This window comes from Tenacibaculum ovolyticum DSM 18103 (genome assembly GCF_000430545.1).
Lineage (GTDB): Bacteria > Bacteroidota > Bacteroidia > Flavobacteriales > Flavobacteriaceae > Polaribacter > Polaribacter ovolyticus.
In genome coordinates, this window is the sequence record NZ_KE387164.1 from 321,163 (window position 1) to 366,768 (window position 45,606).

Sequence of the window (45,606 nt, forward strand, 5' to 3'; positions counted from 1 at the left end):
CACCTATTTTATTAACTGCTGGTACTGTTGTAATTGGTGCTTTTGTAATATTATTTGACCCGATTTTTCAAGGTTTAGCAATTTCGTTAATGGGCGGAACTATTGTGTCAACGGTATTAACATTATTGGTTGTACCATTGGTGTATTATATGATTGAAAAGAAAAATTATAAATAGTATTGATTATAAATTAAAAACTAAATAAGATGTTAAATAAATATTTTAGAATTATCGTTGGTTCTTTTGTTTTAATAAGTGTAATATTAACGGTTTATGTAAATCCTAATTGGATGTGGTTTACTGTGTTTATTGGCTTGAATTTAATTCAGTCAGCATTTACAAAATGGTGTTTGTTAGAAACCATTTTGATGAAAGTGCTTAAGATTCAGAAATAGATTCCCTTTGAAAAATCAAGTTGTTTTTAAAACAACTTGATTTTTCCTTTATTATCTACTATCTTTCACTTAGCTATAAGTAATACTATTTACTGTCGTTTACTATATGAGTAAAGAAATACCTCACTTACTATTTGAATCTAAATCTTCTGAAATAAAAGGAATAGAAATAATTACTTTAGAGAATTTAGAAAGTAAAAAAGATATTTTTGATCATTTACCAGAAAGAGCGCATCAATTAGAATTTTACCAACTAGCTTTTTATACAAATGGAAAAACTGAACATTTAGTCGATTTTGTATGGCATACAGTAGAAAGTAATGCTATTATCTATGTCTCAAAAGGACAAGTGAATGCTTTTAAATTTAATAAAGGTGTAAAAGGGTATCTACTCCTTTTTACTGAAGAGTATTTTAAGAACCAGCTTGCTAATATTCCTCAAAATACAGCCATTAGATTATTAAGTCCTCAACTTTTTTCTCCAAAAGTTCAAGTTCCTGAAGCTTCTAATATCCTAACGTATATTCAACTTATTTTTAATGAGTTTTACAAGGCATCTAAAAATTTTAATAAGAAGCACATTATAGATTCGTTATTTAATATCATCTTTTCTAAGCTTGAAGAAATTAAAAAAAATCAAACAGATTATATTAAGGAGTCCGAAAAATTTAAACTCTTTTTAAGTTTTCAAACTTTTTTAAAAAGTGATTTTGTACTCAATAAAAATGCTGACTATTATGCTAATAAATTAAATATTACCTACAAGCATTTAAATGTAGTTTGTAAAGAGATAATTAATAAAACAGCAAAACAATATATAGATGAGTTTGTAATTTTAGAAGCTAAAAGAAATTTAATAAACTCTAGCATTAAAAGTACGGAGTTAGCTTATTTAATCGGTTTTGAAGAGCCTACTAATTTTGTAAAATATTTTAAAAAACATACAGGATTTACCCCAAATACTTTTAAAAATAATAACATTTAGTTTTTTAGGTTCGATATTTACCATTTTATTCGTCAGATCTACCTATTGTATATTTTACTTTCCTCTTAATTTTGTCCTATCATTTAAAATTAAATATAGGATGAAAAAAGCGATTATTATAGTGTTGAGCATCGCAGCTTTTACAAGCTGTAATTCAATTCAAAAAAAATCAACAATTAAAGGAAATAAATTAAAGAAAGAATCTAAAATGGAAAATTTAAAAACAATAGCACAAGAAGCACAAAAGGCTTTTTTTAAGGAGTATAGCTCAGAAGGAATTAAAAAATATTTTACAACTGATTATATTCAGCATAATCCTCATGTACCAACAGGAATAGCCCCAGTATTAGGATTTCTTCCTGTCTTAAAAAAAGCAAATACAACTTATACTACGCATAGAATTTTACAAGATGGTGAATTTATTATTTTACATAATTCATATCATAATGCTGAAGCTTTAGGAGGTAAAGAGGTAGTGGTGTTTGATGTTTGGAGAATGCAAGATGGTAAAGTTGCTGAACATTGGGATAATATTACGACTAAAGTTGAGCAAACAGCTAGTGGACGCTCTCAAGTTGATGGTGTTACTGAAATTACCGATATAAGTAAAACAGCTACTAATAAAGAAATTGTAAAAAATTTTGTAAATGATGTGTTGTTTGGTAAAGCACCAGAAAAAATTACAAACTATGTAAGCACTGAAGAGTATCATCAGCATAACCCTATGATTAAAGATGGGTTAGATGGTTTAGGAGAAGCGATTACATATTTAACATCACAAAATAATATGTTTAAGTATAAAAAACTGCATAAAGTATTGGGTGAAGGAAATTTTGTTTTAACTATGAGTGAAGGTGAATGGGGTGGAAAATCACAAGCATTTTATGACTTGTTTAGATTAAAGGACAGTAAAATAGTTGAACACTGGGATGTAATTCAAGAAATTCCTGCTGAAATGGTACATGCAAACGGAAAATTTTAATTTTATCTTTTTCAATTGAATCTAAGTATAAACCCTACACTTTTCGTGTAGGGTTTATTTTATGAAATTAATTTGAGGTAACTTCATTGTGATTGATTATTAAAAATTAAAGTAAAATGATCACTCTCGATTTTAGCAACATATTATCTTAAAAAAAGTACTTTTACATTTATTAGTAAAAAATTGTAGTAGCCTTTTGTGATGATAGAAAATAAAGAATTAGACCTTGCCATTCAGTTTATAGAAAAAACAGATAGAAACCTTTTTATTACAGGGAAAGCAGGTACTGGAAAAACTACTTTCTTACATAAAATAAAAAACGAATCGCTTAAAAGATTGGTTATTGTAGCACCCACAGGAGTTGCTGCAATTAATGCAAAAGGAGTTACCATTCATTCTTTTTTTCAAATGCCGTTTGGTCCTATTCTACCAAACCAAATAGCAAATACATCTAACCAACAACGAAAATTTGGTAAAGCAAAAATTGATATTATTAGATCTTTAGATCTTGTGATTATTGATGAAATTAGTATGGTTAGAGCTGATTTGTTAGATGGTATAGATCAGGTTTTAAGAAGGTATAAAGATAAAAACAAAGTTTTTGGAGGAGCACAGGTTTTAATGATAGGAGATTTACAACAATTATCACCAGTTGTAAGACCTAATGAATGGAGCTTGCTTCAAGAACATTATAAATCGGTATATTTTTTTAGTAGTAGAGCATTTCAAGAATCGAATACGGTAAGTATCGAGTTAAAGAAAATTTACAGACAGGATAATGATGAGTTTATCGAAATTTTAAATGAAATTAGAAACGATTCTTTATCTGAAAAGTCAGCTGCAATTTTAAATAAAAGATATAATCCAGATTTTGAGCCACAAAAAAATGATGGATACATTACTTTAACAACCCACAATAAAAGAGCCGATGCTATTAATACGCTAGAGTTAGATAAGTTAAAGAAAAAGAGCAGTTTTTTTAAAGCAGAGGTATCGGGTAAATTCAATGAAAACGCCTATCCGAATAGCGATAAATTAGAGTTAAAAGTTGGTGCCCAGGTGATGTTTATTAAAAATGACAGCTCACCAGAAAAAAGATATTTTAATGGGAAAATCGGTAAAATAACTTTGATTGATGATGATCTTATTTATGTGAAATGTCCGAATGATGATGATGAAATAGAAACAAAAAAAGAAATTTGGGAGAATATTAATTATTCGATAGATGAAGAATCGAAAGACATTAAAGAAGAAGTTACAGGTTCTTTTACTCAAATTCCATTACGATTAGCGTGGGCTATTACCATTCATAAAAGTCAAGGATTAACCTTTGAAAAAGCAATTATTGATGCCGAAGCTTCCTTTGCACACGGGCAAACGTACGTCGCTTTAAGTAGATGTACTTCTTTAGAAGGGATTGTTTTAAAAACACAGATTAGAAATAGTTCTATTATAAATGATAGAACGGTAGATTCTTTTAATAAGAATGTACACGAAAACGTTCCTGATGAAACAGTTTTAAGTGAGTCAGAAAAAAGATATCAACTTAACTTAATTTCAGAGTTATTCGATTTTAGAGCTTTTTTATATCCAACAACAAGAGCTATTGATATATATTATAAAAATCAAACGAGTTTAAATGGTATTATGATCAACCATTTAGAAACGATTAAAGATAGCGGAATTGTTCCTTTATTAAAAGTTGCTAATGGATTTAAAATTCAGTTGCAACAACTCTCCGAAGATGATATTTTAGCAGAGAATAGTGATGCCATTAATGAACGATTTATTAAAGCAATTGATTATTTTATTAAACAAACTGAAGAGTTTATTAAAAAGCCTTTAAGTGGAATTTCATTTTCTACAGATAATAAAGCTGTTCAAAAAGATTTAGAGAAACAAATTTATACGCTACAAGACTTATTATCTATTAAACTATTTTGTTTTCTTAAGTTAAAGAATGGATTTCAGGTTGAAGATTATTTACAAGTGAGAGCAAATGCTGTTTTACAAAATGTAGAAAAGCCCAAGAAAAAGAAAATAACATCTTCTAGAGATCCTATTATAGCATTAAGTTTACGTGAATTAAGAGATGAAATTTCAAAAAAGGAAGGTATTCCACATTTTCAGATTTTTACACAAAAAACCTTATATGCTATTTGTGATAGTTTGCCTAAAACAGCCAAAGAACTACTGAAAGTTGATGGAATGGGGAAAATTAGGGTTCAGAAATATGGAGGTGTAATTTTAGACGCAGTAAGTAACTATTGTAAAAAACAAGGAATTAAACAGCAAGAAGAAATACCAAAAGAAGATAAAGTACCAACAAGACAAGTAACCTTTAAGCTTTTTAAAGATGGTTTATCAGCTAAAGAAATAGCAACAAAAAGAGGATTAACAATTAATACAATAGAAAGCCATTTAGCTAGTTTTATTCCTGATGGTGATATTGATGTTCTAGAAATTATTCCATTAAAAAAATACACTAAAATGGTAAATGCTATTGAAAATGTAGAATTTAAAAGCTTAACAGATTTGAAAGAAAAAGTATCAAAAAGTTATAGTTATATGGAGTTAAGAATGGTTTTAATGTCTTTAGAGTTGTAAATGTATGTGGTTTTAAAAAAAAGAACGAAGAACTTTTAAAGGTTCTTCGTTCTTTTTTTAGGGAATTATTCAATTTTATAGGAAGGGTATGATGTATTATTTTCCGTTTAAATCCCAGTTATATTTCATGTAAACAACTTCAGCACCATCATTAACTTGAATATCAGAATATTTATTTATATAATCTACTAATGAGTGTTTTATTGTAAAGTCCTCTTGATACCACTCAAACATCTTAGAAACTTCAATTTTACCAGAAGATATTTTGTTTTTAGTAGTGTCGTTGATGAACTCTTTCATTAAAGCTTCTAGTTTAGTCTCAATGTTTTTAGTTGTAAAAGCATAGTTAGCAAAACGAGGTCCTGATTTAGAAGCTGCATTTATAGCTACATGAATTCTCGGATCATCATGCCAACGACGTAATATTTTATGTTCAATATAGTCAAGAGAATATGTTTTTTTACCGATAACAGCAAATGGAATTTTCCAGGCATTTCTACCTTTTCTTTTAATGTCAGTTATCTTTTTTAATGGATAGCTATCTAAAATTAGTTTAATTGTATATGCATTGTAAGCATTAATCCAAAAAGCTTTTGCTTTTGTAGCAGACCATTTTTTTCCAGGTACGGTTTTTTCTAAATGCTTTAAATATAGGTCTAATAAAGCACGGTTTTTTCGCAAGCCTTTATAGTCTACATTACCTTCTTTACTAACATAAGTTTTAAGAAGCGCATTAAATACATCTGTTTGTGCTTCTGATTGAATACTAATAAATAGTAAGCAGAAGAGTATAATAATTTTTCGCATTTTTTCTAGTTTTACATTTTAATTATTTCATTAGTTTGGACGAAGCACTTTTAAAAACATTACAGAATAAATAAGTAAAAATTATTATTTGCTATTTTATTTATTGAAACTTATGCTGAGGTTTGTTGATTATGAAATAATAATTTCAATTTTTTAGTTTGTTTGTGTGTTGGTTTTTAGTAGATTAGCGGAAGTTTAATAATTAAATACACCCTTCAAAAATGAAAAATCATTTTCTAAATGCAGTGTTAATCACTGCTATTTCCCTCTGTGCAATAAATTTAAGTGCTCAGAAAAAAATTAAAATTGGTGATGAGTTTGACTCTGATATCAAAGTAACCAAAACTTATCAAAAGTTTAAGAGAAGTCTCTCTCGAAAACAGCAACAAAAAGCTGAATTAGTTTACCAGAAAGAATTTTATTCCAAAAACGCGTCCTACATCAAATTATATTTTGAAAGTTTTGATCTTGCTCCAGGCGATTATATCGAAATAAAAGGAAGCAATAGTGATGAGGTTCTAATTTATGGTGAACAAGGAAAAATCATTGATAGTGAAAATACAATGATCAGTGATTTTTGGTCAAAAGTATTATTTGATGATAAAATTGACCTTAAGTTGTATTCTTTTGGGAAATCAGACAAGCATCATGGTTTTGAAATTTCAAAAGTAGCTTATGGATATAGTGAAAAGAAAATGATGAGAATAGTTATGAATAATACAGATCTTAATAGGTCTATCTGTTCAGTTGATAATAAGGAACGAATTGCTTGTTATAAAGGAACAGAAATGTATGAAAAAGCGAAGGCTGTTTGTCGATTGTTAATAGGAGGAAGCTCACTATGTACTGGGTGGTTACTTGGTAGTGAAGGAAATCTAATGACAAATAATCATTGTATAGGGTCTGCTTCTGATGCTCAAAATACCGACTTTATTTTCAATTATCAATATGAAAACTGTACAGGGAGTACTAATGCAACAAGAGATGTTGTTGCTTCATCGTCTACACTTATAAAAACTAGTTCTAGTTTAGATTATACATTGGTAAAGCTACCTGTAAACCCTACCAATACATATGGATATCTTAGTTTAAGTTCTGTAGCTACATCTGTAGGAAATAGAATTTACATTCCACAACACCCTGGAGGAAGAAGAAAAGAAATTTCTGTTAAGACAGATACTGATCCAAGTGCTGGTGGATTTTCAAGAGTTTCATCAAGTTCTACTGGCTCAGGAAGGCAAGTAACGTATTTTGCTGATACAGAAGGTGGAAGTTCAGGTTCACCTGTTTTAGATTACAATTCTAATTTGGTAATTGCAATACATAACACGGGTGGTTGTCCTAACGGATCTAATGGTAGATCTGATAATTTAATCAGTTCTATTGGAAGCGCTATGCCAAGTAATGGTGTTGATAATGGAGGTGGTAATCCTGATCCAGACCCAGATCCTACTTGTAGTTCAACAGTTAGTTCTTTTCCTTATTCTGAGAGTTTTGAATCAAGTGATGCTTGGACTCAAGTTACTGGAGATGATGGTAATTGGACAAGAGATGCCTCTGGAACTCCATCTTCAGGAACAGGACCAAGTTCAGGTTCAAACGGTTCTTATTACATGTTTTTAGAAGCTTCATCAAATAATAGTGCAGGTCAAATAGGAGCAAACGCAACAGCAATATTACAAAGCCCTTGTTTTAATCTTTCAACAGTATCTTCGGCTACTTTTTCTTTTAATAATCATATGTTTGGTACTAACGTAGGAACATTAAAATTAGAAGCATCTACTAATGGAACAACTTGGACTAACATATGGAGTGATTCAGGTAATAAAGGTAATCAATGGAATGATGTATCTGTTAATTTGAATTCATATTTAGGAAAATCTAAAGTTAGATTAAGATTTGTAGGAACTACAGGTGCTGGTTGGTCTAGTGATATTGCTATTGATAACGTATCATTGTCTTCAGGAGGAAGTGTTCCTGATCCTACGTGTGAAGCATTAAATTTTAATAATTTCACTATTACTGGATTTTCAAACCAAGATTCTTCAGGTAATTCTTCAGTAAGTTCTGATGGAAAAAAATTAGTATTAACCAATAATACATGGAAATATATTCCATTTAACTATACTGTTACTTCATCTACTGTAATTGAATTTGAATTCAGTAGTACTTCAGAGGGTGAAATTCATGGAATTGGTTTTGAAGATGATAATAGTTTAACACCAAGTAGGTATTTTAAAGTTCATGGTACACAAAATTACGGAGTTACTAATTTTGATAATTATGTAAATGGTAATAAAACATATATAATTCCTATTGGGAGTTCATATACTGGAAATATGGATAGGTTAGTATTCATTAATGATAATGATGGCGGATCAGGAAATAATTCTACTTTTTCGAATGTTAAAATATATGAAGGATCTTGTGGAAATGCTATTGCTTTAACAGAATCACTTACTTCAAGAATTGATGTCTTAGGAGATGAAGATGAAGGCTTATTTACTTCTATTAAAATAGCACCAAGTCCACTTAAAAAAGGAAATTTACTAAGAGTTTTAGGACCTAAGAGAAATCTTTCGGGAGCTTCATATAGTATTATAAATATGTTAGGTCAAGTTGTTAAAAATGGTAGTGTTAATGAAAATACAGCAATTAATGTTGATAACGTTAATTCTGGTATATACATACTAAGAATTAAAAATGATTTTACAACAACAAGTAAACGATTTATTATAGAGTAAGATTAACTTATAATTGAAATAAACAAAAATCCCTTCTTGAAAACTCAAGAAGGGATTTTACTTATGTTGTAATTATAATCTTATAAGTCAAAACCAATACTAACACCTAGTTTTTTTGCGATTAATTTATTAATACGCTTCTTTACTTCTGGTATTTTTACGCTTTCTAAAACTGTATTTGCAAATGCATACATTAATAATGCTTTTGCTTCTTTCTTTGGAATACCACGTTGTTGCATGTAAAATAAAGCATCTTCATCTAGTTGTCCGATAGTACAACCGTGAGAACATTTTACATCATCAGCAAAAATTTCTAATTGAGGTTTTGCATTAATGGTAGCTTTATCACTTACTAAAACATTATTGTTTTGTTGATAAGCATTTGTTTTCTGAGCTTCTTTTTCAACAACAACTTTTCCGTTAAAAACAGCTGTAGAACGATCGTCGTAAATCCCTTTATAATCTTGATGAGATTCACAATTTGGCTCAATATGATGTACTAAAGTATGATGGTCTACATGTTGTTTCCCTTCTGTAATTGTAATACCTTTTAATATAGAGTCAATATATTCTCCTCTTTGATAAAAGTTTAAATTATTACGTGTAATATTTCCTCCAAAAGAAAACGTGTGAACAGAAACAATACTGTTTGATTTTTGCTCTATGTAACAATTATCTACCAAAGAAGCATTCTCATGATCATTCTGTATCTTATAAATATCTACAGTTGCATCTTTTGCTGCAAAAACTTCAGTTACTGAATTTGTTAAAACAGGATTAGAAGTTAAACTTTGATGACGTTCAATAATTTGAACATGTGCATTTTGTTCAGCAACAATTAAATTACGAGGCTGTGTTAAGGTAGCATCTTCAGAACCAGTCGTGAAACTAATAATTTGTATAGGCTTTTCAACTTCAACATTTTTAGGAATGTGTATATATGCACCTTCGTTTGCAAACGCTGTGTTTAATGAAGTTAAATTGTCTTGCTTTGCTATTTTATTAAAATAGTTTTCAATGATAGCTTTATATTTTGACTTTGTTAATGCCGAAGACATTAAGCAGACATCTATAGTATCGTGTGTTGTATCTGATAAGAAAGAACTATATTTTCCGTCGATAAACACAATTTTATAGGTGTCAATATCATGGATGAAATATTTCTTTACATCAGCTAAATCTATAGCAGCTTCCGAATTTGGAAAAATGCTATAATCTTGTTTTAATACAGATTTTAAAGAGGTGTATTTCCAAGCTTCTAATTTCTTAGTAGGAAAGCCTAATTCTTCAAAATTTTGTAACGCTTTAGTTCTAATATCGTGTACATCAGAATTAACGTTTACGCCATTTTCAAAAGCGACGTATGATGCGGTTAGTTTTTCTTTTAACTCCATTGTTTCTTAAGAATTAACTTCTTCTTTAATCCAATCATATCCTTTAGCTTCTAATTCTAAAGCTAAAGAAGCATCTCCTGACTTTACAATTTTACCATCGTATAATACGTGTACAAAATCGGGAACGATATAATCTAATAAACGCTGGTAGTGTGTAATTACAATTACCGCATTGTCTTTAGACTTTAATTTGTTTACACCATTAGCTACAATACGTAAAGCATCAATATCTAAACCAGAATCGGTTTCATCTAAAATTGCTAATTTAGGCTCTAACATTGCCATTTGAAAAATCTCATTACGTTTCTTTTCACCACCAGAAAACCCTTGGTTTAAAGAACGAGATAAAAACTTACGGTCTATTTCTAATAATTCAGATTTCTCACGAATCATTTTTAACATGTCTTTTGCAGGCATGTCTTCTAAACCTTTTGCTTTACGGTTTTCGTTAATTGCAGTTTTAATAAAGTTAGTTACAGAAACTCCAGGGATTTCTACAGGGTATTGGAATGATAAAAACACACCATTATGTGCTCTTTCTTCAGGAGCTAACTCACTAATATCTTCTCCGTTTAACTCTATTAAACCATCAGTAACCTCGTACTCTTCTTTTCCAGCGATAACATTGGCTAAAGTACTTTTTCCAGCACCATTTGGCCCCATTATTGCGTGAATTTCACCGGCTTTAACTTCTAAATTCAATCCTTTTAAGATTGATTTATCTTCTATATTAGCGTGTAAGTTTTCTATTTTTAACATTCTTGATATGCTATTTGCTTTTAGCTTTTGGCTATAAGCGTGGTTTTAATTTTTTAATATTTCCTCTAATCTTTGAAAGCTCTTTGGAGAGTGTTGAATAATTACCTCTGCATTTTTTTCTTTTGCAAAAGATTCAAACTTATCCATGCTTTCTAATGTTTGTTTTACGTCATAATTAAAAGAAGGAACTCCTTTATTTGTCCTATTCTCTTCAAAATGATATAAATCACCAGTTAATAAAATTGGTTTTTCTAAACCTAAATCTATATATAATACTTGATGACCAACTGTATGTCCTGGCATATATTTTATAACAACTGTTCCGTCGCCAAAAACATCATAATCACCATTTAGTTTTTTCACCTTTTTAAGTGAAATAACAGCAGTGTTTTTAGTTTTTAACGTGTCAGAAGCCACAGCATTGTATTCATTTTCTTGTACTAACCATGTAGCTTCTTTCATGTAATTTGCATGGCCTGTATGATCGAAATGAGAATGAGACATTGCAAAGTATTTAAAATCTTCAATTTTAAATCCAATAGTTTTTAATTGGTTTGCTAATGAATCGGGTCTTTGCACTGCAAAAACACCACTTGGTTCATGAAAAGGCTCAGGAACTACTAAGTTTTCAGGTAAACCAGCATCCCACATTAAATTCCCTTTTGGGTGAGAAATTACATAATAAGCATCCGTAAATTGTTTTGTTTGCCCTGTGTAAGTTGTATCTTGAGAAAAAACTTCTAATTTTTTAACTAGAATAGATCCACCTACTAATTGATGCAACACTACTTTTGCTTTTTTCTCAACCGTTTTCTCTTCTTTTTTTTCTGTGTTTTTACAACCTATAATTGCTAAACCTAGAAATAATAAAAATACATTTTTCATTTGTTAACTTTTATCGATTATCCTACAGAACCTTCTAAAGATATTTCTAATAACTTTTGGGCTTCTACAGCGAACTCCATTGGTAGTTTGTTTAATACTTCTTTACTAAACCCGTTAACAATTAAAGCAATTGCCTTTTCGGTATCAATTCCACGTTGATTACAATAAAATAATTGATCTTCACCAATCTTACTAGTTGTAGCTTCGTGTTCTATCTGTGCCGATTTGTTTTTTGTTTCGATATATGGAAACGTGTGTGCACCACATTCATTACCCATTAATAAAGAATCACATTGAGAGAAGTTACGAGCATTTTCTGCACGTGGTCCGATTTGAACTAAACCTCTATAACTATTTTGTGATTTCCCCGCTGATATTCCTTTAGAAATAATAGTTGACTTAGTGTTTTTTCCTAAGTGAATCATTTTAGTTCCTGTATCCGCTTGCTGATAGTTGTTGGTTACTGCAATTGAATAAAATTCACCAACTGAATTGTTTCCTTTCAATATACAACTAGGGTATTTCCAAGTAACAGCAGATCCTGTTTCAACCTGTGTCCAAGATACTTTTGCATTAGTTTCGCAAATGGCTCTTTTTGTAACGAAATTGTATACACCACCTTTCCCCTCTGCATTTCCAGGGTACCAATTTTGAACTGTAGAATATTTGATTTCTGAATCATCTAAAGCTATTAATTCAACCACAGCTGCGTGTAATTGATTCTCATCTCTACTTGGTGCTGTACAACCTTCTAAATACGAAACGTAACTTCCTTTGTCAGCAACAACTAAAGTTCTTTCGAATTGACCAGTTCCACCTTCATTAATTCTAAAGTATGTTGATAATTCCATCGGGCAACGAACACCTTTAGGAATGTAACAGAATGATCCGTCAGAAAATACTGCAGAATTTAATGCGGCATAAAAATTATCGGTAGTTGGTACAACAGTACCTAAATATTTCTTTACTAATTCAGGGTGTTCTTGAATTGCTTCAGAAATAGGCATAAAAATAATACCTTTTTTACCTAATGTTTCTTTGAATGTTGTTGCAACAGAAACAGAGTCCATTACAATATCAACAGCTACATTGGCTAATTTCTTTTGCTCATCTAAAGAAATACCTAAACGTTTAAAAGTATCCAATAATTCTGGATCAACTTCATCTAAACTATTTAATTTTGGTTTTTCTTTTGGTGCAGAATAGTATGCTATGTCTTGAAATTTTGGTTTTTCATAATGAACATTAGCCCATTCTGGTTCTTCCATTTTTTCCCAAACTCTAAATGCCTCTATACGCCATTCAGTCATCCATTCTGGTTCGTTTTTCTTTTTAGATATAGCACGAACCACATCTTCATTTAACCCTTTTGCAAAGGTTTCACTTTCAATATCAGTATAAAAACCATATTCATATTCTTTGGTTTTTAACTCTTCTCTTAAATCGTCTTCGGTATACTTGCTCATAAAATTGAGATGTAATGTTATAAAGAAAAACTTTCCCCGCAACCACATGTGCGGTTTGCATTGGGGTTGTTAAATACAAATCCTTTTCCGTTCAAACCACCAGAATATTCTAAGGTAGTTCCTACTAGGTATAAAAAACTTTTTTTATCGACAACAATTTTTACATTATTCTCTTCGAAAACTTTGTCGTTTTCTTGAGTGCTTTTATCAAATGTTAAGTCGTATGATAAGCCTGAACAACCGCCGCTTTTAACACCTACTCGAACAAAATCGTTTGTAGCATCAAAGCCGTCGTCTGTCATTAATTCAATGACCTTCTTTTTTGCTGTGTCTGAAACTTTTATCATAATTTAAAATAGATTAAATCTAAATGAACTGCAAATATACGATATAAGTCTTACTTTATTGCATAGCCTTTCGTTGTGTGCTGAAATAAGTTTTTTATTCTTCTTGAAAATTTAGGTTATTAACAAAATCGTTGTCAGAAAGAGAAAGTAAAAAAGCTTTTAAGTCTGCCTTGTCTTTATTGGTAATATTTACACCTCCTTGTTTCACTTTTTTCATTAAAGGGTCTATCGTAGGTGAAGATTTTAAACCTGTTGAATAATGATCAATTACTTCATCTAGCGTATTAAAACGACCGTCGTGCATGTAAGGCGCTGTAAATTTTAAATTACGAATTGATGGAGTTTTAAATTTTCCGTTGTCATTCGGGTCTCCAGTAACTTTACCTAAACCTAAGTCTGTTAATACAGCGTCTAAACCATTATTATGAAATTTGTTATCTGTCCATAATGGGTTGTTGTTGCTTCCGTGACAATGAAAGCAATCTCCACGAGTTTCATCCATAAAAACATCAAAACCATTCTGTTCTTCTGGGCTTAACTGCGTTTTTCCTAATAGGTGCCTGTCAAATTTTGAATTACCTGAAATTAATGTTCTTTCGAACTGAGCGAGTGCTTTAGTAATTAAAGTAGAATCGATTTTTACATTACCGAAAGCTTCTTTAAAAAGAGTAGGATATTCAGAGTGTTCTTTAATTTTTTGAGCAACATTAGTCCATTTACTATGCATTTCAATAGGATTTCTAACAGGCTCTAAAGCTTGTCTTTCGAGACTTAACTCTTTTCCGTCCCAAGTAAAACGCTCATCAAAGTTCCATGCTAAATTAAATAAAGGCATTGAGTTACGAATACCGAGTTTACCATCAATACCATCACTAAAACGATCACTATCAGTAAAAGCTTTTTTAGGGTCGTGACAAGTGGCACATGATTGTGTATTGTCTTTAGATAGTATTTTGTCAAAAAACAATTTCTTACCGAGTGCGATACCTTCTTCTGTTAGCGCATTGCTAGTAGGAATAACTGGAGCAATTAATTTTTGTTGAAAAAGGGTAGGTATTTTTAAAGATGCAGATGTTGGAGTGTAAATTTCTTCTTCTTTTGACGAACAATTCGTTAAAAGAAGAAGAAACAATATATATATACTCCTTTTTATCATATAAGTTTATTGAGTAATTGTACCTAAGCTAAAAACGCCATTTTTACCGTTTGCAGACATTAATTTTTGAGCTTCAAAATTTGGCATTAGCATAGAATTTAGCTCATTTAAATCCCAATCATTAGGGTTTCTAAACCATTCAGCAGCATTCATTTTAATTTCAACAGTAGCATTGTTTTTAATAGAAATTACTCCTAGGTCTACTGTAAAAAAAGTATCATCAAACTTTAAGTTTACAGGGTCAGTTTTGTCCACAGCTCTAATAGCATGGTAAGCAAAACCTTGTTCTTCTATATCTTTATTAAGAAACTTACCTTCCATTTGCATGTAGTGGTAACCACCACCCAACATATCTGGTACATTCCAAGAAGCTGAATTTAAATCTTGATAACCTTCTGCTTTATAATTATCATCATTATTAAAGCCAAAAGTCATTGATAAATTATAGGTTCCTTCAGATATTTTTAATGTTGAACTGTGTATTAAGCTTTCGCTATCACTTAAATCGACTAATTTGTAGTCATCAAAAACAGTTGCTTCATTAGAGCCATTAGTCAATGTCATTTTAGATACTAAATAACGTAATTTTTCAATTGAAAGTTTCGTTCCTAGTTTATTGGTGAATTTTGTGTTAGCTAAATCTGATTTTTCAATTGTGGTACCATCCCAATTTTGAGAGAATTTTATTTTAACAGAAACTTCTTTGATTAGTTCGTCGTTATCAGAACTGCATGAAAAAAGGGCTAAACTTAAGAATAGGATTAAATATTGTTTCATTTTTATTTCAATTTGATAATTAATAGGTCTGAAAAACCTTTGTTAACTGTTATGTCTTGATTGTTACTACTGCTTTCTCCAACCGCAATAATTGTTCCGTTTGCCAATTCAATAGCATCATAGCAAAAATCGATTTCTGTACCTCCAACTGTTTGTTGCCACTGTTGATTTCCGTTGTTGTCTATTTTAAGGATCCAAGCATCGTTTTGACCTTTATTGGTTAATCCATTGTCAGAACTTCTTGAACTCCCTGAAATAAGAAAGCCACCATCTAGTGTTTTATGAACTGATCGTCCTACATCAAAACTAGAGCCTCCGTAATTTTTTTCCCAAATTAAATCTCCATTAGTATTTATTTTGATAATCCAAAGATCTGCTCCACCGTTGTTTTTTAAAACATCTTTGTTTTCACTACGAGTATCTCCAATAATAATGAAATTTCCATCATTGGTAGGTGTAATTGCTCTGGCTTCGTCAATCTCACTTCCTCCAAAAGATTTTTCCCAAAGAAGCGTTCCTGATTTATCAATTTTAACAATCCAAAAATCATAAGAACCTTTGTTGTTTTTTATGTCAACATCAACACTATCTGATGCGCCAATCATTAAATAGCCATCAGAAGTTTCGGTAACTCCGTAACAAGTTTCGGTATTTGTGCCTCCAAAATATTTTCGCCATTCAATATTTCCTGATGAGTTTAGTTTAATACCCCAATAATCACCTCCCGCATGTCGTCTAGCAGCAGATCGGGCATTTCCTAAGCCTCCAGAGGCGGTTACATCTAAAAGGCTTCCAATAAAAAAACCATTATCATTTGTTTGAATAATACTAAGGCCCTTATCTGTTCCAGAAAAACCAGTATTTGTTTTCCAAAGAATATCGCCGTTAGCGTTTAGTTTTAATATCCAAATGTCTTCAAAACCTTCGTTAGCGCTTAAATCGCCATCGTTACTTTTGTTGTAACCAATAATAGCAAAGCCATTATCGTTAGTTTTAATTATTTGATATGCCTTTTCATCTTTAGAACCACCATATGTTTTTTGCCATAGTAATTTATCGTTTTTATCAAACTTTAAAACCCAATAATCATATTGTACATTTGTTTTTGTTGTTGAAACATCACCATCAATACTTTGGGTAAATCCTAAAACAACATATCCGTTATCAGAAGTTTGAATAACACTTCTAGCTACTTCATTTTTTGTTCCTCCTAAGGTTTTTGCAAAACCTAGTGTTGGATTTTTAACAACGTTTGGTAGTTGGTCAACATCATTATTACAGCTAATTATTGCAAATATTATGACTAAAAGAGTTGAGGTTTTTTTTAACATTTATTGCTTTTGTAAAATAAATAAACCGCTATTAATATCACTCACTACAATTTTACCGCTATTAAAATAAGGGTATACATTCCAAACACCATTAAAATTTGCGGCATCATTATCTATATAAGTGTCAAAATAGCCAGTTTCTGTTATTGTTTTACTTTCAATAGCACTAATATCGATAAAACGAACACCTGCTGTGTAGTTCGCTAAATAAAAAGTGTTGTCTTTTATATATCCGTTATGATCTATAGCTGCTGTTGGACCTGTATAAGAAAAATGCTCAACAGGGTTGTCTAAATCTGTAAAATCAAAAATTATATTTCTTGTTTTATTTCCAAAATTTTGTTCATCTAACTCATCACCTAAAATAAAATATTTTTTATCATTTGTAAACCAGCCTTGGTGCGTATATCCAACATTTGCATACGATATTTTAGAGATATTTTTTGGATTCGATTTATCACTAATATCTACAATAACAACTTCATTTTCATTGCTGCCTATTAAAATTTCTTTACCTGTGTAATCAGTATCAGGGCCATCATAAATAACAACTTGTGCATCGTGACTATAATTGTCGGTTCCCCATTCTCCTTCCTTTACTGGGTTTTTAGGGTCTTGTATATTAATAAATAAAGGACCTCCATTGTTTAAAGGTGTTCCATTTAATTTCGTTCCTACTGGATATGCATAACCAGAATCTTCATTAATTACGATATTGTGAGCGCGTCCAAACTCTGTAAAATGCGCATCAGCGGTAAAAGTTTCTGGAGCATTAGCTACATTTCTCAATTTTGTTAAATCAAAAACTTGCATTCCGTGGTTACTTGCTTCGCTTACAATAAAAGCATGGTCTTTATAAACTTTTACGTCGTGCCAAGAACTGTTTACAGTTGCTGTAGGTAATTTACCAAGATATGTAGGGTTATTAGTATCGCTTATATCAATAAAAACAGTCCCGTTTTCCACTCCCATTATTGCGTATTCTTTATTGGTTGTAGCGTCTGTCCATCCCCAAGAATCATTTCCTTCGGTAGCTCCAAAAGTACTTAGAGGTATGTGTAAAAGTAAGTCGTAATTATTACAAGGATATATTCCTGCTTTTCCAGAAACGCAAGGAACTTTATTCCCCGTAGGAGTATCGTCACATACATCACCTTTTCCGTCATTATCACTATCTTTTTGATCAGGGTTTGCAAAGTCAGGACAGTTGTCTACAGTGTTTGCTATTCCATCCGAATCGTTATCAGCCTCAGCACTATCACACACATCACCTTTCCCATCATTATCAGTATCTAACTGATCAGGATTTGCAATTAACGGACAATTGTCATCAATATCTTTTACCCCATCATTATCATCATCATCATCACAAGCATTACCTATACCATCATTGTCAGTATCTAATTGGTCTTCATTAGCTATGTCTGGGCAGTTATCTGTAGTATTAGCTATTTTATCATCATCTCTATCGTCATCTATTTTTATGGTAGAAGTACAAGAAAATATAGATAAAAGTAAAGTAAGATAAATGATTGATTTAATGTGACTACTCATAATAATTAGTTTTGAAAAAGCTAAAGTTAAAAATTAATTAAGGAACTAGTTGTTCATTTTGATAAAATCTGTTAATTCAATTAGTATTACGGTTAAAATTTGTGAAAATTGTATTGAAAGAAATAATTTTGGTTGTTAAAATAATTACCATCACAATTTTATTGTGTGAAAATTACTTGTTTCTTTAAAAGAAAGAACCGTTTTAATGCTGAAATATTTTAAATTTTAGATTTATTTTAAAAGAAGTTGAAGATTTATCTTATTTAAGTACTTGTTATTATCTTTGCAAGATGTTAGAAGATAAAAACCAAGAAAGAACATCATTAGCTGAACTGGGAGAGTTTGGGTTAATTAACCACTTAACAAAGCATTTTAAAATATATAATTCGTCAACGAATAAAGGAGTTGGAGATGATGCTGCAGTTATTAGTCCGTCAGATAAAGAGTTATTAGTAACTACTGATTTGTTGGTAGAAGGTGTACATTTCGATTTAAGTTATATGCCTTTAAAGCATTTAGGCTATAAAGCTGTAATGGTAAATTTATCAGATGTATACGCAATGAATGGAGTTGCTGAGCAAATTACAGTCTCAATAGCTGTTTCAAATAGATTTCCTTTAGAGGCTTTAGAAGAATTGTATGCTGGTATTCAGTTGGCATGTGATACTTATAATGTAGATTTAATTGGAGGAGATACAACATCGTCTACCAAAGGAATGTTAATTTCTGTTACGGCAATAGGAACTGCAAAAAAAGAAGACATTGTATATAGAAACGGAGCAAAGGCTACCGATTTAATAGTTGTTTCAGGAGATTTAGGTGGTGCGTATCTTGGTTTACAGGTTTTAGAAAGAGAGAAACAAGTATTTCAGGTGAATCCTGAAAATCAGCCAGACTTAGATAATTATACTTATTTAATTGAGCGTCAGTTAAAACCTGAGGCTAGAAAGGATATTTCTGAATTATTAAAAGAGATAGAAGTAAAACCTACATCGATGATTGATATATCTGATGGATTGTCATCTGAAATTATGCACATTTGTACGCAAAGTAAAGTAGGGTGTAAGATTTATGAAGATAAATTACCATTAGATCCACAAGTAATTTCTACATCTGAAGAGTTTAAAATGGATAGTACAATGATTGCTTTAAGTGGCGGTGAAGATTATGAATTGTTATTTACTGTTCCTATTGCTGAGTTTGACAAGATAAAGGCAAACCCTAATTTTTCAATTATTGGTCATATAGTAGAAGAAAATCAGGGAATTAATTTAGTAACTCGAGCAAATCAAGAAATTGAATTAAAAGCGCAAGGGTGGAATTCATTTAAAGAATAAAATGATAATACTATAAGATAAAAAAAATCACACTTTTTTAAGTGTGATTTTTTTTTACACCTAAAATTTTAGGCATAAAGATTGATGTTTGTAGCCAAACTAAAATTACGATGAAAAAAGTATTACTACTGTTGTTGTTAATTCCATTTGTTTCCTTTTCTCAGGGAAAATTAAAGAAGGCGAAGCAGAATATAAATCAAAAATCAACCAAAACAACCGCTTCGGGTAAACGAGTTGTAAAAAGTTCATCTTCTTCAAACTCAAAATCAACGAGTCATTCCAACCTCTCTGATGATTTAGGCTTTTATTCTTTTATAGCGAAAACATTATTTTGGGGTACTGCTGGTATTGCAATAGGTGAAGCTGAGGAGCGAGATTTAAATCCGTATCCTTATTTTTATGATAATGAAGGAGAGTATGCAGCTGAGTTATCAGATACAGGAAGAAAGCAAGGGGTGAAATTGGGCGCAAACTATTTATTTAATACAATTAAAGGAATTGAACTTAATGCAACTTATAAGCCGATACCTATTATTGGAATAGCTGCTTCTTATATTCATTTTTCAGAGAAAAATAGAACAAAAAATGATGCTTTAGATATTAGCTCTATAATGGTAAATTACCATAGAGTACGAGAAAAAAATATTTCGCTTTGGTGGGGTTTAGGAGTTACGCATGTAGGAAACGAAGTTAATAAGTTGGGGTTTACTTATGGTTTGGGTACAGAGATATATCCTTTTAAGCCAATTAGTATTCATATATCATGGAAAGAAAGTTTTGTTAATAAGAGTGATATAGGTGTTTTTAAATCGCAATTAAAATATCATTTTAAAAACAAATCTTTCTTTATAGGATACCATCATCATCAAATAGCAGGAGAAAATATTTCTGCACCGATTGTTGGGTTTGAAATAACGTTTTAAAAAAAATCATTTTATAGAATAATAAAAAATGGTATAAAAATTGTATCTTGGTCTAGTAGAGAGTAAATTATTAATTAAAAAAATCAAAAAAGAATGGGAATTTTTTCATTTATTAAAAATGCTGGAGCCAAAGTATTTGGTATCGGAAAAACAACTGAAGAAGAAGCTACAGAAAAATCTGCAAAATTAGTAGATGCTGTAAATAGTTTAGAATTAACTGTTGAAAATTTATCAGTATCAATTGATGATGATAAAGCAACTGTTACAGGTGAGGCTTCAGATTTAGCAACAAAAGAAAAAGTTGTTTTAGTTGTAGGTAACACAGAAGGTATTGCATCTGTAGAAGATAATATGACTGTTGCTGAGGTAGAAGAAATTGAAGTTGCAGCAATGGCACAATTTCATTCGGTAGTAAGCGGTGATACTTTAGGTAAAATAGCAAAAGAATTTTATGGTGATGCGATGAAGTATACTGTAATTTTTGAAGCAAACAAGCCAATGTTATCACATCCTGATAAAATTTATCCTGGTCAATTATTAAGAGTACCACCTTTAATGGATTAATCATAACAGATTATTACAATCAAAGTATATAGCACTGCATTAGCAGTGCTTTTTTTATGGGAAAATTAATACCATTTCTAATTTAAAATAACCGTAATAAATCGCCCCTTTTTCCTTTCTATTTCAGAATAAAAAGAAACCATAGCTAAGGCTATTCTTTAGTTTTATTATTCATATAAAGAAAAAAATCATCATTTTATTTAACAGTGATTTCAAACAAAAACTGGTTTAACAGCATTTATTCATGTGTTTTAAACATATGTTTAGTTAAAAAAGGAGCATAATATTTTTCATCTTTGCATTTTTAAATATAAAAGTAAAAATGAATCAAAGAACGTTGGCATTAATAGCAGTATCTATTGCGACACTTATTTACGGAGTTACTTTTACGGTAGCAAAAGAAGTAATGCCAATGTATATTAAACCATTTGCTTTTATAGTACTTCGTGTAGGAGGAGCTGCGATTGTTTTTTGGTTATTAGGTCTTTTTGTAAAGGCAAAACCAATAGAAAAATCAGATTATAAAAAAATTGTAATGGCTGCATTCTTTGGGGTAGGGTTAAACATGCTCACTTTTTTTAAAGGATTGAGTTATACCACACCAATTAGTGCCTCGGTAATGATGGTTACAGCACCAATATTGGTTTTAATATTTGCAAGCGTACTTTTAAAAGAACGATTGGTATTACGAAAAATAATAGGAATCATTATCGGTTTAATAGGTGCAATTATTTTAATAGTTTATGGTAGTTCATCTGATGCGGATGCTAAAAATATGATGCTAGGGAATTTTTTAGTTTTTATTAATGCTGCATCCTACGCAATGTATTTAGTTCAGGTAAAAAAACTAATCGCAAAATACAATCCAATAGTATTTGTAAAATGGTTGTATTTATTTGGGTTGTTATTTGTGCTGCCTTTTGGTTTTTTAGAGCTTACTGAAGTTCAATGGTATTTAATGCCAACCTCAATATATTTAAAAGTAGGTTTTGTTGTTTTATTTACAACTTGCTTAACTTATTTATTTAACCTGTTTGCATTGTCAAAATTAAAACCAACTACAGTTAGTGTCTTTATTTATTTACAACCAGTTATTGCATCAATTTATGCTTTAATTGTAGGAAGCGATACTTTAAATACAGTAAAAATAGTAGCAACACTTTTAATCTTTTTAGGAGTCTTTTTGGTTACAAAACAAGTGGTTAGTAAAAATAAATAAATGTATCTTTGCGCTTCATTAAATTGATGATATGATACAATCTATGACGGGTTATGGAAAATCCGTATTACATTTACCTTCTAAGAAAGTAACCATTGAAATTAAGTCGCTTAATAGTAAAAATTTAGACTTAAATACTAGAATTCCATCTTATTATAAAGAAAAAGAATTAGCAGTTAGAAAAAAACTAGCTAGTAATTTGGTAAGAGGAAAGATTGACTTTTCTATTTGGATAGAAATGACAGCAGAAGAAACTTCAACAAAAGTTAATAAAAATGTTGTATTAGAATACATTCAGCAATTAAAAAATACATTGTTTACAGGTTCTGATAACGATGTGGAATTGTTAAAAATGGCAATAAAAATGCCAGATGCGTTAAAAACTGAACGTGAAGAATTAGATGAAACGGAATGGGCTCAGATTGATACTCATATCGATGAAGCTTTAAAAGAAATTATTACATATAGAGTTGATGAAGCTAAGTCATTAGAAGATGATTTTAAATTAAGAATAGCAAATATTCAGTCAGCATTAGAAGAAGTTAAGAAATTAGACGGAGATCGAATAGAAAATGTAAAAGTTCGTTTACAAAAGGCTTTAACAGATTTAAAAGTTGAAATTGATGAAAATCGTTTCGAGCAAGAATTAATTTACTATTTAGAAAAGTTAGATATAAACGAAGAAAAAGTTCGTTTAGAAAACCACTTAATATACTTTTTAGAACAATTAGCTACTGAAGATTCTAATGGGAAAAAATTAGGATTTATTGTTCAAGAAATAGGTAGAGAGGTTAACACTACTGGGTCTAAAGCTAATTTTGCGCCAATGCAAAAGATAGTAATTCAGATGAAAGACGAATTAGAAAAAATTAAAGAACAAATTTTAAACATTTTATAAGATGTCTAAAGATTTTAAAGGAAAATTATTTGTGTTTTCAGCACCGTCAGGATCAGGAAAAACAACAATTGTTCGTCATTTATTAAAACAAGAAAGATTTAATTTAGAGTTTTCAATATCTGCAACTTCAAGAGAAGCAAGAGGTGTTGAGGTTAACGGAGAAGATTATTATTTTATATCTACAAAAGATTTTAAAAATAAAATTAAAGGCGATGAATTCTTAGAGTGGGAAGAAGTATATCGTGATAATTTTTACGGAACTTTAAAAACAGAGGTTGAACGTATTTGGGCTTTAGGAAAACACGTTATTTTTGATATCGATGTCGCTGGAGGTTTACGTATAAAAAAGAAATTCCCAACAGAAACATTAGCTGTTTTTGTAAAACCACCAAGTATCGATGAACTTAAAATTCGTTTAAAGAAAAGAAGTACAGAGAGCGAAGACAAAATAAATATGCGCATTGCTAAGGCATCAGTAGAATTAGCTACGGCACCTCAGTTTGATAAAATTATAAAAAATTATGATTTAGCCGTTGCTTTACAAGAAGCAGAAGATTTGGTAGATAGTTTTTTAGACTTAAATAAAACGGTAACACAAGAATAAAAACAATTGTTTTAAAGCAGTTTATGAAAAATATTGGATTGTATTTCGGAACTTTTAATCCTATTCATATTGGGCATTTAATTATAGCCAACGAGATGGTTGAAAATTCTGATTTAGATGAGATTTGGATGGTTGTTACGCCACATAATCCGTTTAAAAAGAAAAGTTCTTTGTTAGATAACCATCATCGTTTAGAAATGGTGTATTTAGCAACCAAAGAATACGAAAAAATAAAACCATCTGATATAGAATTTAATTTACCACAACCTAATTATACCATAAATACATTAGCACATATTTCAGAAAAACACCCAGATTATAATTTTAACTTAATTATGGGTGAAGATAATTTAAAGAGCTTTCATAAATGGCGAAATTATGAAGCAATTTTAGATGATTATAAGGTATATGTGTACCCGAGGATTTCTGACGGAATTGTAGAGAACCAATTTAAAGAACATGCGAAAATTCACAGGGTGGCTGCACCTATAGTGCAAGTGTCATCAACTATGATTCGTAGGGGGATTAAAACTCAGAAGAATATTAAACCTTTATTATCTACTAAAGTTTGGGAATATATAGATACTATGAATTTCTACAAAAAATAATTATTTTAAAACTTTTTTAAAAAACTAAGGTCAAAGAACTGATTAACTTTAAAAATTAGTAATTATGACTTTAAGAATTGTACAAAAAAAAATAAGTAGCCTTTTTATTATTGGTTTATTAGTATTCGCATCTTGTGAATCTAACGATACTGTAAGTTTAGACGAAGTATCAATAGAAGAAGTTTTAAATGTTGTTTTGGCTGATGATATTTCGGCAGAAATAGATGCTGTAGTAGAAGATGACAGTACAGAGAATAATCTTGAAAGTAAAGGTACAACTGTTGTAAGTAACCACCCAAGTTGTGTTCAAAGAACATCAGAAGACACTGCAAATGGAAAAATTGTAACATTAGATTTTGGAGACGGTTGTATTGGAAGACGAGGAAAAGAATTTGCGGGGAAAATAATTATCGAGTATGTTAAAACGGATGATAATTTTTCTAAAACGCTAAGTTTCGAAAACTTTATGGTAGAAGGAAATACGATTGAAGGCGGTAAATCTATTGTGAAAATAAAGGAAAACTTAAATGGAAACCCACAAGCTACTTTTAATGTAGATATAACAATTACCTTAGAATCTGGTGATGAAATTATAAAAAAAGGAACAAAAGTAAAAGAGAAGATTGCTGGGGCTGACACAGATGATAGAGGAGACGATGTTTATTCAATTTCAGGAAATTGGGAGTCTATTGATAAAAATGGCGTTGTAAAAACAGCTACAATCACAACGAATTTAATAAGAGAGTGGGCTTGTAGGTATATTGTAAGTGGCGTTATTGAAATAGCTAAAGACGGTACAGAGGTTACTTTAAATTTTGGTGATGGAACTTGTGATAATGTTGCAACTATAACAGATGTTAATGGTGTTAGTAAAGAAATTACTTTAAAATTAAATAAGAAGAAGAAATAGTATTTTATTGAAGATTAAAAACCAGCTTTTTGGCTGGTTTTTTTTATGCGTATTATCCTAATAAATAAAAAAAGTAAAAAAGAACTAAACTTTTTTTAACTTTCAGGGTCTAACATAGGCAAGATCAATAAGAACAAATGAACGAAGCCAACTTTATAAGTCAATTAACGAGTAAAAAAGATAAAGAGCGAGCCTTTTCTAAACTATTAGATTTGTATCAAGAGCGATTATATTGGCATATAAGAAAGTTAGTTGGAACTCATGAGAATGCTGATGATGTACTACAAAATACATTAGTTAGAGTTTTTAAAAGTTTACCAAAATTTAAACAAGAAAGCTCTTTGCACACATGGATGTATAAAATTGCTTACAATGAATCGATGCGATTTATAGAAAAAGAGAAGCGAAAAACTTTTTCATCATTAGAAGATGTTGGCGATAAGTTTCTAGGAGATTTAAAAGGAGATGTGTTTTTTGATGGAGATGAAGCACAATTAAAATTGCAAAAAGTATTGGGGCAATTGTCTGATAAACAAAAGAAAGTGTTTGATATGAAATATTATGACAATCTTAAATTTAGAGAAATTTCAGATATTTTAAATATAAAAGAAGGAACTGCGAAAACACATTATTATGGAGCAGTAAAACATATAGAAAAAAATATTACTACAGTAGCGTATGTAGAAAAAATTAAAGCATAGTTTGTTATGAACTCACAAAACAATAACTTTAACATCCGAAATACTTTTGATGTGAATACCGAAAAAAAGCATAAATCAGACCTTGGGTTAAATATTCCTGAAGGATACTTTTCTAAATCAAAACAAGCAGTTTTAGATAAAACTGTGTTTGAAAAAAAGAGTAAAGTAATTCCTTTGTATAAAAACATGTATGCTTGGTCTGCAGTAGCAGTTGTTGCATTGCTGTTTATACTAACAGTTTATAGCCCTTTAATGAATACAAATGAAATAGATGATGATATTCTAATTGCATCTTTGGTGATTGAAGATTCAGATGTAGATCAATTGTTAGAAAATTATGTAAATGAAGAATTGTTAACAGACGATTTTTTTTCAGAATAAAATTAAAACTTTTTAAACAAATTGGGGTCTAAAGAATAGTATTTAATTATAATAAACAAATGAAACCGTTACAAATTATATCAGCAATTATATTTACTCTTTTACTGGGGATTTCTAATACTGTAGCACAAAATACAATAGAAAGCTTACAACTTTCTCTAGAACAAAAACAGTTGTTAAAGGCACAAAAAGAGTTAATAAAAAAGAATAGAACCTCTTTTAAAGAATCTCTTACTTCTGAACAAACCGTTTTGTTAAGAAATAAAGCGCTAACAAAATTAGAAAGACAACAGGCGCTGAAAAAAACATTAACAAAAACTCAGAAAAAACTATTAACTCAAAATAGTTTAAGTGTTAAGCAAGCTAAAATTAAATTTAGAAGCACGTTAACTAAATCTCAGAAACAGCAGCTAAAAAAACGGTTTAAATCTAAAAGAGGTAATTCGAAAAAAAGGATTAAAAAAAATATGCGAAATAGATTACAAAGAAGATAAAAAGAAATAACTTCTTCTTTTTTATTAATTGATTATAGTGCTTGAGATCTCTCAAGCACTATTTTGTGTTTTTATAAGATATATGAAAAAAACGGTTGTACTTTTCTTTTTATTACTCAGTTTTTTAAATTGTTATGGTCAAAATGAACCTAAAGCAAATGATGAAAATGACTCAATAGAAGAAAACGAAATAATAGATGCTATTTTAGGAAGAGAAGATGACGACGAATTTCTTAAATCGGCTACGAAATTTCAGTTTATACATGTTTCATTAGATTATAATAACAAGTCATATTTTTCAGGAAGAGATATAGGAACAGCACAGTTTAATGTTAGTCCACAATTAACATATTTACATTCTAATGGTTTATTTGGTGGGCTAAGCGGGGTTTATTATGATCAGTTTTCACCCGAATGGGATTATACTGCTTTAACAATTGGATACGGTAAAAATTTTGGTAAGAATGGAAAATATAGTTGGTCTACCTCTTATATAAGATATTTTTATACAGATATATCAGAAGAAAATCCATTTAAAAACAGTATTTCTCTAGAGGTAGAAATAGATAATAAAAAGAAAACATTAGGAACCGAAATAGTAACAACATATTTATTTGGAGACGACACTTCATTTCAATTAATGTCTTCAACTTATGGTGTTTTAAATTTAATTAAAACTAAAAAATATCATTTAAAATTGCGACCACAATTAAATATAGTTATAGCACAACAAACAATTCAATTAGCGCAAACATTTACTTTTAGAAATCAACAAGTTACAAGATATATAAAGAACAACGATTTTGGACTTATTAATACGCAATTACATTTACCATTACAGTGTAATGTTGGTAATTTTGATTTTGAATTAGGGTATATAATTAACTTTCCAACTGCATTAAAAGGAGAAACAAATTTGAAGAATACGAACTCATTTAATTTATCTATGTCGTATTTGTTTGATTTATAGTAAGTAATTCAACACAAAGTGTAATTTGTATAAAAAATAGTTTCGAAGTTTTTTCGTTGTATATTTGAATCCCAAACCTGTATTAACGTGACTAAAACTCATAAAAAGCGAAAGCTTAAGCAAAAACTGATTGATAAATATCGATTGGTAATTTTAAATGAAGATACTTTTCAAGAAAAGTTTTCTTTAAAATTATCACGTTTAAATGTATTTGTTTTTGGAGGTGTATTCTCAGTAGTGCTAATTGCATTAACATCATTATTAATTGCATTTACTGGTTTAAGAGAATATATACCAGGCTATGCTTCTACATCATTAAAAAAGAAAGCCACTCGATTAGTATATGAAGCTGATTCTTTAAAAACTCGCTTGGCAGTTATAGAGCGTTATACGAAAGCACTAAAACCTGTCTTAACAGGAGAAATTAGATCTGAAAAAATAGACTCAATAAAAATCGAAGCTCAAAACCTTACTTTTAACGAAAGTAAATTGCAAGCATCTAAACAAGATTCATTATTTAGAGCTAAAATTGAAGGTAAAGATCGTTTTCCTTTGTCTGAAGGAGCAGCAGGTAGAGCTAAAATTGTGTTTTTTTCGCCATTAACAGGTACTGTATCGCAAGCGTTTAATATGAACGATAAACACTACGCGCTCGATATTGTTGCAAAAACAGGAACTCCAGTAAAAGCGATTGCTGACGGAACAGTTATTTTAGCAGAGTGGACAGCTGAAACAGGTTATGTAATAACAATACAGCACCCTAATAAGTTTATTTCGGTATATAAACATAACGGAAGCTTATTAAAACAACAAGGTGATGTTGTAAAGTCGGGTGAAGCCATAGCTAGTGTAGGTTCAACAGGAGAACTAACTACAGGTGCACATTTACATTTCGAATTATGGAATAATGGATTTCCAGTAAATCCGACAGATTATATAGATTTCCAGTAATTAAAAGAGAAGAAAGTATAGCACATTATTTGTTTTTTGCAAACTGATGTCGTTTCTTACATCTAAATATTTTAAAATGAGTATCAAATCTAAATTGGCAATTCCCTTTGCTAAACAAGTACGAAAAAGAGTTTATAAATGGGCAAATAAGCCTCATGAAACACAAAAAAAAGTATTTCAGTATTTGGTAACTGAAGGCTGTAAAACAGCTTTTGGAAAAGATCACGATTTTATATCTATAAATAATTACGAAGACTTTAAAAAACGCGTACCTGTAAACGATTATGAAGGGTTGCGTACCTATGTAGATAGAATGGTTGCAGGTGAAGAGAATGTATTGTGGAAAGGAAAACCTTTGTATTTTGCAAAAACTTCAGGAACTACCTCTGGGGCAAAATATATTCCCATAACTAAAGAATCTATGCCTACACATATAAAAGCAGCACGTAATGCCTTGTTATTTTATGTGGCAGAAACAAATGATGCTAGTTTTGTAAATGGAAAAATGATTTTTTTACAAGGAAGCCCTGTTTTAGAAGAGGTGAACGGCGTAAAATTAGGACGATTAAGCGGTATTGCTGCGCATTATGTACCAAATTACTTATTAAAAAACCGTTTACCAAGTTGGGAAACCAATTGTATTGAAGATTGGGATACCAAGGTGAATAAAGTAGTTGAAGAAACCATTAATGAAGATATGTCTGTAATTAGCGGAATTCCGTCTTGGGTGCAAATGTATTTTGAAAAATTGATTGATAAAACAGGAAAAACAATTTCGGAGATTTTTCCGAACTTTAATTTCTTTGTATACGGAGGTGTGAATTTTGAACCGTATAAAAATAAGTTTGAAACTTTAATAGGTAAAAAGATTGATTATGTTGAGTTGTATCCTGCTTCTGAAGGGTTTATTGCTTATCAAGATTCGCAAACGGAAAAAGGAATGCTATTGCAATTAAACTCAGGTATTTTTTATGAGTTTATTCCTGCAACAGAATTTTTTGATGAAAACCCAACACGTATTTCTTTAAAAGATGTGCAATTAGGTATTAATTATGCAATCATCTTAAATACTTCGGCAGGTCTTTGGGGATATAATATTGGAGATACAGTAGAGTTTACCTCGTTAAAACCTTACAGAATAAAAGTAACAGGACGTATTAAACATTTTATTTCAGCTTTTGGTGAGCATGTTATTGGTAAAGAAGTAGAAAAAGCATTAAATGATGCCATTGTAGGAACTTCTATAAATGTAAGTGAATTTACAGTAGCACCACAGGTAAATCCAGAAAGCGGATTACCATATCATGAATGGTTTATAGAGTTTGAAAATGAACCTGATAACTTAGAAGAGTTAGCGGCTAAAATAGATGCGTCTATGCAAAGTCAAAACGTATACTATTTCGATTTAATTACAGGTAAAATATTACAACCGTTAATTATTAGAAGCGTTAAAAAAGGAGGCTTTCATGAGTATATGAAATCGATAGGGAAGTTTGGTGGACAAAATAAAATTCCACAATTATCCGATAACCGTAAAATTGCTGATGTTTTAAATAATTTTTTAGTGTAAGTATTATTACAAGGTAGAGCAATGATTTATAACAACTTCATTGCGAGGTACAAAGCAATCTTATTCAAAAAGCGTCATTGCGAACAAAGTGAAGCAATCTGTTTAATGTTGTGAATATATTAATCAACTGTAGCATAGTGAACTGACGTTTTTGTAGTTGACAATTTGAATAATAAAGTGTTCTTTTTAGTATTTTTCTAACATAAGAGTTTAGTTAAATTCATTTTTTATTGTAGATTTAAACCCTAACCAATAAATAAACAACATGAGTACAACGATTAATGGAGTAACATTAAATTTAGTGCAGTTTTTAGAATTTGACACAAATATTCCTGCTGCAAACAAACCTTCAGGACCATTGGTAAATATTTCTGACGTAGAAGGAGGTAATAATACACCATATACGCTAACTGTATTAGCTTACTTACCAAGCAACACATTAAATCAAGTAGAAAATACAACTGGTTTAGCTTTAAAAGAGGATTTAATTTACTTAGACTATTATGGTATTACCGATGTTAATGTATTGAATAAAGAGGGTAACACAATTACTATTCAATGCAGAGATTTTCGTGTAGAATTTAATTGTGAAGAAGAGGCTACAGAATACGATTTGTATTATGTGCAGTTTACGTATCAAATAAATGATGGAAGTTCTGCAGATGCTGTCTTATTAAGAGATGATGATGAAGATCCTGAAACTGACAGGGGTACTGTAACTACACCTAGAGATGGGGAGTAAAAAATTATATTTGTGTTTTATATTTGTAAATACTATAATGTTCTCTCAATCCCAAATTGGAAGTTTGAGATTTAAAATAGACAGTATTAGTAATATAAGAAGTGAAAATGATTTATTTAGAAAAGCTTCATACTTTTTCTTTCAGAAAGAGTATGATTCTAGTTATGTTTTAAGTCAAAAAGCTTTGTCTTCTACGAAGTATCAAGATGAAAAAGATATTTTAAAATATATACAAGGTTCTTCAGCTATCAAAAAAGGATTATATAGAAAAGCTTTGGAAAGTATATCTTCCATTTCAAACAATAATTATTATGTTTTAAAGGAATTTAAACTAGGTCGAATTTATATAAATTTGAAAAAATATAATAAGGCTATTTATCATTATAAAAGATGGGAGGGGTATAATGATTCTGATTTAAGATTCAAAAAAGATGGATATCATAATTTAGGTTTAAGTTATATACATTTAAAGAAGTATGATAAAGCAAAGCAATATTTTAATAAAGAACTAAGTCTAATTAATAAAAAAGATACTTTAGAGCTAGTAACGGTAAAAATGGATTTGGCTAATGTCTATTATGGACAATATATGGACGATAAGGCTATACCTTTATTTATAGAGAGTTATGAATTGGCAAAAATTTTTTCAAGTATAAAGTTAAAACAGAATTCAGCTCAAAATATGGCGGTAGTCGAGCGTAATAGAAAACGCTATAAAGAAAGTGTAGGGTATTATAGAGAATTTATTAAATGGAAAGATTCTATTTGGAGTAGAGACCGTATTTGGCAATTGACTGAAAAGGATAAGAAAATAGCAGTTGCACAAAAACAACAAGAAATAGTAGTGCAAAATGAGCAAATAAAGCGTCAAAAAGTAGTCCAAAAAGGATTACTTTTCGGTGCTTCTGGTTTGTTAGTTTTCTTAGGAGGTTTGGCTTTTTTTTATAGGAAATTACAAAGTAAAAATAGGCTTATTACCGAGCAAAAAGAGGCTTTAAATGTGGCTAATAACACTAAGAATTATTTGTTTTCGGTGGTGTCGCACGATTTACGTTCGCCTATAAATAGTATAAAAAGGCAGCATCAAAAATTAGCAAAACATATTGCTAATAATGATTTGCCTGCAATTAAAGAAGCTACGAAATCGGCTATTGCAGTTACCGAAAGTACGAGTCATTTATTAAATAATGTATTGCACTGGTCGTTAGAGCAAAGTAATATGTTAAATTTCTCTGAAGAAGAACATGCGCTGCAACCTGTTATAGAACAGGTGTTGTTCGATTATGAAAATTTAGCGGAGGCAAAAGCTATTTCAATTGCTAGTAATTTAGATAGTGATGTTATTGTGCTTACAGATAAAGAATCGTTGAAAATCGTAATTCGGAATTTAATTGATAATTCGATAAAATACATGGATGGTTCTGGAAGTATCTCTGTGAAAACAGAAAAGTATTCAGAAACTCAAGCACGTATTGAAATTAAAGATTCAGGTATTGGAATATCTGAAGAAAAACTTCAAAAAATAAATGCTTTAAAAGATTTGTCTATTGATAAGATAGACCGATCTAAAGGAATCGGATTAGGTTTACTACTATGTCAAACACTAATTAAGAAAAACAACGGAACATTATTCTTTAAAAGCGAAGAAGGAGCAAGTACCACAGCGGTTATATTGTTACCTTTAGCTTAATTTTATTATAATACGAGTGGTGTAAAAACTACTCGTATTTTTTTATGCCTTTTTTTAATTACTTGTTAACTGTCCGTCATTGCGAGGCACGAAGCAATCTGTTTTCTCAAGATAACCTTATATCTAAATCTAAAACGAAAAGAGCAACGAGCTGTCAGTTCGAGTGATTTTTATGTAGAGAAACGGAATAAAAATTATATCGAGAACTAATTTATGCAGTAAAAGTTGTTCTCGATACAAATCTTACTCATTTCAATCGTAAGATTCACTCGAAATGACAGTGTGTTTATCAAAATATATGGAAGGTTATTTAATCGTTTAAAAGCAATCTGTTTGCTTTCGCGTTCTAAATGTTGAGATTACTTCGTCGTTCCTTCTCGTAATGACGAGTGTATTTGTTGTTTTGATAAACAAAAGAATACTTTTTTATTATAAATTACTGAATAGTAGAGTTGCTTCATTATTTAGCCCTGTAAAGACAAACTATAATGTTTTTGCTGAGAATTATGACCAAATAAGTATCTTCGTAAAAACGAACATTATAAATATTTAGCCCCAATGAATAACTTACGATTGTTACTTTTAGAAGATTTAGATGAAGAAGCTACAGAAATCATTGAGTTTTTAGAAGATAATAAGTACGAAGTTATCCGTGTTAAAAATGCTTCAGAGGCTGAAAAAGAAATAAAAAATCGATTTTTTGATATCATTCTTTTAGATATTATGATTAACGGCAGCCCTGAGGGGATTTCGTTAGCACATCGTTTGAATAAAGAAAATATTGAAGCTCCTTTTCTATTTTTAACAAGTATGCAAAGTAAAGCGGTGTTTAATGAGGCTAAACTTACGAAACCATATACTTATTTATTAAAACCATTTAACAAACTAGAGCTATTGTATTCTTTAGAGCTAGCTTTAGAGAAATTTCACGAACAATCGAGTAGTATTAGTTTAAGTGATAAAAACGGAATTGTAAGTCCGTCGTTTTTATTCATAAAAAAGAAACGAAGCATCATGAAGGTAGATACAGCATCTATTATTTATGTTGAAGTTAAAGAGAAGTATTGTAGGCTTGTATGTAATGAAGGCGATTATTTAATAAAACTATCGTTAACAAAAGTTAAAGAACTACTTGGTGATACAGAGTTTACACAAACTCACCGAAATTATTTAGTGAATTTAAAAAAGATTAAAGAAATTTATTTTGAAGATAATTTATTGATTTTAGAAAACAATCATAAAATATCGTTTAGTGAACGTTTTAAAAATCAGTTTATAAAAAATAATACTATTTTTAGATAAAAAACGATAAAAAAACATAGTAAATCCCCCCGAATCTAGTTCTGTTAATTACCGCTTTTTTTAACTTATCTTTTAGTCGAAAAAAAATAGTAACCCTTAATTTTTTTTAACATCTCAAAAATATGCCTACACATGGGTTTTTAATATAGTATTTCCTTAAAGTAAGCAAATTCAGGTATAAGTGTATTAAAAAAAGATATAAGCGTATTGTTTTTTAAATATAAGTAATTATGAGTTTATTTCAAATAAAAAAAGGTAGGATATAAAATAGAATCTCCCCTTTATGGATTATATCTTATAACTACCTTTTTTTAGTATTCTGATTAAGTAAATATTCCCCAATATGTTATACTTAATACTTTTTAGCTGAAAATATACCCTTTATTATACCTTAGCTGATGTAAATATAATATGTAAAGGTTTTTCTTTAGACGCAAACTCCATGAGGTATTGTAAATTAGTAAAAAACGTATTTGAAATAGGTATAAGTGTTTTAAATATATAAAAAACGTATTTTTAAATAAAAATAAGATTAGATGAAAATTATAGCAACATGTGTAGGAGAACGTAAGGAGGTTGATTGGAAAGGAGAGAAGATAACTACAGGTATTTTTAAATATCCGGTTGATGAACCTATTTTTTTAGATACTGAAAAGGTAGAGGGTGATGCTGTTTGTAATAATGATTCTCATGGAGGGATTGATCAAGCGGTATATGGATATTCATTAAAGCATTATGAATATTGGAAGGAGTTGTATCCTAACTTAAAGTGGCATTTAGGTATGTTTGGTGAAAACTTAACAATTGATGAATTAGAGGAAACGGAAATTCATGTAGGAGATACTTATAAGGTAGGAGAAGTTATTTTAGAAGTAACGAAGCCTAGAGAACCTTGTCATAAATTAGCGATGAAATTTAACTCTAGAAAAGTTGTACGTCAGTTTTTAAGAGTGTCGAAAAGTGGTATTTATTTTAAGGTTTTACAAATAGGTTTCGTTAAAACAGGAGATGTGTTAGAAAAAATAAAATCATGTCCCGAAAATTTAACCATAGCTGAAATGTATAAAGAAAAAAACCTTGAAAACGGAATGTAGTTTTTGGTCTTAAACTTTATTTATATGAAAAATTATTTGCAATGAGCTTAAATAAAGACGTTGTGAATTTTAAAGAAAAACTATTGTTTTTTTTCTAACTCAAATACCTTTTGAAGCATTTTATCATCAGATTGATTTACTTTATATAAACCTTCGTCACTAAAAAGTTCTCTTGCAATTAGTGTTTTTAAATTTCGCTTAAGTTGTTTTTTTATCTTTGATGAAAGTTTGTATTCTTTTAATTTTGATAAAAACGTAGTGCTAATTTCATTGTTTTTGTCAAAATTCTTAATAAACTCATCAACTGTTGTATAATTGAGTTTCTTACGATTCGTATCAACGTAATTAAAAGCAAAATTATTTAAGGGCCTAAAAAATATTGTTGGTAGGTAAGAAGAGGTGTCAACACCAACAAAGTAATCAGGGATTATTCCTCCTCCACCATAAACAATTTTTCCTTTAGGTGTTGTAAATTTTAAACTATCAATTGTTTTTATACTGTCTTTACTATGTAATTCTCCATTAAGTAACCTACGTTGTATGTCTTGAGTATAATTATTTTTATCGGCGTCAGAAACTCCTTTTTTGTACGATTTTTGTATAGATCTACCAGTAGGAGTGTAGTAACGTGCAGTTGTTAAACGAACTGCTGATCCATCACCTAAATCCATTTCTTGCTGCACTAAACCTTTACCAAAAGAACGACGACCAATAATAATTCCTTTATCATTATCTTGTAAGGCACCTGCTACAATTTCTGATGCAGAAGCAGAGTTTTCATCGATTAAAACATATAAACCGCCTTTTTCAAAATCACCTTTATCAGTAGCAAATGATTTGTTAATATCTCCTTTATTGTTTTTTGTAAATACAATTAGCTTATCATCTTCTAAAAACTCATCAACAATACTATTAGCAATGTCAATAAAACCACCACCATTTCCACGAAGGTCAAGTACTAGATCTGTCATTTGGTTTTCTTTAAGAGCATCTAAAGAGGTTTTGAACTCTCGGTAAGAATTACGAGCAAAACGATTTAGTTTTATATAACCAACACTATCATTTAACATGTAAGCTACATCAACACTTTTAATATTTACTTTGTCTCTGTTTATAGTTACATTAAAAAGACTATCATTCGTTTTTCTGTAAATTTGAACATCAACTTTTGTGTTAGGCTTTCCTTTTAAGGCTGCCATTATTTTGGGAGTTTGTAACTTTTTACCGTACAATGTATCTTTATTTGCCAATAAAATTCTATCACCAGCTTTAATACCTACTTTAATACTTGGGCCTCCTTTAATCGGAGAAATAACAGTAATGGTATCACCTATCATACGAAACTGTACCCCAATACCTACAAAATTACCTTGCATGTTTTCGGTAATTAATTGAAGATTTTCTTTAGGAATATACACAGAGTGAGGATCTAATTTACCAAGCATTTCAGTAATAGCTCCATCTAATAACTCATCAGTATTTACGTTGTCAACATAATCACTTTGTATATAGTCGATTAAACGTTTTATTTTTTTTTCATTAGATGAGTTTTTTCCAATGAAATTAGTTGAATTTCCATTACTAAAAAAAGTTCCGATAAGAATACCGAAAACAACAGCAATTGATAAATATATAGGTAAATTATTTTTGTTCATATGGTAAATGAGTCAGTTCGACACCAGCTTTTTTTAAAAAATCGACACCAGAAGAATCTTTATATGCTTCGGCATACACAATACGTTTTATTCCTGCTTGATGTATAAGTTTACTGCATTGTTGGCAAGGAGAAAGAGATATATATAAAGTAGCTCCTTTGCAAGATTGCGTAGAGGCAGCTACTTTTAAAATAGCATTCGCTTCAGCATGTAAAACATACCATTTTGTATACCCTTCGTCATCTTCACAATAGTTTTCAAATCCTGAAGGCGTACCGTTATAACCATCAGAAATAATCATACGGTCTTTAACGATTATGGCGCCAACTTGTTTACGTTTACAATGAGATAATTTCCCCCATTCTTGCGCCATTTTTAAATAGGCTTTATCGTATTTTAATTGTTTTTTACTCAAAATTAAAAATTATGTGATATGCTAAGATACTTAGATTAAAAAAGGTGTGCCGTTAAATTTTTACCAAAAAACGCGGTTTATCATCATTTGAAAAGCAAAACCGATAACAATAGAAGATACTATCAAAATCCAATCGCGACGATTTACACCAAATATTGATTGTACTAATGTACCAACTAATAAAATTATTAAAACAATAATAATTTGAGCAGCTTCTACACCAACTGCAAACTCTATTAAAGGTATTAGTTTATCAGAAGTTTTTCCAATCATTATTTTAAAATAATTTGAAAAACCAAGTCCGTGAATTAGTCCGAAAAACAACGCAAAAAACAAATTCTGATTTTCTTTTCCAACAGATGCTTTTTTGGCAGTTAATACATTCATTAACCCTGTAATAAAAATGGTTGCAGGAATTAAAAATTCTATTAGTTTGCTATTGATATTTAAAATTCCGTAAGCAGATAACGCTAAGGTTATCGAGTGTCCGATGGTAAATAAAGTGATAAGCCATAATACTTTTGTCCATTGTTTAAATAAATATACAACGGCAAGTACTATTAAAAATAAAATGTGGTCATAAGCTCTAATATCAAGTACATGAAATAAGCCCATTTTAAAGTAAAAAATAAATTCGTTCATTCAGTATTTTAAATTTTTATTTGTCGATCTATTTGTTGGTCTAAAGATATAAAAGTTTCGGTTCTCGAAACTCCTTTTATGTTTTGAATATCTTTGTTTAACAAATGCATTAAATCTTCATTGTTTTTACAGAGTATCTTAATGAAAATAGCATAGTTACCAGTGGTGTAATGGCTCTCAACAATTTCAGGTATTTCTTTTAATCTTTTTATTGCAGATGAATATAAACTAGAAGAATCTAAAAAAACACCTACAAAAGCGGTCGTATTATAACCCAAAGCTTTAGGGTTTAATGTCATTTTATAACCATCAATTAAATCAGAAGCGTCTAACTTTCGTAAACGCTGATGTATTGCAGCTCCTGAAATTCCTACCTCACGAGCAATACTTAAAATGGGCGTACGCGCATCTTTTACCAATCTTTTGATAATAATTTTATCAATTCCGTCAATCTTTAACTTCTTAATCATGTAGCAAAAATAAGGAAAGTTGACTACATTTTTTTTTTGAATATTAGTTACCTTTACCAACATGTATGCTCTTGTTGATTGTAATAACTTTTATGCTTCTTGTGAACGCGTCTTTAACCCTGGTTTACAAGGGAAGCCAGTAGCTATTTTAAGTAACAATGATGGTTGTGTTATTGCTATGAGTGATGAAGCTAAAGATATTGAGCTTCCGTTTGGTGCGCCAATTTTTAAATGGGAACAGTTTTGTAAAAATAATAATATTACAGTATTATCTTCTAATTACCCGTTGTATGGAGATATGAGTACACGCGTAATGAAAATACTCGAACAGTTTTCACCAGATATTGAAGTGTATTCTATTGATGAAGCCTTTTTAGAACTAAAAGGGTTTGAGAAGTATGATTTAGAACAATACAGTACTCAAATAAGAAATAGGGTTTTACAATGGACAGGGATTCCTACCTGCGTTGGTATTGCGCCAACTAAAGCATTAAGTAAGGTAGCAAATAAAATTGCACGTAAATTTCCGGAAGAAACAAAAGGTGTTTATGTTATTGATTCTGATGAAAAAAGAATAAAAGCATTAAAATGGACTTCTATTGAAAATGTTTGGGGTATTGGTAGTAGGTTGCAAAAAACATTAAAAGGAAAAGGTTGTGTAAAAGCGTATGATTTTACACAATTAAATGACGAATGGGTTCGAAAAAAATTATCGATTACTATTTGGAAATTGAAGAAAGATTTAGAAGGTGAATCTAAAATATTACTAGATGAACCAACAACTAAAAAAGCAATTGCAACTACACGAAGTTTTGAATATACTTTTTCAGATATTGATAATATAAAAGAAAGAATAGCTACGTTTGCAGTAAGTTGTGCAGAGAAATTACGAAAGCAAAATTCAAGCTGTCATATGGTTATTGTTATGTTGCGTAGTGATCGTCATAAAAAAGACAGTGAGCAACACAGTATTAGTAAAACAGTTGTGTTTTCGTACCCAACAGATTCAACATTAACAATAAGTAAAAGTGCTGTAGAAGCGGTGCGTACTATTTTTAAAAAAGGAATAAAATATAAAAGAGCAGGTGTTATTGTTACAGGTTTGGTACCATCGGATAATTATCAAATTAATATGTTTGAAAAAGAAAATCCAAAGCATAAACCATTAATGTTAGTAATTGATAAATTAAATAAGACTTTTAAATCAGATAAGGTTAAATTAGCAAGTCAAGATTTACAACGTACCTGGAAAATGCGTCAAGAACGATTGTCGCCAAAGTATACCACAAATATTAATGATATAATAAGCGTAAAATAAACAATGAATACATCAAAAGGGTTAACTTTTTTTTCGCCTAAAGAAATGAGTAAAACTGAAGGTACAATTTTTAAGGATATAGGTATTTCTGCAGGATTTCCATCGCCAGCTGATGATTTTAGAGAAACACGTATATCGTTAGATGAAGAATTGATACGAAATAAAGAAGCTACTTTTTTTGCGAAAGTGAGTGGGCAATCTATGATCGGTGCAGGACTAGATGATAATGATTTATTAGTAATTGATAGAAGTATTTCGCCAGAAAACAATAAGATTGCTGTTTGTTTTTTAGATGGAGAATTTACTGTAAAAAGATTAAGAGTAGAAAAGGATGAGGTTTGGTTACAACCTGAGAATCCAGATTATCCGATAATTAAAATTACGGAAGAAAATAATTTTATTATTTGGGGAATTGTTACCAGTGTTATTAAAAAAGTATAAATAAAAAAACCAGCAAATTTGCTGGTTTTTTTATTTATACTAATGAGTTTATGAACAAAATTCATCATAAGCTCCTGCTAAATTCTGAGCAATAGCTTGAGCTGAATGCCCTTCAATATGATGACGTTCTAACATGTGAACTAAATTACCATCTTTAAATAAAGCAATTGCAGGAGATGATGCCGGAAAAGGAATCATGTGTTCTCTTGCTCTTGATGTAGATTCTTTTTCAACACCAGCAAAAACAGTTGTTAAATTTGTAGGAGTTTTATCAGCTCCTAAAGAAGCAATAGCTCCAGGTCTAGCAGTACCAGCGGCACAACCACAAACAGAATTTACCATTACTAAAGTTGTTCCTTCTTTTGCTAAAGCGTTATCAACATCTTCAGCAGTATATAAAGCATCAAAACCAGCATCGATTAATTGATCACGCATCGGTTTTACTAATTCTTCTGGGTACATATTTTTATTGTTAAAATTGTTTATACAAATATACTTCATTTAAAAGCAAGAATCAAGCCAAAAGAAATGAGGTTTTTTTATAAAGAGTTAATACTATCTTTGCATCTTTAAAATTAAAAAATGGGAAAATTTGCAAAATGGCTCGGAGCCGGAGCTGGATTTACAATGGGAGGTCCAATAGGGGCTATTATAGGTTTTGCTGTAGGTAGCTTTATTGATGGCGTATCTGTAGAAGATTTTACGCAAGAACAGCAAGATTACGAAAGGCAACCTAGGCCTCAACAAAGAGGAAGAGCTACTTCTGGGGATTTTGAAATAACATTATTAATTTTAGCATCAGTAGTTATTAAAGCAGATGGAAAAGTTGATCAACGAGAATTGGATTATGTACGTATGCATTTTGTTAAAATGTATGGTAAAGAGCGTGCTAATAATGCTTTTAAGTTGTTTAACGGAATTATAAAAAAACAAATATCAACACGTGAGGTTTGTTTACAAATTCGTCAGCACATGTCACATTCTTCACGTTTACAATTGTTGCATTTTTTATTCGGAATTGCAAAAGCAGATGATGAAGTAACAGCGTCAGAAGAGACAGAAATAAGAAAAATTGCTAATTATTTGTATATCAATAATCATGATTATTCATCAATAAAAGCAATGTTTTATGATGAATCAGATAGTGCTTATAAAATTTTAGAGATAACAAAATCAGCCACTAATGATCAGTTAAAAAAAGGATATAGGAAAATGGCAAAAAAATACCATCCAGATAAATTAGAAGGGTTAGGTGAAGAGCATAAAAAAGGAGCAAAAGAAAAGTTTCAGAAAATTCAAGCTGCTTACGAGCAAATAAAAAAAGAAAGAGGTATATAACCTGTTTTGTAAATTATTATTAATACTCCTGTAAATTTGCAATCAAGTTGTGAATTTATTGGAATGCACTAATATTACTCTTCCTTATCAATTAGGTTTCCAAACCCACCTCGCTATTTATTGATATTCGTTATTGACGACCTTTACGCCTTTTAGCTAAAATAGAAATATTATAGATATTTATTAAATTATTGATGTAATAACTGTTCAATAGAATAGGTTTTGCGAGAAGATATTTTATGATAATGATCTTATAAGATTTTAGTTGTTTTCTATGTCTTTTAACCTAGTACCGTGCGGTTAAATAAATGTTAAAGTTATTATTGTTTTTTTTAGTAAGTTTGTTATCAGAGTTTAACTAGTTTGTTTTTATGTAGATGTCATCTTAATTCCTTATTGTAAGGATAAGTTAAAATAGTATATGTCTTATGCTTTGGTCATTTTGGTTTATATTTTTCTACTGAAAATTGACATTTGAATTCTAAGTTCAAAATAAAAATGTAGTTTTTAAACTACACCCCTTCAAAAGTACTATACATGAGATTATTATTAGAAAACCTAAAAATAAATTTTTTTTATTTTTTAGTAAGTTTATTTGTTTTTTTTCTGTCAACTTTCAAAACGCAAGCGCAATTAAGTGACTTACATTATCTACCTCCACTAAAACAATATTCCAATAACAATGCAATTATTCAGCAACGATTCTATCTGTCAACACCTGAAACAACAGCATTCGATGTAAAAGTTTATCAAGGAACAAATGGAACTGCTATTGCTACTCTAACGGGTTTGTCAAAAACAAATCCATTGACATACAATGTAGCCAATGGGGATAACAATATAACATTGGTAACAAATGCAAATACTGGAAATGTTTTAACCAATAGTGGACTTAGATTTGAGTCAACAACAGGAGCTAAAAAGTTTTATGTAAATTATAGAGGTCGTCATACAGCTCAAGCAGCTTCATTAACTTCTAAAGGAAGAAGTGCGCTTGGTACTAAGTTTAAATGGGGAGGAATACCTTTACGTTCTACAAACACAGCTTCTCAATCGGCTACTTTAGGAATAATGGCTACAGAAGCAAATACCGATATAACTATTTCAGGATATAATCCTAGTTGTGTTTTTAGACAAGGAACGAATGCTGCAGGAATAACAACTCCTACAATTAATATAAATCTAGATGCGGGTGAGTCTTATGTATTAGAAGCTATACTGGGTCAAGCTACAGCAAATTTAGATGGTTGGCTAGGAGCTAGTATTACATCAAATAAGGATATTGTAGTGAGTAATGGTGGGCTTTTAAATATGGTAAAAGCAGGTTCTGGATCTAGAGATGCAGGAATTGACCAGGCTGTTCCAGAAGATATTGTAGGTAGTGAATATGTATTTGTAAGAGGTAATGGAGTAGATGATATGGAAAGACCTATTATTATCGCCATTCAAGATAATACAGAGGTTTATGTTAATGGATCAGCAACATCAATAGTAACATTAAATAATGGGGAGTATTTTGATATTCCAGGATCAAATTATTCGACTTCTGCAGCTGGAGGTAATATGTATGTTACAACTTCTAATAGAGCCTATGCCTACCAAGCTTTGGCTGGTTCTTCTTCAGAAGCTACAGGTGGGTTGAATTTTATTGCACCAGTAAATTGTTTAATGCCAAAGGTTTTGGATAATATTCCAGACATACGAAATGTTGCGGGATTAAATTTTACAGGAGGTATTACTATAATTGCATCAACAAGTACGCCGGATGGTAACATTACAGTAACTGACGGCACTGGTTCAGTAACATTGCCAGCATCTTCTGCCGTAGCAGGGAGTTCTGATTGGAAGACTTTCTTTGTCTCAGGATTAACAGGAAATGTATCTGTAAATTCAACAGGGCCTATTTCTGTTGGTTTTCTAGGAGCTAGTGGAAGTGCAGGTATTGCAGGGTATTTTTCAGGATTTGACACCGCACCAATAGTGGATGTACAAATTACAGGAGGAGGATGTTTACCTAGTGGAACGGTAGAGGAAATGACAGGGGCTTTTGATGGTTATCAATGGTATATGGACGGGGTTGCGGTTCCTGGAGCAACATCATCGTCATATACACCTCCATCATATGTTACTTTTGCTGAATTGTATGTAGAAGTAACACAAGGAACCTGTTCTTTTAATTCAGACCCTGTTGCAGTATATGATTGTAGTCCAGATATTGTTCTAACAAAAATAGCTGATGCAACAAGTTATGGCATAGGTGATACTGTTACTTTTACCATTACAGCAGAAAGTAAAGGAATTGACCCCGTAACAAATTTAGTAATTAATGATGTTCTTCCTCCTGGTTTAACATTGATCAGTGGAACATCGACAGCTGGATCTTGGTTATCACCAAATTGGACGATAGGTACCATTAATTCTGGAGAAAAACATACATTAACAATAATAGCAACTGTAAATAATGACATTAGAGAACATTATTTAATAAATACGATTACAAATACACAAGATCAAGTTGACTCAAACAATACAGTCGATGATCCTACAGAAACCATTCTCATCGATTTTGATGGTGATAATTTAGCAGGTATTGATGATCTTGATTCTGATAATGATGGGATTTTGGATATAAATGAGGGTGTTTGTAAGGGTACTTCTTTAAACCCATTTACAAGTTTAGGTGCTGCAAGGAGTGTTGCGGTAGCAGGTATATACTATTTTAACCTTAACGGACAAACGTTTTCAACCTATGTAAATAAAGATGGTTATGTTCGTGTAGCTTTAGATTATGGTAATGGTTCAGGAAGTTTACCACAATCAACTAGTTTAACAAATAGTACACGAGGTTTGTTGAGTAATATAATTTTAGCTGAGTTGACAGATGCGAATGAGATTAGGTTTTCATCATCTACAGAAGAAATTGATGTAAGAACTCCTAATACTACCTTATTAACAAGGTTAGTGGCTGGGCAAACATTACATGGAGGAGTTGCTGACAATGGTCTGAATGACAGTTGGACAGGAACACAAGAGGAGTATTTAAAGGCAAATGCAAACTGTACAACATCTTCAGGAACTACTTTAGCCGCAAACATTTTTCATCCTTGCGGGAATACGTTTACAGTTCATTGGATCCCTTCTATAGGTTCAGTTAGGGTTAGAAATGATGTAGGTAATATAGGGGCTACTGAATCGTTAAGTTTATGGGTCAGAAGTTCTGTAGTTTCATGTTCTATAGATTCAGATAGTGATCTGGCACCAGATTATTTAGACTTAGACTCTGATAATGATGGGTGTAATGATGTTGTAGAATCAGGAGGAGTAGATACTAATTCAGATGGAGTATTAGATGGAAATGGATTTAATGTATCAGGTCAAGTAACAACTGGAGGCGCAATTTTAGGAACTAGTTATAATGGAGTAACAGGAAACGAAATTGTGGCAACTAAAATACAAATTGACACAGAGCCGTTAAGCAGTACTATATGTATAGGAGGTAATGCTACATTTACGACTGTAGCTTCTTCACTAAGTACAACTACATTTATGGGGGCTGCTCCAGGTACTACTCCAAATTATAGTGGTAGTACAGGAACAACTACTGGGTTAATATATGAGTGGGAAGAACAAGTAGGAGGAACTGGAGCTTGGAATACGGTAAGTAATGGAGGAGTATATAGTAACGCAACTACAGCAGTATTAACATTAACGAATCCACTTATAAGTGCTTCTACAAATAAATATAGGTTAATATTAACAAGTACAATAAATACTTGTCAAAGTGTTACTTCTAGCGAGGTTACTTTAACAGTAACACCAACAGTAACGATTGCAGCATTTAGTCCAACGACTAGTACACGATGTCAAGGAGCAGGAACGGTAACTACAACAACAACTGGAACAAATTCAACCGGAATCACTTATAGTTTAGATGCCGCTTCTTTAACAGGCGGAAACAGTATCAACGGATCAACTGGAGAAGTAACGTATGTTGCAGGATGGAGTGGAACAACAACAATTACAGCAAGTGCCGCAGGATGTAACGGTCCTGCAACTACGACGCATGTAGTAACAGTAACCCCAACAGTCACCATTGCAGCATTTAGTCCAGCAACTAGTACACGATGTCAAGGAGCAGGAACAGTAACAACAACGACAACTGGAACAAATTCAACAGGAAT

43 protein-coding genes and 1 pseudogene (1 of these 44 only partly in view) are annotated in these 45,606 nt (G+C 30.7%); 28 read left to right on the top strand and 16 right to left on the bottom strand.

Features of this window, described 5'->3' with window-relative positions; all coding sequences use genetic code 11:
* From H518_RS0116150 to H518_RS0116165, 5 genes are all read left to right on the top strand, one after another.
* A protein-coding gene (locus tag H518_RS0116150; protein ID WP_028890031.1) for an efflux RND transporter permease subunit crosses the window boundary here: on the top strand, window positions 1-176 show its final stretch. 3,019 nt of this gene lie to the left of the window's left edge; only the last 176 of its 3,195 coding nucleotides appear in the window; its start codon lies off the left edge, out of view; the stop codon is at window positions 174-176.
* A 29-nt stretch (window positions 177-205) separates the two neighbouring features.
* Window positions 206-394 (top strand): YgaP family membrane protein, encoded by a 189-nt coding sequence (locus H518_RS20910; protein WP_081411209.1) that lies wholly within the window; start codon window positions 206-208, stop codon window positions 392-394.
* A gap of 106 nt (window positions 395-500) precedes the next feature.
* On the top strand, window positions 501-1,379 hold the full coding sequence (locus H518_RS0116155; RefSeq protein ID WP_028890032.1) for a helix-turn-helix domain-containing protein: 879 nt from the start codon (window positions 501-503) through the stop codon (window positions 1,377-1,379).
* A 100-nt stretch (window positions 1,380-1,479) separates the two neighbouring features.
* A complete protein-coding gene (locus H518_RS0116160) occupies window positions 1,480-2,361 on the top strand; it encodes a nuclear transport factor 2 family protein (RefSeq protein ID WP_155995254.1) in 882 nt (293 codons plus the stop codon).
* Window positions 2,362-2,562: 201 nt separating this feature from the next.
* Window positions 2,563-4,968: a helix-turn-helix domain-containing protein gene (locus H518_RS0116165; RefSeq protein ID WP_028890034.1), complete on the top strand. Its 2,406-nt coding sequence runs from the start codon at window positions 2,563-2,565 to the stop codon at window positions 4,966-4,968.
* A 96-nt stretch (window positions 4,969-5,064) separates the two neighbouring features.
* Here H518_RS0116165 and H518_RS0116170 read toward each other — a convergent pair whose 3' ends face one another.
* Window positions 5,065-5,775 carry a DUF547 domain-containing protein gene (locus tag H518_RS0116170; RefSeq protein ID WP_028890035.1) on the bottom strand — a complete coding sequence of 237 codons (711 nt, stop codon included), beginning with the start codon at window positions 5,773-5,775 and terminating at the stop codon, window positions 5,065-5,067.
* A gap of 221 nt (window positions 5,776-5,996) precedes the next feature.
* On the opposite strand from H518_RS0116170, the gene H518_RS0116175 reads away from it, so the two are divergent.
* A complete protein-coding gene (locus tag H518_RS0116175; protein WP_028890036.1) occupies window positions 5,997-8,519 on the top strand; it encodes a trypsin-like peptidase domain-containing protein in 2,523 nt (840 codons plus the stop codon).
* 80 nt (window positions 8,520-8,599) lie between these two features.
* On the opposite strand, the gene sufD is transcribed toward H518_RS0116175, so the two are convergent.
* The 10 genes and pseudogenes from sufD to H518_RS21575 form a co-directional block, all read right to left on the bottom strand.
* Entirely contained in the window at window positions 8,600-9,913 is a 1,314-nt protein-coding gene (gene sufD / locus H518_RS0116180; protein ID WP_028890037.1) for a Fe-S cluster assembly protein SufD, read from the bottom strand.
* 6 nt (window positions 9,914-9,919) lie between these two features.
* Entirely contained in the window at window positions 9,920-10,672 is a 753-nt protein-coding gene (gene sufC / locus H518_RS0116185) for a Fe-S cluster assembly ATPase SufC (RefSeq protein ID WP_028890038.1), read from the bottom strand.
* Between the two features lie 45 nt (window positions 10,673-10,717).
* Window positions 10,718-11,557: an N-acyl homoserine lactonase family protein gene (locus H518_RS0116190; protein ID WP_028890039.1), complete on the bottom strand. Its 840-nt coding sequence runs from the start codon at window positions 11,555-11,557 to the stop codon at window positions 10,718-10,720.
* Between the two features lie 17 nt (window positions 11,558-11,574).
* Complete coding sequence (gene sufB, locus H518_RS0116195) at window positions 11,575-13,023, bottom strand: Fe-S cluster assembly protein SufB (RefSeq protein ID WP_028890040.1); 1,449 nt, start codon at window positions 13,021-13,023, stop codon at window positions 11,575-11,577.
* 17 nt (window positions 13,024-13,040) lie between these two features.
* Window positions 13,041-13,370 carry a HesB/IscA family protein gene (locus H518_RS0116200; RefSeq protein ID WP_028890041.1) on the bottom strand — a complete coding sequence of 110 codons (330 nt, stop codon included), beginning with the start codon at window positions 13,368-13,370 and terminating at the stop codon, window positions 13,041-13,043.
* Between the two features lie 94 nt (window positions 13,371-13,464).
* Window positions 13,465-14,526, bottom strand: a complete 1,062-nt coding sequence (locus H518_RS0116205; RefSeq protein WP_028890042.1) for a cytochrome-c peroxidase — start codon at window positions 14,524-14,526, stop codon at window positions 13,465-13,467.
* A gap of 6 nt (window positions 14,527-14,532) precedes the next feature.
* Window positions 14,533-15,303, bottom strand: coding sequence for an MbnP family protein (locus H518_RS0116210; protein WP_043707127.1), 771 nt, complete (start codon window positions 15,301-15,303; stop codon window positions 14,533-14,535).
* A 2-nt stretch (window positions 15,304-15,305) separates the two neighbouring features.
* Window positions 15,306-16,634, bottom strand: a complete 1,329-nt coding sequence (locus tag H518_RS0116215; protein ID WP_028890044.1) for a hypothetical protein — start codon at window positions 16,632-16,634, stop codon at window positions 15,306-15,308.
* The gene (locus tag H518_RS20075) at window positions 16,635-18,056 is read right to left on the bottom strand and encodes a choice-of-anchor B family protein (RefSeq protein ID WP_407635135.1); all 1,422 of its coding nucleotides are present in this window, start codon (window positions 18,054-18,056) and stop codon (window positions 16,635-16,637) included. It abuts the gene before it with no gap.
* Window positions 18,048-18,188, bottom strand: a pseudogene (locus tag H518_RS21575) (hypothetical protein); the annotation flags it as partial. The pseudogene H518_RS21575 and the gene H518_RS20075, both read right to left, overlap by 9 nt.
* 290 nt (window positions 18,189-18,478) lie before the next feature.
* Between H518_RS21575 and thiL the strand changes: the two are divergent.
* The 18 genes from thiL to H518_RS0116310 all read left to right on the top strand — a co-directional run bounded on the left by thiL (window position 18,479) and on the right by H518_RS0116310 (window position 35,146).
* Window positions 18,479-19,525 carry a thiamine-phosphate kinase gene (gene thiL, locus H518_RS0116225; protein WP_028890045.1) on the top strand — a complete coding sequence of 349 codons (1,047 nt, stop codon included), beginning with the start codon at window positions 18,479-18,481 and terminating at the stop codon, window positions 19,523-19,525.
* Between the two features lie 110 nt (window positions 19,526-19,635).
* Window positions 19,636-20,448: a hypothetical protein gene (locus H518_RS0116230; protein ID WP_028890046.1), complete on the top strand. Its 813-nt coding sequence runs from the start codon at window positions 19,636-19,638 to the stop codon at window positions 20,446-20,448.
* Between the two features lie 93 nt (window positions 20,449-20,541).
* Window positions 20,542-21,012, top strand: a complete 471-nt coding sequence (gene lysM / locus H518_RS0116235; RefSeq protein WP_028890047.1) for a peptidoglycan-binding protein LysM — start codon at window positions 20,542-20,544, stop codon at window positions 21,010-21,012.
* A 322-nt stretch (window positions 21,013-21,334) separates the two neighbouring features.
* Window positions 21,335-22,231, top strand: coding sequence for a DMT family transporter (locus H518_RS0116240; RefSeq protein WP_028890048.1), 897 nt, complete (start codon window positions 21,335-21,337; stop codon window positions 22,229-22,231).
* Between the two features lie 31 nt (window positions 22,232-22,262).
* Window positions 22,263-23,129 (top strand): YicC/YloC family endoribonuclease, encoded by an 867-nt coding sequence (locus H518_RS0116245; RefSeq protein WP_240472529.1) that lies wholly within the window; start codon window positions 22,263-22,265, stop codon window positions 23,127-23,129.
* Window position 23,130: 1 nt separating this feature from the next.
* Window positions 23,131-23,733: a guanylate kinase gene (gene gmk, locus H518_RS0116250; protein WP_028890050.1), complete on the top strand. Its 603-nt coding sequence runs from the start codon at window positions 23,131-23,133 to the stop codon at window positions 23,731-23,733.
* A 23-nt stretch (window positions 23,734-23,756) separates the two neighbouring features.
* On the top strand, window positions 23,757-24,341 hold the full coding sequence (nadD, locus tag H518_RS0116255; RefSeq protein WP_028890051.1) for a nicotinate (nicotinamide) nucleotide adenylyltransferase: 585 nt from the start codon (window positions 23,757-23,759) through the stop codon (window positions 24,339-24,341).
* Window positions 24,342-24,405: 64 nt separating this feature from the next.
* The gene (locus H518_RS0116260; RefSeq protein WP_028890052.1) at window positions 24,406-25,251 is read left to right on the top strand and encodes a hypothetical protein; all 846 of its coding nucleotides are present in this window, start codon (window positions 24,406-24,408) and stop codon (window positions 25,249-25,251) included.
* Between the two features lie 137 nt (window positions 25,252-25,388).
* Window positions 25,389-25,952, top strand: coding sequence for an RNA polymerase sigma factor (locus tag H518_RS0116265; protein ID WP_028890053.1), 564 nt, complete (start codon window positions 25,389-25,391; stop codon window positions 25,950-25,952).
* Window positions 25,953-25,958: 6 nt separating this feature from the next.
* Complete coding sequence (locus tag H518_RS0116270) at window positions 25,959-26,333, top strand: hypothetical protein (protein WP_028890054.1); 375 nt, start codon at window positions 25,959-25,961, stop codon at window positions 26,331-26,333.
* 59 nt (window positions 26,334-26,392) lie between these two features.
* Window positions 26,393-26,827 (top strand): hypothetical protein, encoded by a 435-nt coding sequence (locus tag H518_RS20080; RefSeq protein ID WP_051263816.1) that lies wholly within the window; start codon window positions 26,393-26,395, stop codon window positions 26,825-26,827.
* A gap of 82 nt (window positions 26,828-26,909) precedes the next feature.
* Complete coding sequence (locus tag H518_RS0116280) at window positions 26,910-27,797, top strand: hypothetical protein (RefSeq protein WP_028890055.1); 888 nt, start codon at window positions 26,910-26,912, stop codon at window positions 27,795-27,797.
* Between the two features lie 87 nt (window positions 27,798-27,884).
* Complete coding sequence (locus tag H518_RS0116285) at window positions 27,885-28,748, top strand: M23 family metallopeptidase (RefSeq protein WP_028890056.1); 864 nt, start codon at window positions 27,885-27,887, stop codon at window positions 28,746-28,748.
* Between the two features lie 76 nt (window positions 28,749-28,824).
* Entirely contained in the window at window positions 28,825-30,318 is a 1,494-nt protein-coding gene (locus tag H518_RS0116290; protein WP_028890057.1) for a GH3 auxin-responsive promoter family protein, read from the top strand.
* Window positions 30,319-30,583: 265 nt separating this feature from the next.
* Complete coding sequence (locus H518_RS0116295; protein WP_028890058.1) at window positions 30,584-31,060, top strand: hypothetical protein; 477 nt, start codon at window positions 30,584-30,586, stop codon at window positions 31,058-31,060.
* A gap of 64 nt (window positions 31,061-31,124) precedes the next feature.
* The gene (locus H518_RS0116300; protein ID WP_162143118.1) at window positions 31,125-32,750 is read left to right on the top strand and encodes a tetratricopeptide repeat-containing sensor histidine kinase; all 1,626 of its coding nucleotides are present in this window, start codon (window positions 31,125-31,127) and stop codon (window positions 32,748-32,750) included.
* Window positions 32,751-33,308: 558 nt separating this feature from the next.
* Window positions 33,309-34,052 (top strand): LytR/AlgR family response regulator transcription factor, encoded by a 744-nt coding sequence (locus tag H518_RS0116305; protein ID WP_028890060.1) that lies wholly within the window; start codon window positions 33,309-33,311, stop codon window positions 34,050-34,052.
* A gap of 536 nt (window positions 34,053-34,588) precedes the next feature.
* Window positions 34,589-35,146, top strand: coding sequence for an MOSC domain-containing protein (locus tag H518_RS0116310; RefSeq protein ID WP_028890061.1), 558 nt, complete (start codon window positions 34,589-34,591; stop codon window positions 35,144-35,146).
* Window positions 35,147-35,226: 80 nt separating this feature from the next.
* Here H518_RS0116310 and H518_RS0116315 read toward each other — a convergent pair whose 3' ends face one another.
* Genes H518_RS0116315 through H518_RS0116330 form a run of 4 tightly spaced genes read right to left on the bottom strand, consistent with a single transcriptional unit; the run spans window position 35,227 to window position 38,328 of the window.
* On the bottom strand, window positions 35,227-36,801 hold the full coding sequence (locus H518_RS0116315; RefSeq protein WP_028890062.1) for a S41 family peptidase: 1,575 nt from the start codon (window positions 36,799-36,801) through the stop codon (window positions 35,227-35,229).
* On the bottom strand, window positions 36,788-37,219 hold the full coding sequence (locus H518_RS0116320; RefSeq protein WP_028890063.1) for a deoxycytidylate deaminase: 432 nt from the start codon (window positions 37,217-37,219) through the stop codon (window positions 36,788-36,790). Before H518_RS0116320 ends, H518_RS0116315 begins: the two co-directional genes overlap by 14 nt.
* A 57-nt stretch (window positions 37,220-37,276) precedes the next feature.
* Window positions 37,277-37,858, bottom strand: a complete 582-nt coding sequence (locus H518_RS0116325; RefSeq protein WP_028890064.1) for a HupE/UreJ family protein — start codon at window positions 37,856-37,858, stop codon at window positions 37,277-37,279.
* Between the two features lie 8 nt (window positions 37,859-37,866).
* On the bottom strand, window positions 37,867-38,328 hold the full coding sequence (locus H518_RS0116330) for an Lrp/AsnC ligand binding domain-containing protein (RefSeq protein ID WP_028890065.1): 462 nt from the start codon (window positions 38,326-38,328) through the stop codon (window positions 37,867-37,869).
* Between the two features lie 61 nt (window positions 38,329-38,389).
* Here H518_RS0116330 and H518_RS0116335 point away from each other — a divergent pair, with 61 nt between their 5' ends.
* Both H518_RS0116335 and H518_RS0116340 read left to right on the top strand, forming a co-directional pair.
* Entirely contained in the window at window positions 38,390-39,646 is a 1,257-nt protein-coding gene (locus H518_RS0116335; protein WP_028890066.1) for a Y-family DNA polymerase, read from the top strand.
* 3 nt (window positions 39,647-39,649) lie between these two features.
* Window positions 39,650-40,087, top strand: a complete 438-nt coding sequence (locus H518_RS0116340; protein ID WP_028890067.1) for a LexA family protein — start codon at window positions 39,650-39,652, stop codon at window positions 40,085-40,087.
* A gap of 48 nt (window positions 40,088-40,135) precedes the next feature.
* On the opposite strand, the gene H518_RS0116345 is transcribed toward H518_RS0116340, so the two are convergent.
* A complete protein-coding gene (locus tag H518_RS0116345) occupies window positions 40,136-40,549 on the bottom strand; it encodes a BrxA/BrxB family bacilliredoxin (protein WP_028890068.1) in 414 nt (137 codons plus the stop codon).
* A gap of 120 nt (window positions 40,550-40,669) precedes the next feature.
* Between H518_RS0116345 and H518_RS0116350 the strand changes: the two genes are divergently transcribed.
* Window positions 40,670-41,425: a TerB family tellurite resistance protein gene (locus H518_RS0116350; RefSeq protein WP_028890069.1), complete on the top strand. Its 756-nt coding sequence runs from the start codon at window positions 40,670-40,672 to the stop codon at window positions 41,423-41,425.
* A 537-nt stretch (window positions 41,426-41,962) separates the two neighbouring features.
* On the top strand, window positions 41,963-45,606 hold a 3,644-nt coding region (locus tag H518_RS20915; RefSeq protein WP_155995255.1), incomplete at its 3' end, for a DUF11 domain-containing protein.

What these genes read in the sequence shown, in the direction of transcription:
- thiL (WP_028890045.1), top strand. Translation starts at nt 18,479, where the DNA reads ATGTTAGAAGATAAAAACCAAGAAAGAACATCATTAGCTGAACTGGGA.
- H518_RS0116155 (WP_028890032.1), top strand. Translation starts at nt 501, where the DNA reads ATGAGTAAAGAAATACCTCACTTACTATTTGAATCTAAATCTTCTGAA.
- H518_RS0116335 (WP_028890066.1), top strand. Translation starts at nt 38,390, where the DNA reads ATGTATGCTCTTGTTGATTGTAATAACTTTTATGCTTCTTGTGAACGC.
- H518_RS0116350 (WP_028890069.1), top strand. Translation starts at nt 40,670, where the DNA reads ATGGGAAAATTTGCAAAATGGCTCGGAGCCGGAGCTGGATTTACAATG.
- H518_RS0116205 (WP_028890042.1), bottom strand. Translation starts at nt 14,526, where the DNA reads ATGATAAAAAGGAGTATATATATATTGTTTCTTCTTCTTTTAACGAAT.
- H518_RS0116165 (WP_028890034.1), top strand. Translation starts at nt 2,563, where the DNA reads ATGATAGAAAATAAAGAATTAGACCTTGCCATTCAGTTTATAGAAAAA.
- sufB (WP_028890040.1), bottom strand. Translation starts at nt 13,023, where the DNA reads ATGAGCAAGTATACCGAAGACGATTTAAGAGAAGAGTTAAAAACCAAA.
- sufD (WP_028890037.1), bottom strand. Translation starts at nt 9,913, where the DNA reads ATGGAGTTAAAAGAAAAACTAACCGCATCATACGTCGCTTTTGAAAAT.
- H518_RS0116245 (WP_240472529.1), top strand. Translation starts at nt 22,263, where the DNA reads ATGATACAATCTATGACGGGTTATGGAAAATCCGTATTACATTTACCT.
- H518_RS0116340 (WP_028890067.1), top strand. Translation starts at nt 39,650, where the DNA reads ATGAATACATCAAAAGGGTTAACTTTTTTTTCGCCTAAAGAAATGAGT.
- H518_RS0116270 (WP_028890054.1), top strand. Translation starts at nt 25,959, where the DNA reads ATGAACTCACAAAACAATAACTTTAACATCCGAAATACTTTTGATGTG.
- H518_RS0116280 (WP_028890055.1), top strand. Translation starts at nt 26,910, where the DNA reads ATGAAAAAAACGGTTGTACTTTTCTTTTTATTACTCAGTTTTTTAAAT.
- H518_RS0116210 (WP_043707127.1), bottom strand. Translation starts at nt 15,303, where the DNA reads ATGAAACAATATTTAATCCTATTCTTAAGTTTAGCCCTTTTTTCATGC.
- H518_RS0116345 (WP_028890068.1), bottom strand. Translation starts at nt 40,549, where the DNA reads ATGTACCCAGAAGAATTAGTAAAACCGATGCGTGATCAATTAATCGAT.
- H518_RS0116230 (WP_028890046.1), top strand. Translation starts at nt 19,636, where the DNA reads ATGAAAAAAGTATTACTACTGTTGTTGTTAATTCCATTTGTTTCCTTT.
- lysM (WP_028890047.1), top strand. Translation starts at nt 20,542, where the DNA reads ATGGGAATTTTTTCATTTATTAAAAATGCTGGAGCCAAAGTATTTGGT.
- H518_RS20910 (WP_081411209.1), top strand. Translation starts at nt 206, where the DNA reads ATGTTAAATAAATATTTTAGAATTATCGTTGGTTCTTTTGTTTTAATA.
- H518_RS0116190 (WP_028890039.1), bottom strand. Translation starts at nt 11,557, where the DNA reads ATGAAAAATGTATTTTTATTATTTCTAGGTTTAGCAATTATAGGTTGT.
- H518_RS0116295 (WP_028890058.1), top strand. Translation starts at nt 30,584, where the DNA reads ATGAGTACAACGATTAATGGAGTAACATTAAATTTAGTGCAGTTTTTA.
- H518_RS0116325 (WP_028890064.1), bottom strand. Translation starts at nt 37,858, where the DNA reads ATGAACGAATTTATTTTTTACTTTAAAATGGGCTTATTTCATGTACTT.
- H518_RS0116290 (WP_028890057.1), top strand. Translation starts at nt 28,825, where the DNA reads ATGAGTATCAAATCTAAATTGGCAATTCCCTTTGCTAAACAAGTACGA.
- H518_RS0116260 (WP_028890052.1), top strand. Translation starts at nt 24,406, where the DNA reads ATGACTTTAAGAATTGTACAAAAAAAAATAAGTAGCCTTTTTATTATT.
- H518_RS0116200 (WP_028890041.1), bottom strand. Translation starts at nt 13,370, where the DNA reads ATGATAAAAGTTTCAGACACAGCAAAAAAGAAGGTCATTGAATTAATG.
- H518_RS0116330 (WP_028890065.1), bottom strand. Translation starts at nt 38,328, where the DNA reads ATGATTAAGAAGTTAAAGATTGACGGAATTGATAAAATTATTATCAAA.
- H518_RS0116240 (WP_028890048.1), top strand. Translation starts at nt 21,335, where the DNA reads ATGAATCAAAGAACGTTGGCATTAATAGCAGTATCTATTGCGACACTT.
- H518_RS20080 (WP_051263816.1), top strand. Translation starts at nt 26,393, where the DNA reads ATGAAACCGTTACAAATTATATCAGCAATTATATTTACTCTTTTACTG.
- H518_RS0116310 (WP_028890061.1), top strand. Translation starts at nt 34,589, where the DNA reads ATGAAAATTATAGCAACATGTGTAGGAGAACGTAAGGAGGTTGATTGG.
- nadD (WP_028890051.1), top strand. Translation starts at nt 23,757, where the DNA reads ATGAAAAATATTGGATTGTATTTCGGAACTTTTAATCCTATTCATATT.
- H518_RS0116215 (WP_028890044.1), bottom strand. Translation starts at nt 16,634, where the DNA reads ATGTTAAAAAAAACCTCAACTCTTTTAGTCATAATATTTGCAATAATT.
- H518_RS0116160 (WP_155995254.1), top strand. Translation starts at nt 1,480, where the DNA reads ATGAAAAAAGCGATTATTATAGTGTTGAGCATCGCAGCTTTTACAAGC.
- H518_RS0116175 (WP_028890036.1), top strand. Translation starts at nt 5,997, where the DNA reads ATGAAAAATCATTTTCTAAATGCAGTGTTAATCACTGCTATTTCCCTC.
- gmk (WP_028890050.1), top strand. Translation starts at nt 23,131, where the DNA reads ATGTCTAAAGATTTTAAAGGAAAATTATTTGTGTTTTCAGCACCGTCA.
- H518_RS0116265 (WP_028890053.1), top strand. Translation starts at nt 25,389, where the DNA reads ATGAACGAAGCCAACTTTATAAGTCAATTAACGAGTAAAAAAGATAAA.
- H518_RS0116305 (WP_028890060.1), top strand. Translation starts at nt 33,309, where the DNA reads ATGAATAACTTACGATTGTTACTTTTAGAAGATTTAGATGAAGAAGCT.
- H518_RS0116170 (WP_028890035.1), bottom strand. Translation starts at nt 5,775, where the DNA reads ATGCGAAAAATTATTATACTCTTCTGCTTACTATTTATTAGTATTCAA.
- sufC (WP_028890038.1), bottom strand. Translation starts at nt 10,672, where the DNA reads ATGTTAAAAATAGAAAACTTACACGCTAATATAGAAGATAAATCAATC.
- H518_RS0116315 (WP_028890062.1), bottom strand. Translation starts at nt 36,801, where the DNA reads ATGAACAAAAATAATTTACCTATATATTTATCAATTGCTGTTGTTTTC.